Origin of the sequence: Hymenobacter qilianensis (genome assembly GCF_014489555.1) — a bacterium.
GTDB classification, from domain to species: domain Bacteria; phylum Bacteroidota; class Bacteroidia; order Cytophagales; family Hymenobacteraceae; genus Hymenobacter; species Hymenobacter qilianensis.
Genome location: NZ_CP060784.1, coordinates 4,331,428 through 4,389,098 on the forward strand (window position 1 = coordinate 4,331,428; position 57,671 = coordinate 4,389,098).

Genomic DNA, 57,671 nt, shown 5'->3' on the forward strand with positions numbered 1-57,671 from the left:
GCTTTCCACCACGGCTCAGGCGCAGAAGCTGCGCCGCCTGGTGAGCTACCGCGACTCAACCAATACCGTGGTGCGCGAAGTGTACTCCGCTTTGGTGAGCCCCGCCGATACCATCATGGAAGGGCCTTACAAGCGTTTTTACCGCTCTGGCAAAGTAGAAGCCCAGACTAGCTATGCCGGCGGCAAGCGGGATAGTGCCTATGTGGAGTTCTTCGAAAACGGGCAGCGGCGACTGGAAGTGACGTTTAAGCAGGGTTTGCGCCAGGGCCCTTTCAAAACGTACTACGCCACTGGCAAACTAGCTCAGGAAGGCACTTATGCCAACGATCAGCCGGATGGCACGCTCAAAACCTACCACCCAAGCGGGGCCATTAAGCTGGAAACATCGCTGGTAAATGGGCAACCGGTGGGTGCCGTGCGGGAGTTATATCCATCGGGTAAGCCCAAGGTAGAAACCACGTATAAGAACGGCCAGGCCAATGGCCCTACGAAAACGTACCACCCTAACGGTCAGCTGCAAAGCGAGTCAACGTATAACAATGGCCTGTTGGCTGGCCCCTACAAAACCTACTTTGACAACGGGCAGCTGGAAAGCGAAGTCATAATCGACAAAGCTGGCAAGGGCACCCAGAAAAGCTACTACCGTTCGGGTAAGCTGCGTACGGAAGGCAATTACGTCGCGGCTGCCCTCCAGACCCGCCGCGTGACCAATCCTCTCGGCGACGACCTGACCAAAGGTGCCGCCCCGGTGCCGGCACTGCTAACCTCGATGGCCCGGCAAAAGCGTACTATGAAAGTGGAGCCGTAAAGAGTAAGCTGAACTACAAGGCCGGCGTATTAACGGGTCAAAATCAGGATTTCTATGAATCGGGGAAGCTGGAGAAGCAGACGGACTACAGCAACCAGGCCCGCGACCGGAAAATAACCGCTTACTATGAGTCGGGTGGGGTGAAGCTGGAGCAGCAGTATAAAAATAATTTGCCTGCTGGCACGTGGCGCACTTTTTACCCTGATGGCAAGCAGGTGCAAACCCAGGAAACCTATGTAAACGGCCGGCTGGCCGGGGAGAAGCTGACCTACTACCCTACCGGCGCAATGAAAACCAAGCTGTTGTATGAAAACGGCCGCCCAACCGGCTTAGGACAAGAGTTTTATGCTTCGGGCAAGCTGAAATCCGAAACGACTTACGTGAAGGGATTAAAAGTCGGTGCTTACCGCCAGCTCCGCGAAGATGGTACGCCAGAGGTGACAGGCGCCTTCCGCAACAATAAGGAAACCGGCGTCTGGACCTACTTCGGCCCCGATGGCAAGACGATCAAGCAGAAAAAGACCTTTCGCAATGGCGAAGAGGTAACAGACAGTAAGTAGCATCAGCTTAAACTGAAAAAAGCCCCCCAGACTAGTTCTGGGGGCTTTTTGACTTTGCGCCAGGTCGGCGAGCAGGTAACTATCCAAACCTATCATACCTAATCACCAAAATATTTATCATAGTACCTTGCTTCACATAGTACCTTCTGATATATTTGTTCCAGTAATCTGAGCTACTACCTGTCGCTCCACCAAGCCCAACCGGGGCTTTCGGAACGGCAGAAGCCAGGGCGCAACCACGGGTACACACCACGTAAGCGCCCACTGCTGAAGGGCAGCTTGTACTACCTGCGACGTGAAGCAAAGCCTTGCATTGCGGTACACTACCAGCACCCGTCCTAACCTGTTTTTTATCGAGTGAAACCCTGCAAATGGGGTAACCAGCGGAACCGCGGCCGTCTGGAACATCACCCTATTGCCCAAATTTTTCCACTCCTCTCTCCTTCTCTTATGAACTCCTCTTCTACTCTTCGCTGGGCGCTGCGGTGCCTGGGGCTCCTTCTTGTGCTCTTACCAAACGCAGTACGGGGTCAGCAAAAAGCCCCCAGGGCGCTGTTTCGGGCATTTTGCTTGATGCCAGTAATGGGCAGGCGCTACCGTTTGCCAACGTGGTACTGCTGCGGGCCCAGGATTCCAGCTTCGTGGCGGGTGCTCAAACGGGTGAGAATGGCTCGTTTGAAATAGCACCCGTGGCACAGGGCAAATATATGCTTCGCGCTACCGTGATAGGCTACCAGGCGGGCCGGCGCCTGGTTTCTATTACGGAAGCGGCGCCTGAAGTAAAGCTCGGCTCCTTGAAATTGCCCCCACAGCCACTCAACTGGCCGGCGTGACGGTGCAGGGCGAGCGGGCAGCCGTAGTTGACAACCTTGATAAGAAGGTCATTAACGTTGAGAAGGACCTGAGCAGCGTAGGCGGCACGGCCGTAAATGTGCTCCAAAACGTTCCTTCTGTGTCGGTGGACCAGAACGGCACCGTGAGCATGCGCGGCACCAGCAATATCACGGTGCTGATTGATGGCAAGAACTCCGGGGCCGCCTCGGGCGGCACTGGCACCCGCCTGGAGCAGATTCCGGCCAGCAGTATTCAAAGCATTGAAGTCGTAACCAATCCCTCGGCCCGCTACGATGCGGCCGGCGCCGGCGGGGTCATCAACATCATTCTCAAAAAGCAGAAAAAAGATGGCTGGAATGGCTCCGCCGTGGCCAATGTGGGCACCCGCGACAAGTACAATACGTCGTTGAGCTTTAACCGCCGGACCGGCAAACTTAATGTGTTCGGCTCTTATGACGCCCGCGACGACCACTACCGCAGCCGCAACACGATGCGCCAGCTGGCTACCGTGGAAGGCGTATTGCGCACCACCGATCAGCAGGCCACTGGTCTGCGCCACAACCGCAACCACGGCGGGCGCGTGGGCCTCGACTATACGATTTCGCCCGAGCAGACCATTTCCCTGACGGTGCAGCCCAACTTCAATCGGGCCGACCCGAACGTGATGAATCAAACTGCCCTACTTCGCACCGGCGACCAAGACCCGATACTCCAGCAAACGCGCTCGGTGGTGACCGAAGATGTTAAGACGGCCGACGTATCGGCGGATTACAAGCGCACCTGGGCTGAGCAGAAAGGCCGGGAGCTAACGGCCAGCACGGGCTACACCCGCCTGTGGGCCGATGTGGTAGTAGGACAGCAGTTTACCAATGATGAGGTAGCTCAGTTGGGCTGGAAGCAGGATTTTCGGGTTCGTATTCACGCGCTTAACGGCCAGGTTGACTATGCGCATCCGCTGGGCGAGAAAAGCCGGCTGGATGCAGGCCTGAAAACGGAGTGGGAAACGAATGGAGGCACGGATGACTTTTTGGTACAGACGGTCGCCGACCAGCCTACGTATTTCCGCGACGCCGACCGCTCCTTCGCTTATGACGTCAAGGATTTTGTGCAAGCAGGCTACATCACGGGCCAGCACGCGGTCGGCAACTGGAGCTACCAGGGCGGCTTGCGGGCCGAATACACCAATACGCAGGGAGAAGTGCGCGGCGGCCGGGGCAACTTTGAGCTCGATTACCTGAATGTATTCCCTTCCGCTACCGTGGCCCGCACGATAAGTAAGCACGATCAGAGGCTGCAAGCCAGCTACTCCCGTCGCCTCAACCGTCCGGGCTTTATGCAGCAGCTGCCTCTGCCCATCTACATGGACCAGCGCAACTACCGCATCGGCGACCCCAGCCTGCGGCCCGAGTATATCAACTCCTTTGAGCTGGGCCACCAGATAACGATGGGCGACGCCACCGTCACTTCCACCCTTTTTTACCGCCAAACCAACAACGCCATTCAGCGCTTCCGCCGGATAGATACCACGGCCACTCGACTGCTGAATACACCAGGCGTTATCATGGCAGAATACTTCCAGAACTTCGGACAAAGTACCAGCCTGGGAGCTGAAATGTCCATTAATCAGCCCTTAGCGAAGTGGTGGAAGCTGACCGCCAACGGCTCGTTGTTTCGCAATAGCATTACAGCCGCTACCGGCACCGAAGCCAGCCAGCGCAACCTTACGGGCACCCTGCGTTTGCTCAATACCTTCATGCCGACGCCCAAGCTGGATGTGCAACTCACCAGCAACTACCGGGCAGCGGTGCTCACGCCTCAGGGCCGCTTAGCGCCGGTTGGGTCCGTGGATCTGGCCTTGCGTCACCGCCTGTTTCAAGATCGGGCGGCCCTCACGCTCCGCCTCAGCGACGTATTCAACACCCAGCGCCAGCGCATCACGGCCTACTCAGAAAATTTCGAGGCCACTTACAATAACAAGTGGGAAACGCAGGTTGGATATGTAGGCTTCTCCTGGTATTTCGGCTCCAATAAGCCCCCAAGAAAATAGAAGCCGCACCGCAGAACGGCGGTGGTTTCGGCGGCTAGCCTTACGATAGCCTTGCAGCTATTCCGGGTCATCGGGTGTCACTTGGACGTGGTCTTTACTGATTGAATAACTGAGCAAATCCTCAAGATGATTCAATGAGTGTTACTTGGTGGCCCGGAATGGATTCAGTAGTTCGTCAAAAATTTCGTCCCGAAAAAAGCCGTTTCAACCCTATACACGCAACATTCAACACATTTTAAAAAATATTTCAGGTGTCAGGCAGCCCTCCTAATCGCTTCTGCATCTATACCCCTGAAAGCAATTCGAAGATGAATCCGAACTCTTACGCACCCTCCTTCAGCCTCTCCTTTTTCTCCCAGTCCGCTCTTTCTCAACCCTAAAAAAAAAAATTTTAACAAGTACCTTGCTTTACATAGTACTGTTAACTATCTTTATAGTGTTCTCTTCCGGTTCGTGGTAGTGCTTCTTTCAACCAGCACCCCTATCAAGCCACCCACCGGAGCCGCTTCCAGCCTGACGGGTTGGAGCCTCCCGCCCCACTAGGTTCGCGCCCCCGGCGCCCGACCATCTGGGCTCGCTAATCGTCTTTTTCTAGTTACCTGCCTCACTCCCCGAACAGAACCGCGGCTGTTCCCCTGTGCCCAGGTGGCTCCTTTTCCTCTCCTTTCTAAACTTTCAAATCGCCATGAAATCCTCTGTCATCAACCGCTTCCTTGCTGCTCTTATCTTCGTTTTAGGTAGCCTTCAATTAGTTGCTTCCGGCCCGAGAACGGCCGTCTTACCGGTCAGCTTCTCGATGGCGAAACCCAGGAGCCAATTCCTTTTGCCAACGTAGTTCTGCTCCGCGCCGATGATCACTCTTTTGTTCGTAGCGTGGCAACCGATGCGGAGGGCACTTTCAAGTTCAATAATATACCGCTGGGTGACTACACGGTGCGCACTACCGTACTGGGTTACAAGTCGTTGAAGCCCGTTGTATCGCTTAGCATGTTGCAGGGCAGAGTTGCACTCGGCTCGGTTGAAATGCAGCCGCTGATGCGCGGACTGGCTGTGCGGCCCTCTAAAAAAGACGCTCCCATCATCCGTCAGGCTAAGGTAGCTTCGGCCAGCCGTACGCTGACTGCCAGCACCTTAACAGTTCGCTAGTCGACCACTGCCTTTTAGTGCTCTTCTATCCGCCCGACTTGTTGCTCTCCGGCCAGAGCAGTAAGCCGGGCGGCTGCATAAAAGCCCCCCAGCGCCTTTTCAGTATGAAATGCGATCCGGAAGTTGGCGCTATTCAAAAAAGCCACTACTTGGGCCTTTATGTTCTTACGCTGGCTCATGGCTGCATTTGTCGCCTTCATTTTACTGCTGATGACGGGTACGCTGGTGCCCGTGAACAGCGACTTTCGGCAGACACCTGATGGAATTCAGGTTTTTGTAGTGTCCAATGGCGTTCACTCCGACCTGGTATTTCCCGTGCGCGAGCCCCGCACTGCCACCAATTGGCTCCAAAAGCTGAATGATTCGACGGTGGTCAGCAAGTTTGGACGGTATGAGTATATTGGCTTTGGCTGGGGCAATGAGGGCTTTTATCTGGGCTCGTATGGGAGGCAATTTCCGGGACTCGGCGCTACGTTGCGAGCCGCTTTCCCATCACCCACGCTTTTACACGTCGATTTTTATAAAAATGCCCCCCAGCCTAGCGAGCGAGTGGTGCCACTGCTTATTTCCGAAGCGCAGTACCGCCAGCTTACCGCCTTCGTGGTGCAGTCATGGCAAACCGATTCGGCAGGCCGGCCGTTGCTGATGAACGCAGCTGGCTATACTCCCGACGATTTTTTTGTCAGGGCCAAAGACAAGTATCACCTCCTGCGCACCTGCAACGACTGGACAAACCGGGGCTTGCGCACCAGCGGCCTGCGGGCCGCTCTGAAGGCACCTTTTGCTGCCTCCGTACTTTATCAAGCTCGGCAGGCATCCAAAAAGCCCCCCAGACAACTTCCAACAGATTAACTGTCGGGCTGCAACCTATTAGAGCTAAAGCGGTTCTTTGCTCGATTCCCGCTGCTCCGGTTCGGCTGAAGCAGCGGGTTTTACGTTAGGTAGCTGTAGGCTTCTGGCTGATTGATTTTGTTTGGTTGTTATTGATTCTCATGTATTTAATTTTACTAAAAAGGGGCGCTCACGCTCAACTACGTTCTTTTTTCGCCTTATTTCTTATTCTGGCAACAGCCTGGCAGGCGCAAGCCCAAACGGGCACCGTGACCGGCTCGCTGGTGGAGCAAAGCAATGGACAGCCTATTCCCTTTGCCAACGTGGTACTGCTGCGGGCCCAGGATTCCACCTTTATCTCGGGTGCCCAGACCACCGAAACCGGCACTTTTGCTATTGAGAATGTAGCGTTTGGCACCTACACCTTGCGGGCCACTATTCTGGGCTACCGCCCCGTACGGCGGCCCATTTCGCTGGGTGCGGGCAGCCCGACGGTGGCGCTGGGTCCCGTTCGGTTGGCATCTACCACCACCCGCCTCAAGGAAGTGGTAGTGCAGGGGGAGCGCGCCATTCTGACTGATAACCTCGACAAAAAAGTAATTGACGTCTCGAAAGACCTCACGACTACTGGCGGCTCGGCGGTAGATGTGCTCCAAAATGTGCCGTCGGTAACGGTAGATCAGGCGGGCTCCGTGAGCTTACGTGGGTCGGGCAACGTGACCATTTTTGTGGATGGCAAACCTACGGGCGCCGCTGGCGGGGGCCGCTCGGCGGTGCTCGACCAGATTCCGGCCAGCAGTATTCAAAGCATTGAAGTCGTGACCAACCCTTCCTCCCGCTACGACGCGGAGGGCACGGCCGGCGTTATTAATATCATCCTGAAGAAAGAGCGCAAAGACGGCGTGAACGGCATCGCAACCGTGACGGCCGGGACCAAAGACAAATACAACAGCTCGCTGAGTTTGAACGCGCGCAAAGGCAAGCTAAACGTATTCGGCAGCTACGATTTTCGCCGTGATCGGCGCGTTGGCTCCGGTAATTCTTTCCAGACGTCTACTTTTCTGAACGCCGATGCGGTGGAGCAAACCCGCATCCTAGACCAGAACGAGCAAGGCCTCGACTACCGCACTTCCCACGCTGGCCGCTTTGGCTTCGACTATAACCTGACAGAGTATCAAACTATTACCCTGAGCGCGCAGCCACGCTTCAATCGGCAGCAGGAATTTGAAAGTCAGGCCAACCGGCAGTCGGCCCCGAATGGAGGAATTTTGCCCCCCGGTAGCAGCTTTAATCTGGCTAACTCCGAGCGGGAGTTCAACCGCTCAACCGACTACGCCCTCGACTACCGCCGCACCTGGAAGGACCAGCCCCGCCGCGAACTGGTGGCCAATGCCGTATTCACGCCCATTCGCAGTGAAAGCGAAACTATCACGAACCGCATTCCCTACGACGACTCGCCCTTTGTGCAGCAGCGCCAGCGCTTCGACAACGCCATCGACCAGGCCTCAGCCCAACTCGACTACGTGCATCCGTTCGGAGAAAAAGGCCGTCTGGAGGCTGGCTTTAAAAGCGTAGTACGGAAGTTTGATGCCGATTATAAGTTCTTCGATGCCTTAGTGCAGAACGACTTACTCTCCAACCGCTTTCTTTACGAAGAGTATATTCAGGCGGGCTACGCTACCTATGCCAACGCTACCGGCAAATGGAGCTACCAGGGGGGCCTGCGCCTGGAGCAAACCAACACAGAAGGCAACCAATCGGCTGCCATACAGGATACCACGTTCACCCGCAGTTACTTAAACCTCTTTCCAAGCGCCGTACTGGCCTACGACCTGACGAAAGATCAGCGCCTGCAGCTCAGCTACTCCCGCCGCCTCAACCGCCCGGGTGTTAACCAGCTCAATCCCTTCATCGACCGCTCCGAGCCGCTGAATACGCGCAGCGGCAATCCGGCTTTGCTGCCCGAATACATAAACTCTTATGAGCTAGGATTCCAGAAGTTTTTTGGGCAGTCCAACTCCTTCACAACCACCGCTTTTTACCGCCAGACCAACAACTCCGTGCAGCGCTTTCGCCAGCTGGGCTTCAATGAGCAGCTCCAGGCGCCCACTACCAACCAAACCATTCTGAACCTGGCCCGCGGCACGGCTTACGGCCTTGAGCTGGTTGGCTCAACTACCGTTGCCTCCTTCTGGAAGCTTAACGCCAACCTATCGGGCTTCCGCAACATCATCGAAGGCACAGCGCCCGGCACCGATATCGACAACCGTAACTTCACGTACACAGGTCGTTTGAATAACAACTTTACGATCACCAAGAAGCTCGATGTCCAGTTATCGGCCAACTACCGGTCGGCGGCTGTTACGGCCCAGGGCCGACGGGGCGAGTTCTTCTTTACTGAGTTTGCCGGTAAATACACAGTACTGAAGGACAAGGGGAGCATTACGTTGCGCGTGTCGGATATATTCAATACGCTGCGCTTCAACTTCGATTCTTTCGGACCCGGCTTTGAATCGCAAAACAGCTTCAAGCGCGAAACCCGGGTAGGCTTTTTGGGCTTCACATACCGCTTTGGCGGCGCTCAGCAGCCCGAGCGCCGCCGGCGTGGCGACCGTGGCGACCAGCAGCAACAAGGCCCGGAAGACCCTTCGGAAGGTGGTATAGACTAAGTTTAAAGTAGGAGAGGAAGCCGTGCCGGATATTACCGCACGGCTTTTTTGTTTCAGTAAAATCCTGTTTCTCAGCTTGCTAAATAATGCATTATAGCGCAACTCATCGGACGTAGCAGCGGCGGCATTTTATTTCAATTAAAAAAGTACAAAAAGGCAGCTTTTGTACAACTTATACGTATTAGCCGCAGATTACTCTACTATTTAACGAAGTCGGAACTACGCTGGCCTTAACCTGCCAGCCCCCGAATCAATCTTAATATCTACTGGCTAGGCTCTCGGTGATAGCTGCCCTGTCTGACATTTATATGCTTGATGTACATCGCGAAATATTACCGGAAAGCTACCTGCTCATCCTAGCGCCTGATTCGCATACTCCCGATGAGGAGAAGCTGAGCAGGGCGCTATTTCGGGCCAGCCGAAGCAGTAAGCGGGCCGTGTGGGTAGATTGCAGCTTGCTGCAACACATGCCAGCGGAGGCTATTGAGCTGCTCCTTGCTTATGCATATCACCTGCGCTGCCAGGAACGCCGACTCGTGCTTTGCCATGTGCCGGAAGAAGTGCAGCACCACTTTCTGCACCTGGATGCCGCTTCCCAGCCCCTCATGGTTGCCTCCCTGCTCGATGCTGACATAGGCGTAAGCGAATAGCTCTTACCCAGCAAAAAGCCCCCCACAAACGCATTGGGGGCTTTTTCTGTGAATAGCCGGTGGGGTTTCATCCACCGCTGCGCTTACTGCCTCAGCTGTATTTGCAGTTGATGATATACGGTTGATGAGGCGTGCGGCCAATCGTTGTTACCTTCGCGGCCCTATTGATCTGCATTCGATGAGTATCCAAAAACCCAGCATTCCGAAAGGCACCCGCGACTTTGGCCCCGCCGTGGTGGCGCGCCGCAACTACATTTTCGGCGTCATCCGCCGTACGTTTGAGCTGTTTGGCTACGCCCCGCTCGAAACGCCCACGCTCGAAAACCTCTCCGTGCTCACCGGCAAATACGGCGACGAAGGCGACCAGCTGCTGTTTAAAGTCCTGAATTCCGGCGACTTCCTCAAAGATGTTGCGCCGGATGATATTGCGGAGGGCACGCGCAAAGTATTGCCCAAGATTGCCGAAAAAGGCCTGCGCTACGACCTGACCGTGCCGTTTGCCCGCTACGTGGTAATGAACCGCGGCACGCTCACCTTCCCCTTCAAGCGCTACCAGATTCAGCCCGTGTGGCGCGCCGACCGGCCCCAGCGCGGCCGTTACCGCGAGTTTTATCAGTGCGACGCCGACGTGGTAGGCACCGATTCGCTGCTCTGCGAAGCGGAGATTGTGCTTATGATGTGCGAGGTGCTAAATGGTATTGGTCTCACCGACTTCACGATTAAAATCAACCACCGGGGCGTGCTGCGCAATATTTATCAGGCCCTGGGCAGCGAAGGCAAGGAGTCGGATTTGTTTGTCGCCATTGATAAGCTGGACAAAATAGGCCGCGAAGGCGTAGAAAAAGAGCTGGCTGAGCGAGGCTTTTCAACGCAGGCCTCCGCGTACTTATTTGAGCTTTTGGCTACTTCCGGCAGCTATGGGGAAAAGCTGGAGAAGCTGGACGCTGCATTCCAAAAAGCGGACTTGCCATCCGAAACTGAAGGTTCGGACGGCTCTGCGTATAAGGGCTTACGCGATTTACGCGAGGTGCAGAATTATCTTACCAGCTTCGGCTTCACCCAGTTCGACAAGCTGGAGTTTGACCCGACGTTGGCCCGTGGCCTCTCCTACTATACCGGCTGTATCTTCGAAATCAAGATTAACAACGTCAAAATCGGCAGCGTATCCGGTGGCGGGCGCTACGACAACCTTACGGGCGCTTTTGGGCTGGCCGGCGTGTCGGGCGTGGGCTTCAGCTTCGGCGTCGACAGGCTTTATGATTGCCTGGAAGAGCTGAACCTGTTTCCGCCCAACGCAGCTACCACTACGCGCTGCCTGGTGGTAAATTTTGATGAAGAAGCTGGCCGCTCAGTGCTGCCTGTTTTGCGTCAGTTGCGGGCGGCGGGCATTCCCAGTGAGTTGTATCACACCCCAGACAAGCTGGTGAAGCAGTTTAAATACGCCGACCAAAAAGGTGTTCCTTATGTGCTGCTGCAAGGCTCCGAGGAGCGCGCGCAAAACCTTTTCAAGCTCAAGAATATGAGCACTGGCCATGAGCAGTTGCTAGCTCTGGATGACGTATTGAGCAAACTAACTCAATAACACAAACTGTTGATTACTAAATCATAAATTCGGATTAACGGTCCCAATACGCTCACACCACAATCGGTACTCTCCCACCCCGAATGTATTCCCTCGACCCTGCCACCCACCTCAGTCTAGCTACCTTAGAGCACCTGCTTCGCGAGCGGCCCAAAGTGGTCCTGAGCGACCAAGCCCGGCACCGTGTGGCCACTTGCTACGAGTATTTGCGCAACAGGCTGGAGCAGTCGGATGCGCCGATTTATGGCATCAACACTGGCTTCGGGGCGCTCTGCAACACTGGAATTGCCCCCAGCAGCGCCGCCAGCTCCAGCTGAACCTGCTGATGTCGCATGCCTGTGGCACCGGCGACGAAGTGCCCGAAGAAGTAGTCCGGCTGATGCTTTTGCTTAAAGCGCAGAGTCTGAGCTACGGGAACAGCGGCGTGCAGGTGGCCACCGTGCAGCGCCTCCTCGACTTTTATAATCGGGAGATGTATCCGGTGGTGTACCAACAGGGCTCCCTCGGGGCCAGTGGCGATTTGGCGCCGCTGGCGCATCTGTGTCTGCCGTTGCTGGGCTTGGGCGAAGTAAATTATCAGGGCTACCGCCTGGCTTCTGCCGACGCCTTAAGCTTGTTTAGCTGGCCACCCATTGAGTTGGAAGCCAAAGAAGGACTGGCGCTGCTTAATGGCACTCAGTTCATGCTGGCGTACGGCGTGCATTGTACCCTACGCGCTCAGCGCCTGGCCAACGCTGCTGATGCCATTGGCGCGTTGTCGCTGGAAGCCTTTGGGGGGCAAAACCAGCCCTTTGACGCTCGCTTGCACCAATTGCGGCCGCATGCCGGGCAAGTAACCGCGGCCGAGCGCATACGCAGCTTCCTTTCCAACAGCGAGCTTCAGGACCAGCCCAAAGCCGCCGTTCAGGATCCTTACTCCTTCCGCTGTCAGCCGCAGGTGCACGGCGCCTCCCGCGACGCCTTTGCTTACGTGGCGCAGGTGCTGGAAACGGAATGCAACGCCGTGACTGACAACCCCAATGTATTTCCCGCTGACGATGCTATCCTTTCGGGGGGCAATTTTCATGGTCAGCCCCTGGCCCTGGCCCTCGATTTTCTGGCTATAGCCGTAGCCGAGCTGGGGGGCATTTCGGAGCGCCGTACGTACCAGCTGCTCAGTGGGCAGCGGGGTTTGCCGCCTTTCCTGGTGGCAGAGCCCGGCCTCAACTCGGGCCTCATGATTCCGCAGTACACGGCGGCTGGCATCGTGAGTCAGAATAAGCAGCTCTGTACGCCCGCATCGGTCGATAGCATTGTGAGCAGCAATGGGCAGGAAGACCACGTAAGTATGGGAGCCAACGCGGCTACCAAAGCCCGCCGTGTAGTCGAGAATGTGGAGCAATTAATTGGCATTGAGCTTCTTACCGCCGCGCAGGCACTCGCCTTTCGGCGGCCGGCTCGAACCTCAGCCGCACTGGAACAGATAGTCGAGGACTTCCGGCAAAAAGTAGCTTTCGTGAGTCGGGATCGGGTGCTGTACCCCGATTTGCAGGCCGCTGCCGCCTTCGTTCGCACTTATGAGTGGCCGTAATCAAGCCACTCCTTTTCGCCTAAATGGCTTCCCAAAGCCTACATTGGCAAAAATATTCTTTACTTAAGGGTAGCCTATTCAATTCTCAACAATATAGGGACTTGACTTATAGGCGATGGAGTTTGCAAAGGCTTTCATGCTGGCATAACTTCCTACTTTTAGTCATCCGAAAACGCAAACACCCCCTGGGTACGTTATAAGCTTCGTGAAAAACTTCTATCGTCTTTTTATTCTACTTCCAGCGTTGCTTTTGGCTACGTTGGCGCCCGCCCAAACCTGCGAGAACACACCCAACTCGGGGGCCGATTTTAAGGTCGTGGATGCTTCTACGGGTACAGAAATATCGACCTTATGCGCGGGCCGAGAAATCAGGCTTGTGGATAATAGCGGTCGGCAGCTCGACCCGAGCGTTGTGCGCTACGCCACCGGGGCCGCCGTCACCTGCACTGGCTCTGACTTCTCCACCAATGCTTTATACACCCCTAGCGCCGCTGACGCTACTCGCGGCTTCGTGGTTATTACCCAAAATACCCCCCAGGTAGTGGGGGCGTCGGGTATTATTTTCTCCAAGCGTCTGGAGGTGAAAGCGTCGCCGGCGCCCACCTTCACGCTCACCTCCTGCTCCGCCGACGTTGTCCAGGTAACCATTACTGACCAAGCGTACACGGCTAACCTCTACACCGTGAAGATTGGGAACAACGTGTTTCCTAACGTGGATAGAAGCCAGCCACGCACGTTTTCCGTTCCCGCAGGCAGCACGGCTGTGACGGTAACGGGTAACTACACCGGCAATAATCAGTGCAGCAACAGCAACACCCAAAACTTTACGCCCGCACCGGCTCCTTCGTCTCCTCCTGTCCTCACGAAGCTTGAGGTTCGTGACAAGAATATCGTATTCGATTTCGATAACATCCAACCCGGGTTTCAGTATGAGATTCAGGTAGCCGAAGCGAGTGCTCCGGGCGGTTATCGTACTATTGCCAGTCGTATTAGCGGCAGTGGTATCGTGCGGGATTATACCGTGCTCAATGTCCCATTACCTGGTTGCTACCGCATCGTTCCCTCCTCGGCCTGCGGTGCAGGCTTAACCACTGGCTTGCGAGGTTCTCCCTTGGTTTGCACGGTTGATTTGTTTAATACAATCAGTCTGGTTTCTACGTCAGCGAATGGAATAAACAAGCTCGAGTGGAAAACTCTTTCTCCCGATATCAATACTTTTCGGATAGAACGGACTGAGCCAGGCGTGAATCCGGTAATTATAGCCACATTACCCGGTACTGCCCCCTTTGAATACTTCGACAACACCGCGAGTTGTGGTACTACCTACACGTATCAGGTAACCGCTCTAGTCGATCGGGCTGCTTCGTGGTCTAACAAGTCCTCGGTGACAACAGCTGCCGGCACCGCACCACAACCACCGCGACTGATAGCGAGCTTTACCCTCAGTAATAAGGTAGAGCTTTATGCTACGAACGCTGTGGGGCAACCCTTGCCCAATGAGCTTACTTTTCTGCGAACCTCCCCTACTCCTGTTGAATTGGGCGTGGTAAACGCACCCACAATCAGCGACACACCCGATAACCTGAGCGTTGTCAATCCACCGGTGTATCTGGCCCGCCGCCGCGATGCCTGCGGCAGCATATCAGCCGATAGCAACCCTGCCTCTCCCGTTGTACTGTCTGTTAATCCTCAGCCCGAAGGAGCCCGCTTTACCTGGTCGCCGCTGGTAGGCCCTGATGCCTCTATTCCTGTAACCTACCAGTTGGTGCGCCTGGCACTTAATGGCTCTACTATCGACATTATCCCAGTGAGCGGACTGAGTTACACAGATACTCAGCCTCCTACCAATCAGAGCACCGTGCGCTACCGCATTGAGGCCACAGGCGGTGGCTTGGCGGCGGCCAGCTATTCTAACCTGGTCAATGTCACGCGTCAGCCCCGCCTGGCAATGCCGACGGCCTTTTCACCCAACGGCGACGGACTAAACGATGTATTAGAAGTAAAAGGACGCTTCCTGAGCACATTTGTTTTCGTCGTCATCGACCGCAATGGGCAGGAAGTGTTTCGCGGCACCAACCGTACCCAGACCTGGGACGGGCGCATCAATGGGCGGGCACCCGTACCTGGGGCGTACGCGTGGCGCTTCGAGGCCCTTACGGATGAAGGAAAGCCATTCATACAGCACGGCGCCATTACCATCGTACGCTAGCTGAAGCGCCAAATGCTACGCTCCGCAGTGCAGGTCGGAGTTCATTAATTGCTCTGGCAGGCACTGAAGTTGACAAACGAAGTACCTTTGTTTAGCAGTCGCCGTACACGAACAATCTCGGGAGCTGCCTCTGCACCGACACCGTGAAAACCATGTGCGGCTCCTCCTGCACTACTTAAGCAGGCACTAGTCAGCTTTTATAAACCTCATTTAAACGCCCACAGGGCACTATTTTGGCTTATGTTTGATATGATGGGCATGATGGGCAAAGTGAAGGAGCTTCAGGATAAGATGAAGCAGGCCCAGGATGAAGTTCAGTTCCTGACCGCTACGGCCGAGTCCGGCGGCGGCTTGGTGAAAGCTACTGCCAATGGCAAGCGCAATGTGGTGAAGCTGGAAATAGATGAGTCGCTGCTCACTCCCCAAGACCGCGAGATGCTGGCCGACCTTGTAGTGGCGGCAGTAAATAAGGCCCTCGATGAAGTAAGCGAGAAAGCCAAAGAAGAACTTAAGAACAAAACGGCCGGTTTGATGCCCAATCTTCCGGGCCTCGACCTTGGCAATTTTGGCCTCTGATCCTTTCGCGTCACCTACCCTTTCGCTCCCGCACGTAGCCGTCGTTATTCTTAACTGGAACGGCCGCGAGCTGCTGCGCACGTTTCTGCCTTCCGTGCTGGCCCACTCCGATGGTGCCCGCGTGGTGGTGGTCGATAATGCCTCTACCGACGACTCGGTGGAGCTACTGGGGGGCTTTTTTCCGGGTGTTGAAATTATTCAGCACGCTGAAAATCTGGGTTTTTGCGCTGGCTATAACCAAGCTCTGACTCAGCTCGATTCAACCTATTACGTCCTGCTCAACTCTGATGTAGCCGTAACTCCGGGCTGGCTGCAGCCCTTGGTGGCGCTGCTGGATCGGCAGCCGGCAGTGGCCGCGTGTCAGCCCAAGCTGCTGGCTCACGCCGCGCCCACGCAGTTTGAATACGCCGGTGCCGGGGGTGGCTACCTCGACCGCCTGGGCTACCCTTTCTGCCGGGGCCGTTTGTTTGAAACCATAGAAACTGACCACGGCCAGTATAACGACGCTCGCCCCGTAGCTTGGGCCAGTGGCGCCTGCATGGCAGTACGGGCCAGCGCTTGGCATGAGCTGGGTGGACTGGAAACAGCTTTTTTTGCGCACATGGAGGAAATTGACCTGTGCTGGCGTTTCTGGAATGCGGGCTATGAAGTTTGGTATGAGGGCAGCAGCACGGTATACCACGTGGGCGGCGGCACCTTGCACAAGTCTAACCCTCGCAAAACCTACCTCAACTTTCGCAACGGCTTAGCTCTCTTATACAAAAATGCCCCCCAGAGTGAGTTGGGGGGCATTTTTATCCAGCGAATTGGTTTGGATTGGATTGCGGCCTTTCGTATGCTGGCTCAAGGTGCCTTTGCTGATGCCCGCGCCGTACTGCGGGCGCATCGTGATTTTTTTAAGAACCGCCGCTATTGGCGGCAGCAGCGAATAGCGGCCCGACCTCACTTGCGGGTAGCGGAGCGCCCCGGCGTGTACGCTCGAAGTTTGGTGTGGGCGTATTTTGGGTTGGGAAAGCGGACGTTCACCGACCTACAAATCCCAGACGGTGCTCCGCTGCCGCCGCAACGCGCGGCGCACGTTCATCCAGAAAGCCAGCGCGAAGTATAATACTACCGGCGACCCGAAGGTGAAGAAAGAAGCATAGATAAATGATAGCCGCACGCTGCTCGTAGAGAAGCCCAGCCGGTTCCCCAAGGCATTGCAGACTCCGAAGCTCTGCTTTTCGATGAAGTCGGTTAATTTTCTCATTACTCCTCAGTATGAAGCCCTTACACAGGCTATGATTGGTCAAAATAACGATAAAAGCACCGAATATCAAGCTCCGTGCTGTAACTAGCAAGCAATTTTAGCCGGCAAAACCGAGTTTTGCATGTGTTGCTTCAATTCGATAACCCAGCTCTCCGCCTTTAAATAGATCTATGAAAGATGCTTTTCGCTCGCTTCTACCGGCTTTTATTTGCCTAACGATCGTGGCGCTACCTGGTTGTACGCTACCGCGGATGTTAAAGGTTGCGCAGGAAGGCCAGGAAGTGCGCGTACAGCCGGCGGTGCTGGAAAGTAACGGCGAAAATGTGCTGTTTGAAGTAACGGCCCGCGTGCCAGCCAAGCACTTACGCAAAGGCAAAGCCTATAATCTCGATCTTAGCTACCGCTACGATAACGGCTTGCAGCAAGACACGCTGGGTCGCATTACCTTTGTTTCGGGCGAGTATGTGTACGACGAGCAGGATAAGAACAAGCTGGTGATTACCAAGCAGTTTTCTTTTCCGTACACACCCCGCAAAAGCCCTGGCACGCTGATAGCGCGGCCTGATGCGCGCCGCCTCAAGCCGGGGGGCAAAATGGTGAAAGGCAATGAGCTTCCGCTGGCTCGGGGCATCGTGACTACCGCCCGCCTCGTCGTACGCCAGGATTCAACCCTGAATGTGCTACCCGAAACGGTCAGCAATGACCGCAGTGGTACTCGTGTGCTGCCCTTTTTCTTCGATGCCGGCAAGTCGGCCATTCGCAATTATCTGGGTACCAACGTGGCCGCGCTGGAAGACTTTATCGACTCCAACCAGCGCACCGAACGGGTTATGATCGTGGCCGGCCACTCCCCCGACTCGCTCGATGCCCACGACCCGCGCCTGGCCGATCGGCGGGTGCAGGCGCTGGCCAAATACTACAAGCAGCGCGTCGATGGTTTTTCATACCATAATTCGGTACGCAGCATCGTATTTGAAACGCAGGCATACCGGCAGCGCTGGGATTTATTTCTGAGCAAAGTGCAGGAATCAGCCCTCAAGCCCGAGCAGATTGACACCGTGGTGCAGATTGTGAACGATACGCGGGGCTCTTTTGCGCAGAAGGAAAAGCGGCTTCATACCTTATCCTTTTATGACTACCTCGAAGATTACGTGTACCCGGTGCTGCGCTTTGGCACGGTAGCCGTGCAATACACCGCCCCGACCCGCTACGACTCTGAGGTATATCTGCTCTCCAAGAAGATTGTTGAGAAAGCGGCCGAAACGGATGCGCTTACGCCGGAGGAGCTGCGCTATTCGGCTACGCTCACGCCTCTGCTGGCCGAGAAACAGCGCATTTACGAAACGGCCGTAGCCACTACGGGTCGCTGGGAGGCTTATTATAACTTGGCCGCAGTGCTTTTGCAGCGCTCTGAAAAAGAAATAACCGACAAATCGCGCCGGGCCTACCAGCGGCGGGCGGCTACGTATTTCACGTTGGCCGCCCATCGCAACCCCACGGCTGAGTTGTTCTTTCGGGTGGCCACGGCTTACCATCGCGCCGGCGACCAGCTTGAGGCCCTCCAAAGCTACGATTACGCCATTAAGCTCGGCGGCCCGCGCCCCGTGTTGGAGAAGGCTTTTGCCGATAAAGCTGCGCTGGAAATTGAAATTGGTCAGCTCGACGACGCCTTGCGCAGTCTCAGCTTCAGCGGCAAATCCTACCAGAACACCATGAATCTGGCCTTGATCTACCTAATCAAGCAGAACTATGAAGGCGCTACCAAGCTTTATCAGGAAGCTCTGGACCAGAAGCCCAATGATGCCATGGCGTACTACTGCCTGGCCGTGGTGGCGGCCCGTGCCCGCGACGAAAGCCTCGTCGGAGAACGGCTGCGGCAGGCCGTGGCCTTGGATCGGGCTTATGCCCAGCGCGCCGTGGAGGATCTGGAGTTTAGTAGCTATGCCAGGTCGAAGGCATTCTTGGAGGCGCTGCGCTAGAAGAAGGTCAGAACGAGCAGTTCCCCTCCTTACCAAGGAGGGGAGCTATGTTCTTCCATCCTTCATTTGCCCCGGCGCCCTGTGCGTTGTAGCTTTACGCGCCGGTGTAGCGCCGGCTTTTCTGTCTCTGACCTTTCGATTTCGTTAACCAGAATAACTATGCGGACCATCCAATTCCGGGAAGCCCTGCGCGAAGCCATGTCTGAAGAAATGCGCCGCGATCCGCGCATATTTCTGATGGGTGAAGAAGTAGCCGAGTATAATGGCGCTTACAAAGTAAGCCAGGGTATGCTCGACGAATTCGGCCCCGAGCGCGTGATTGATACGCCCATTGCTGAGCTAGGCTTTGCTGGTATCGGGGTAGGTGCAGCCATGAATGGCCTGCTGCCCATCATCGAGTTCATGACCTTCAACTTCTCGCTGGTAGCCATTGATCAGGTTATCAACTCGGCGGCCAAGATGTACTCAATGTCTGGGGGGCAATATTCTATTCCTATCGTGTTCCGTGGGCCGACGGGCAGCGCCGGTATGCTATCCAGCCAACACTCGCAGAATTTCGAGAACTGGTTTGCCAATACGCCCGGCCTGAAAGTAGTAGTGCCCAGCAACCCGTATGATGCGAAAGGCTTGCTGAAAAGCGCTATCCGCGACCCGGATCCAGTGATTTTTATGGAGTCGGAGCAGATGTACGGCGACAAAGGTGAAGTGCCCGAAGAAGAATACCTGCTGGAAATCGGCAAGGCAAACGTCGTTCGTCCCGGCACCAGCGTAACCATCGTAAGCTTCGGCAAAATGATGAAAATCGCTTTGGCCGCCGCCGATGAGCTGGCCAAAGAAGGCGTAGAAGCCGAAGTTATCGACCTGCGCTCTGTGCGCCCCATCGATTACGACACGCTGATAGCCTCGGTTAAGAAAACGAATCGCATCGTTATCGTAGAGGAAGCCTGGCCGCTGGCCAGCATTAGCTCCGAGCTAACCTATACCATTCAGCGTCGTGCCTTCGACTACCTCGATGCGCCCGTCGTTCGCATCACCTGCATGGATGTGCCCCTACCCTACGCGCCAACCCTCATAGAGGCGTCGTTGCCGAATGTAGAGCGCACGGTAAAGGCAGTGAAGGAAGTGATGTATCAGAAAGCCTAAAGCAGGGCTTCCCAAACTTAGTTAACCCAAAAAAGCCCCCAGTCGCGGTTGGGGGGCATTTTTTTGGGTGCTTTTCTTAATACAGTAGCTTTCCGACGCAGCCAGGGCAGATTGTTTGACCTACCGCTTCCGATAGCCACCAACATCCAGCTACCCAAAGCATTAGCCCAAGCGTAGCTAGCACACCCACTGCCGGACGTGAACGAAACCGAAGCCACCACTCGGAAGGCGAAAACAGGAATACTACTGCACTGAGCAAAAGCAGATGGAGCGGCAGTAAAAACCGGTTCTCCATAGCAATAGGAATAGCTGCGGCACAAGGCAACAGGAGCGCCAGCAATACCCAGTAGTGTTGCCAGCGTAACTGCTTGGGGCGGATAGTACTGAGGGCCAGCGCTATCAGCACATAATTCAGCAGCTTCAAAGGCAGTGATTCCGGGCTATTTGCCGTCAGCCGGTAAGGAGTCGGATATCGGATATCCAGCCCGTTGAAGATATGACGGCCGTAGCGCAGGAAAAAATCGACGGGCTGCTGAGTTACCAGCTGCAGATATTGCCCATACGACGTGTATTCCCGCTGCTTCAATCGCTCAAACAGCTTCACTCCCGACTCGTCGGCATAAGGCAAAGCGCCGGGATACGTTAAAGCGCCGTCATAAAGCTGCACGCGGGTTCCCCAGGCCAGCTGGTTTAAGTAAAATGATTCTTTCTGGCCTGCCATTCGAGCCAGCGTCAGGGGCGTATTTTCCTGAAAATGAAGGCGGTTGATAGCCCACTGCGGGCCCAAGGTGAGCGCCATCCCAACTATCAGGGCAACCCAGCGCCGACTATTGGCCTTAGGAGAATGTCGCTGGCTCCACCAAATGGCCAGCCCCAGAAACGGCAGCAAACTGAGCAGGTATACGGGGCGCATATTGAAGGTAGCAGCAATGCTCAGACCGGCCAACAGCCAGGCCAGCAGCCCCGGCCGGCTCAGCAGCCACAGACTCAGCAGCAGCGTACCCAGCGCGGGCATGTCGGTGAGGGTAAAACTGAAGAAGTCGCGCCAAAAAATAAAGCCCGCTAGCACCAGCAGCAGCCAGCGTCCTGCCGTAATCCGCCAGCCGGTAATGCTCGTCCATAAGCCAGGAATCAGGAACCCGAACAGCAGGGCGGCCCATACGGAGCCCAGCATCTTGGCGGCCGTGAGCATGGAGCAATCGGTAAAAAAGCGAAACGCCAGGGCCGGAAACATCATCAGCGGCCCCACATACCCCGAAGCGGGTCGTCGTAATACAGCAGTGAAAACGACTGGTGCTGCCGCTGAAACTTTACCGCCATTACCCAATACTGTACGGCGTCATGCTGAAGATTACCGCCCTGAAAGTCGTTGAAGGGCAGATAGATCAGATACACAAGCCACACAAACGCTATTCGCCACCCAACTGCCAGTGGGCTGCTCAGGAAATCTTGTACTTTATTCCGACTCATGATTTAATCGCGGGCTTTACACGCGGCACTTCCTTCCAGCTCTCTTCGCGCCCCTGACGAACGATGCAGGACTTACTTGGGGGCATATTTTGCGTATCTTTTGCCAAAGCTACGCCGCTGAGCGTAACCTTCCATTCCCGCGCACTGCAACCATGAATCATCGTCTGAATCTACGTTTTGAGCAGCTTGAACGAGCTACTAATCAACTTCTAGCGCAGGTAGAGTTGCTGGGCGAACGAGCCAGCACCTCGCCCGGTCCTGGACAATGGTCGGCGGTACAGGTGGTGCACCACCTGCTGGTTTCCGAAACGGGCATCAATCAATACATCGACAAAAAGCTGGCCCAGACCGAGGATTTGGAGGAAGCAGGTGTGGGGGCTTTTTGCGGTCCACCTTGCTGCGAGTGCTCCTGCGCCTGCCTTTTCTGCGCTTCGCCGCCCCTTCCAAGCTCAAAGGACTGACGCCCGATGAGGTCCCACCCTTGCCTATGCTGCGAGCCGAGTGGGAAAGCGTGCGCCGTAAGCTGGAGCGCACCTTAAATGAGTACCCTTCCAAGCTTTTGAACCGCGCCATTTTTAAGCATCCACGGTCTGGTATGCTTACTATTTACCAAACCCTGGATTTTATGGTTGACCATGTGCTGCACCATCAGCGGCAGGTAAGTCGCATTGCGCAAGCAGTTGCGGCCATGCCACCGCCGGTAGTGGTAGCTCATAAAGAGAATCAGCCGACATAAGCCGGAGCGCTACTCCTTCTTCTCTCGCACGATATCGGCGTAAGTCTCATGGCGCGTCACGTGCTGAAATGCCTCCACCATCTCGGCCGGGGGTATCGTGAGCTTTCGCAGGCTGAGGTCGAGCCACGCGCCATCTACCGATACGGTTGCCGCCATGCGCCCATCGCCTTTGTATATTGAATGAATAATGCGCCAACGGCTGCCGTCGGCGCTTAGCCCGCCCAATTCGGCCGTGACCCGGATGGTTTCGCTGATACCTATTTCTTTCAAAAAACGGGTGTCTTCGCGAAACAGAATGGGGCCAATGCGCAATTCAGCAAAGCGACGTATGGTAAAGCCTTGATCGGCCAGAAAATCGAGGCGAACCTGGGCAGCATAATCGGTGTACGCGGAGTGACGCATGTGCACATTGGGGTCCATATCGGCCCAGCGCACGGTGAAGGTTTTTTCGTAAACAGACATTCGGGGAAATAAGCGGGTTTTCGTTTGACGGAGTTTGGGGGCAAATTAGGCCCTTTCTGGTTGACGGCGGTGATTCCTGAATCAATGCGCCGGTAACCTGCGCAGTAATAGGAGGTTTAAGAAGTCACAAAAAATGCCCCCAGAAGTAAGCTGGGGGCTTTTTTGAGCAGGGACTTTGGCAAATTAGATAGCCGGATCGGCGGGCACGTTAGGGTTGGTCAAACGCTCCTGCTGCGGATAAGGATAAAAATTACGGTTGCGCTCGGCGGAAGCGGGCGGCGTGCCGGTAGCAGGCGGCGCCGGACGGCCAAAACGACGGCTGTCGGGCAGGCGCAAACCCGTCAGATACAGCTCCGCACTGCGCTGACGATAGATTTCTAATAGCAGCGCCTCCGTGGTAACGGGGCCACTGTAGGTAGGCAGATTGGCACCCACTCCGTACAGGTCGGCACCGGGAGCCTGGGTGCGCACGGCGTTGATGTCCTGCACGGCTGCCGCCAGACTACCACCGCTCCGCACCAGCGCCTCGGCCCGACTCAGGCGAATCTCATCGGGCAGGTAAGCCGGAATGCTGGTATTTATGGTAGCAAAAAAGCCTGTTACCACCGGTTGGGGGGCGTTATTGATAGTTTCCTGGCCAATATAAAAAGCCACCCGCGCATCGTTGGGGTAAGCCAGCGCTGCCGGCAGCCCAAAGCCCGTCAGCTCGCGGGGCCGAAAATTGCGCGCCACTACCGCCGACTGATAGATTGGGTTAGGATTCTGGTTGTTGTACTGAAAAACCGAACGCTTGGTCAGATCGATGGAATTAGCTGCGGCCAGCGTGGCAGCGTAGTTACCAGCCTGCAAGGTATAGCGTACTCGGTATGCATTAATGGTGTTAATCAAATCGAAGGCTGAGCCCAATACTTTCGTGTTGAAATCGGCGGAAGGTGGCGTAGCGGTGATAAGCTGCTGGGCCTCGTCGAGCAAGCGGATGGCTTCGCTTAAGAGTTGTTCGCGGGGCACAAACGTGGCCGCTGGCCCGCCCTGCCTACTGGTAGTGAGCGGCGCCTGCTCAAAGCACTGCGACAGCGTACCCAGCGCAATTGCCCGAAACAGATTGGCGTGGGCCAGCACCGCATCGCGGGTAGCAGGATCAGCACTGAGGACTGTGGGTGCGCTGGTCGTCAAATCTTCCGCCATGCCGGCCACACGCAGCAGCCGCGACCATAAGTTGGTTATGTTGGCGTTGTTGTTGGGCAAGTCGGCGCCGCCGGCTTCCACTTCCAGCACGTTGGTAAAGGTTGAAATGCCGCGTAGCTCACGGGCCGTAGCGCCCGGCGTCAGAATAACGGCCTCCAGTGCACTATTGGCGTAAAACTGACGCATCCCGACGCTCAAAGCCAGCAGCCCGTCGCGGGTAGTCAGTACCTCGGCTTCGGTGGGGTTGTTTGGGTTAGGCAAATTCAGGTCGCAACCGGGAGCAATCAGCAAAAGCCCCCACAGAAGGCGAGCGTAGCCAAACGGCTTTTATATGATTTCATGATAGTAAAGGCTAGATGAAAAATGAGGCGCTCCGACCAGGTTAAAAAGTAGCACTCAGGCCCAGGGTGAGCGTGCGCGGAATAGGCACTTCCACGAAGTCGAAGTTGCGTACCACGGTGCTTTGGCCGGCGGCATTTACCTCAGGGTCGTAGCCGCTATAGTTGGTAAAGACAAGCAGGTTGCGGCCCGTCAGGCTGGCCCGTATATTCTGCAAGCCCAGAAACTTGGGAGTAAGCGTGTAAGACACCGACGCTTCGCGCAGCTTCACGTAGGAACCGTCCTCAATGTATTCTTCAAAAATGCCGAACAGCACCGCGCTCGTGCCTTTGGGCACCTCGCCGCGCAACTCGGGCTCGTAGCCCGCGAGGCCGCCGTATAGGTCACGCTCACCTACGCGCCGTGTGAAGTTGAACACGTCAAAGCCCTGTACCGCATCGAATTGCAGCCGGAAGTTCAGATTGCCGGCCACGGTCACTTCATTGATAAGCGAAGCGAGATAATCTGGGTTGGGGTCGCCGATAATCTTGCTCAGCACGGAGCCGCGGGGCTGGCCTTCGGGCGTACGCTGGGGCACGCCATTGACACCTAACTCGCGCTGGGGAAAACCAGCGGGCGTCAGCAGCAAAGAACCATCGGGATTGCGGGCGTAGTAGGTGCTATAAAACACGCCCACGGGTGCGCCATTCACGGCGGCCACCTGCCCAAAGCCCCCCGCGAAAGGCAAAATACCGTTGCCCTCGATTCCGTTTACCTCGTTACGGTTGCGAGTATAGGTAGCGGTTATGTTCCAGACTACTTTCTCCTTTTGCAATGGCACCGCCCGCAGCAGCACTTCCACACCTTGGTTGGTCATGGTGCCCACGTTCTGAAGGCCGGTAAGAAAGCCGGTACTCGGCTCAAACGTGCGGTTGAGCAGCAGGTCGTTAATCTTCTTGTTGTAATACGTGGCTTCCAGGCCTATGCGGCCGCCAAAGAAACCAGCATCGAAGCCCAATTCAACTTCTTCCTGCCGCTCCGGTCCCAACCGTGGGTCGCCGAGCTGCGCCGGCCGGTACACGCCCAACAAACCGCCAACGCTTGTGGGCACATAGTTGGTTTGCTTATCGTAGGCACCAATGGCGGTCAGATTGCCCGACTGACCATACGAAGCGCGCAGCTTGAGCGTGGGCACGTAATTAGTCAGGGGGCCATTTTTCCAGAATCCTTCTTCCGATAACAGATAGGAGGCGCTGGCTTTATAATAGGTTTGCCAATTGGCGTCGTTGTTGAGCCTATCGTAGAAAGGCGATGCCGCATCGACACGCACGGCACCCGTCAGATATAAGCGCTGACCTAGCCCGAAGGTTTGCTGCGCAAAGTAGCCCTCTATCCGGCGCTCCGTGCGGCCTTCAGATGCCACAGAAACCCCATTGTTAATAGTTTGCCCCCAATACCCAGTTGCTGTGCCGTGAGGCTGGTGCTCTGCACTTCATCGTATTGCCAAGTAGCCCCACGCTGGTCGTCGACTCTAACCACTCCGTAAAGTTGCGGCGGTAGCCCAGAGTCACGTCGTTATTATACTGAAACACGGTGCGGTCAGCGCGGCGCGCAAAACCAGTAGCATAGTCTGGGGTGGTGTTGCCGGGCGGAATGAAGGCCGTACCAAGCTGGGTATAGGAATCGACTCCAAAAACATAGTCGGCCGTGAAGCCTTCGAAGGGAGTCAGGTTCAGCTGCACATCACCGATAAAGCGCGAAGTACGCTGGCGAAAATCGAAGCGGTTGATGGCCTCCAGGGGATTGGTGCGGGTAAGGTTGCTGGGGCTGGTGCCGGGATAAACGCCCGTAACGGGATTGGGAGCAGGATTCACGAAGTTATTGCTGAAGATAAACCCCGTGAGTGCGCCGTAGGCTGTTACGAGGCCGCCATTCGGGATTTCGCGGCTGTCACTAAGGGTATAATTGCCCCCACCGACAAGCTGGCCCAGTTAGTTAGAGTTTGCTGGAGGCGCAAACGCCCCGTTTTGCGGTCGAAGTCGGTGGCATCTACAATGCCCTGGTTCTTGAAATAAGAACCCGAAAAGAAGTAGCGTGTAGCTTGGCTGCCGCCGGACACGGAGACGTAGTTATCGGTGCCAACGGCGGTACGGAAAATTTGATCCTGGAAGTCATAGCGCTCTGCCGGCACCTGCGTCAGATCGGAGGCGACGGTATTAGTGAAGCGAAATGGATACGTATTCACATCCAGCGTCTTACGAATTTTGGACACAATAAAATTGCTCGACACCGTTACGGAGGGCTTGCCTTCCTTTCCGCGCTTGGTAAAAATCTGGACTACACCGTTGGAGGCCCGCGAGCCGTAAATGGCTGCCGCTGCAGCGCCTTTAATAATCTCGATACGGTCGATGTCGGCCGGGTTCAGGTCGACGAGGCGGTTCTGAGCATAGCCACCCAAATCGAGCAACTCTGGTGAGTCATTATTAACAATAACGCCATCAATGATATACAACGGATCGGAGCTACCTACCACGGTGCTAGTGCCGCGCAGCCGCACCGAAATGCCCCCCGCCGGATTGCCGGAGTTCTGCGACACCTGAGCGCCAGCTACTTTGCCCTGTAAGGCCTGATCGATCTGGACGGCGGCACCCTGAGTCAGCTCGCGCGCATTCACCGTACTGATGGCATTGCCGAGCTGTTGCTTGCTGGTGGCTACTGAGTTGCCAGTCACTACTACTTCCTTAAGGCCTACCAAATCCTCTCGCAGCGTGGCATCGGCAGTTATCTGTGTTTCGGTACCCAGAGTTAGCGATTGCGTGATGTTGGCGTAGCCTACGGAACTGATAGCCAGTTGGTAAGTGCCGGGTCGAACGGATGCACGCAGCTCATAAGTCCCATCGGCGCCCGTGGCTGTGGCCAGCACCGTATTGGCAATGCGCACCGTGGCACCGGGCACACCCACCCCGCCATTGGCATCTGTCACACGCCCCGAATCGTATAAGCAACATTCTGGGCCCAGGCTGCCGAGCTACTAAGTATCAGCAGCAAGAACCCTAGCCAGGCAACAGTTGTGCTGCCAAACTGCCGGAACCGATTCGCTCCGGGCGAGTATAGGTGTACCATAAAACGGGATTTGGTAGAAAGAAAGAATAAGAAAGCGTGGAAATAGGTATTGGTAAGATAGTGCCTACTACCGACACTTAGCATTTTACACCGAAGATTTTAGGCTTATTCCAGTTGATACAGCCCGTTCAGCCTCACTCCTGCTACTCTCAATTTGGACTCCCTGAATGTTTGCCCCACATTTACCTGCCTATGAATCCCAACCTGCACAACCTCTTCACTATTGCCCAAAAGCCCCAGCGCCGTATCATCGGCCTGATGTCGGGTACTTCGCTTGATGGCCTTGATGTGGCGCTGTGCCGGTTTGAAGGCAGCGGACCGGCCACCCATGTGCAGGTCGAGCGCTTTGCCACCGTACCTTACCCGGAGGCGGTGAAAGCAGAAATCAGGCGGGTTTTTGCCAAAAGCACCATCGACTTTGAGCATCTGTGCCTTCTTAACCCATGGATAGCGCTGCTGCACGCGGATATAGTTCTGGACTGCCTGCGCGCCTGGAAAATTGCCCCCAGGACGTGGATTGCATCGCCAGTCATGGTCAAACGGTGTTTCACGCTCCCAAAAGCCAGCACGGCAAACCCAATTTTCCGAATGCTACGCTTCAGATCGGTGATGGCGACCATGTAGCCGTGCGCACCGGCATTCTCACGATCAGCGACTTTCGGCAAAAGCACGTGGCCGCTGGCGGCGAAGGCGCACCGCTGGCTGTGTATGGCGATTATCTGCTGTTTTCCAAAGCTAGGGAAGACCGCATTCTCCTCAATATGGGCGGCATTGCCAACTTCACGTTTCTGCCTGGCTCCCTTGATGCTGGGGCAATGTTCTCGACTGATGTTGGTCCGGGCAATACGCTTCTGGATGCGTTTACGCAGCTTTATTTCCCCGACAAAAGCTACGATGCCGAGGGCGCCATTGCTGCCCAAGGCCAGGTGCACGAGCCGCTGCTGCGTGCATTACTCGATCATCCGTTTTACGCCGCGGCCTTCCCCAAAACCACTGGACCGGAGCTATTTAGCCGCGACTACGTAGTGCAGGCCCAGCAACGCAGTAACTCGGTTAGTCTCTCCCCTGCCGATCTGCTGGCTACGCTCGTCGAATTTAGCGCGGCGGGCATTGTGGCGTCTATTCGGCGCTGCTTTCCAACCTCCGATGCCCCGCTGACCATATATGCCAGCGGCGGCGGTATGCACAACCCAGTGCTGATGAAGACGTTGCACTTACAATTACCTGACTGCCGCTTTCTTACCACCCACGACCTGGGCATCAATCCCGACGCGAAAGAAGCCGTTCTTTTCGCAGTGTTAGCAAATGAAACTCTGGCAGGAAGCAACGCGCCGCTCGGCAGCAGCCGGCCAGGTATTCCAGCAGTATCGATGGGCAAAATCTCGTTTGCGCAGTAGATGCAGATTTTCTCGCTTACTGATTTGCCTGATGTGCACCGGCACTCAGCGTCATACGGGCCAGATACTGCTGCTGATCGTCCTCAGCAACGATTTCCATCTCGTAGCCAGCTTCTTCGGCGTAGTCCTGCAAAATACTGGCCTCCACAAACAGCCACTGAAAAGGCGCGCCCGTTTCGCCCTCATATGTCATGGCGTACTCTATTTCGCCGTAGTAAGGGCCATTCAAATCAATGAGCAAAGCGCCCTCTTCGTCTTCGTAGAGGTAGGCGACATCTGATGAAGTGGCTAAAATTTGCCCCCCAGGCGCAAGAAAGCTGCGCGCATGCTTCAGAAAACGCGCCAGTCCATCAAGGGTGCCAACGAGGCCCAAGCCATTCATCAGCATCAGAATGGTGTCAAACTGTTCGCCGCTGGCAGGAATATCAAAAAGGTTGTGATGGGCTACTTCGCGCACGCCTCTCTCCTCCATCACCTGCACCGCGCCGGCCGATACGTCGAGGGCGCGCACCGAAAACCCACGGTTTTGTAATTCTAGTGCATGTGCGCCCGCGCCGGCTCCCAAATCCAGTATTCTGCCTTGACATTCTTCCAGGGCGCGACGCTCTAATTCAGGCATTTCCCACAGCGACCGAAAAAAATAACTCGCGGGCAATGGCTCATCTTCACTGACGTTGGTGTGCACCGTAAGCGTAGCGGATTTATCACCACGCAAATAAGCAGTTAATGCGTGACCCAGCGGATCGGAGTTAGTAACAGAAGAAGTCATAAGTTGAAGATACGCGCAGTTGCTTCAAGGGGATATAAATTATTTTAAAACAGGAACGCAAGGCAGCAGACAAAAAATACAATCATATCAACAGCTCCCTGCATTGGCTTTTAATTTATACAAGTCAGAAAGCTAATTCGTCAGATATGATATTTCAGGAATTCGGTCAGTATTAGATCCTAAGCATCAGCCAAATTTCTTGTCAGTAGGCCTTCTCATATCATTATATCCTAAAAAACATCTTCATACAATAATGGGAATTTATGAAAGAAGCCCCAGTCTAACGTAAAGACCGGGGCTTCTTAATTTATACAACAGGGGGCTTAATTACTCAGCCGCAGCCTCTTTTCTGGGGCGACCACGACGACCGCCGGTTCCCGTGCCAGCGGCGCGGGGCTTGCGCTCTTTGCGCTCGGGGGTAAAAGATGGATCCAGCAACGCGTTGGTTTCGCTGATGAGGCTGGTCAGCTTTTCCATGTTCTTACGAACCTGGGCTAGTACCATCTCATTATCTTCCGCATTCTGAAGAAGTTGCTGTAGTTTGTTTAAATCTGCTGCGGCCATTTTGGAGGGATTTGAAAGGGGAATAATTTAATTTCTTTGGCAAAAGAAAACATTAATTATGACACCAACAAAAAATAAAATTCATGTCGGTGTTTTCCTACGAGCAGCAATTGATAAAGGATACATTATTCTTAAGCGTTTAAGATATCATCGCACTATTTAGTTACACAACACGCTTAATACTGAAAATAATTATTCATTCTTAGGAAGGCATAAGTCGTTTTTTAGTCTCTCCTATTCTTTAGTATCCGGGTATTATTGTTTCAAGATTGCATCCTTGCCTTTGCAATTTGCGTTGTAAAGACAACACCACTTTCATTTTATCCCATTATGGCCAGCAACCTTGACTACCTGAATCCGGCCCTTATTCCACTCGAAGAAAAAGTCAAAGCCTATCTAGAAGCTGAGGAAGAATTGGAAAAGGCACAAATAGAAGCCCGCTCGCTGTCAACGTCAGATTTACCCCCACCGCCGACGGCTTTGAGCAACGCCCCCCTACAGGTAGTTTCGATCAGCACGCTGATGAGCTACAGCAGCGCCTCAATAACATGATTACTGACTTAGATCTGCTTCGTCGCGAGATTATTGAGCTACTGCCCGTGCGCGACGAGTTTGTAAAAGTCAACCTGGGATATGGCCCCAGCCGCGTGGGTGCTTTCACAATACCTACCGCTACCGGCACCGAACCTAAGTATCAGCTTCGGGTAATTCACTAGTTCATTATCTCGTTTGACACAGAAAAAGCCCCCAGACATACCTAGGGGGCTTTTTCTATGTCAAATACGCAATAAAGGCTGAAACTAAAGCACAAAAAAAAGACCCCGCTGAGCGAGGTCCCTTTCCACAACCAAAACACCTAAAAAAACTATTCTTTCGAAGAACTAATGAGCAAGCATCGGGCCAGAAATAAAGTATTTTTCATTTATTATGATAATCGATATTAGAATATCATGTACTAAAGTTTTTATTGAATTATTAAAATGTTTATAGAATACAGGACGAATATTATCAATGTGTATTTATTTAGAATATTTTATACTGACCTGCTACATAGCTAGTTATATGAACAAATATCCATCATTTTTCTAACAAAGTGCAATTTTAGGGCACTTTCCGGAGCTTTCTTTGCTCTGGTTTAAAATCAATTCCACTATTATTTATTTTTCATGAAAACAATTCTTACCCCCTTCTCCAGACGGTCGGATACTGTTAGAAAGCTCTTGCGAATAGCAGGTGCATCGTTATTCTTATTAGCATTTGGAGAGCGAGCGCAGGCACAGTTCCCGCGAGTCGAGTCATTTAAGAATGGTACCGCCGCTGGTTTCGACCTGTTTGGAACCGCTCGGCTTACAGGTACTGGCACCACCGGCACTGGTTATCTACGGCTTACCGATGCAATCAATAATCAAGCTGGAACAGCTATTGACCAAAGCGCATTTCCAGCTCCCCAAGGATTCAGCATTTCTTTTGAGTTCTTTTCCTACGGCAAAACCTCTACGAGCGGCGCTGACGGCTTCAGCGTTTACTTGATCGATGGTGCCACTAGCGTCTTCCGAATTGGTGCTGATGGCGGCTCCCTCGGTTACGCACAGCGTATTAGAGACGCTAACACGCCTACCATTATAACCCCCGGCGTATCGAATGGCTACGTGGGCATCGGCATTGATGAGTATGGCAACTTTTCTAATGCCAGCGAAGGTCGCTCGGGTGGCTTAGTTACTAATGGTCTTACTCCAAGTGCTATTACCATCCGTGGTAGAGGTAATGGAACCGCCGCAACCGAGTACCCATATCTTGCCAGCAGCGGCCAGTTACCTTTTAACTTGGACGTAACAACAGCACGTGCACAGGAAACAAGCGGAGACTATCGGCGCGCTTTCATCGATTTTATCCCCTTTATTAATAACAACGGCTCCACAGCCTACCGCATTACGGTTCGCATTCAGAACGGAAATACGGTAACCACAGCTTTAAGCAATATTGAGCTTCCGCCTCCACCGCCTACCCTGCGTATTGGTTTTTCAGGCTCTACTGGTGGCTCAAACAACGTGCACGAGATTCGTAATCTGGCGATTGTGCGCCCAACAGTCGCCAACAATGATCGGTTTGGCACGCGCTACGGAACGGCGGCATCGTTTGACGTAACCGCCAATGATGAGGCTCCTGGCAGCAGCCTGGATCGGGCCACGGTGGATTTAAATCCTTCTACTGCTGCTATCGAGCAGACGTTGACTGTTCCGGGCAAAGGCACTTTCACTGTAAATGCACAAGGAGTTGTCACGTTTAGCGCCCTCAGTACGTTTGCAGGCGTCGTTACTACTCCTTATACTATCCGCGATATTCTTAATACGCTTTCTAACCAAGCTACTATTACAGTAGACGTAAGCGGAGCCGATTTAGCGAGCAGCGTGAGCGGACCAGCTACTGCTAATCCAGGCGCGCGGGTAACCTACACTGTAGCTACAAGCAATTTAGGTTTAGAAACCGCCCTCAACGTAGTGCCAACCTTGCGTCTGCCTACTACAGTCAACAATATCAGTTTGCCCGCAGGTGCTACTATTGCTACTGTCGGTGGCGAGCAGGTTATTACGTTTGCTACTGTAGCCAGCTTACTTGCCAATGATCCAGCTATTATCAATGCCGTAACTTTTACTACCCCAGGCACGGCAGGCTCGTTCACAGGCACAGCAAGCTTCACTTCCGGCGTACCTGACCCTACCTCAAGCAACAACGTAGCTACTATAACTACTACCGTTAGTGGCATTGCAAATGTGGCTACAGCTTGTGCTACTCCTGGTAAGGATGGTGTTGGTGCACTTACTGCTATTTCAGTACCTAATACTTATTTCCCTGTAGCTATCCCGACTATCGTTGCGGCTAATCAAGCCAGCATTACCCTTGGTGCAGCAGCAGGAACAACTCCTATCCGTAGCGGTGACCTAATACTGATTATGCAGATGCAGGGAGCCACCATGACTACCGATAACTCGGCTTCTTATGGTACAATTACCAATGATGCTGCCTACACAGCCGGCAAGTATGAATATGCCATTGCCACGAATGATGTGCCCCTAACTGGCGGTATTCTGACTCTGGCGAAAGGAGTAGCCAACCAATATGAGAGCAATGCAACGGGTACCAGCACTACATCACAGCGTCGCTTTCAGGTTATCCGCGTTCCACAGTATTCTTCTGTTACAATTACAGGCACTTTAAGCGGCCCAGCCTGGAACGGTACAACTGGCGGTGTACTTGTGCTGGACGTAGCAGGCCAAACGCGTTTCACAACCAATGCCTCTATTAATATGACAGCCAAAGGATTCCGTGGCGGCGGTGGCGTGAGCTATACTGGGCAAGCTGCAAATAGAGATGCTTATGTGACTGCTGCTGCTTTGGCGCACGGCTCAAAAGGGGAAGGCACTGCCGGGTCACCCCTTAATATCTTCAATGGCACAACCGTTATTACCAATACTATAAATGGTAGCGGTATTGATGGTTACTTCGGTGGCAGTAACGGAGCCGGCGCACCTGGAAATGCCGGTGGTGGAGCCACTGACTATGGTGTTACAACTGGTAAAGAAAAGGGCGAGGATATCGTCAATGCTAATAACTCTGGCAATGCTGGTGGCGCTGGTGGGGGCAACGGAGCAAATGGTGGTCTTGGTGGCTACGGTTTTGGATCAAGTAACGGTAGCAGGGGGTTAAGAGCAGAGAATGGCGCATCCACGTTAGATGCCTCTATTTCTCGCCTTGTATTAGGCGGCGGTGGTGGCGCAGGTTCTACCAATGATGCAAATGCTACTGCTAGCAGCGGCGGTGTTGGCGGTGGTATTATTATGCTGCAAACTGGTTCTATCAGCGGAACAGGCTCATTGGTATCGAACGGTGGTAATGCACCAACAGCTAATGGTAACACTTCTGGTGGCGGCGGTGGCGGCGCTGGTGGTACCATACTTCTCCGCTCAACACCTCCTGCTACGGTAGCCAATGGATTGAACGGAATTACTGTACAGGTAAATGGTGGTAATGGCGGTGATGCCAATAATGGAGGAGCAGAGTACGGTCCTGGCGGCGGCGGCGGCGGCGGCTTAGCCTATTCAAACGGCACTCTAGCTACGGGCGGCTTTTCTGGAACGGCCGGAGCATCTGGCACTACCAATGGCGGCAATTTTGGTGCAACTGCTGGCACAGGCGTTTCTACAGCTGACATCATTACTACCGCTCCTACTAACAACATTGCCGGGGCTGGCTCTTGCTTACCGACGCTTACTGCTGCATTGTCTACTACTACTCCCAACGTTACACGTAGTGGCGACGCAGTAAATCCTGCTACTTATGCACTTGTTATATCAAATACGGGTGGAGCGGCAACAAGCGTAAGTGTAGAAACAGCATTAACAGTTGACCTCTTCAAGTATGATAACACGGTGGCTCCCACTGTGACACTGACGCCTGCTAATGGCAGCCCTTCACCATATACTAGCTATACTGCTCCAGCCAGCAGCACAAGCACGCCAACGTTCGGTGATATAACTATCCCGGCTGGTGCTACGCTCAGAATATCCTTCCGGGCTACTATTGCCAGCACTGCTGTCAATAACACTGTTTATCAGGCTTCTGCAACTGTTCGCTTCCTCGATCCTACCCGCCTCACGGCTACGAGTACTGTGTCACCGAATGCCACCTTCGCCGGAGGAGGGATAGTACCAGGCAGCAACTATGCTGCTGCTTCCAGCACGGCCGAAGACGTGACGATTGTGCGTCCGTTGCCAGTAGAGCTGAAGGAGTTCAAGGCTATCGCCGCACGTCAGGATGCTCAACTGAGTTGGGCCACGGCTACGGAGCTGAACAATGACCGCTTCGTAGTAGAGCGCTCACTCGATGGTTTGACGTTCAGCGCCATTGGCACCGTTCGCGGCAAAGGAACCAGCACACAGCCGTCTAAATACAGCTTCACGGATGCTGGAGCGGCTCGTTTGGGTACGTTGATTTACTACCGCCTGAAGCAGCTGGATTTTGATGGCACAGCAACGTTCAGCCCGGTGCGGACGGTGAAGTTCGTTGGCGCTATGAAAGTTGACGTGTCGGTGTACCCCAACCCAACTCAGGGCAATGCCACGCTTGACTTAACTGGCTTACCGGCTGGCAGCTACCAGGTGCAACTGCTGGATCTGACGGGCCGCAGCCTGCAAATCCTGACGCTGACTGGTCAGCAGGAACACCCATTGCAGGTGCAGGCGCTGCCTCATGGCTCCTACATTGTGCGAGTACGCGGAGCAGCCGTGAATGTGGCTCTGCCTTTAGTTCGCAACTAAATCGGGGCTATAGCCCGTGTTTCCTAAAAAAGCCCCTGAATAATCAGGGGGCTTTTTTATTGCCTTTACTTTATATAGTTTCTTTACTAGCAGTCAACAGGTTATATGGAAGTAAATGACTGATGATTCTGACTTTATTCTTCCATAAGCCCAGACACTGTAACTTCATTGCTGGGGGCTTTTTCTCCCCGCCAAAGTCAGTTTTCTCCTTTCCCTCTTATACTATGGAAGCTCCCGCGAAGAATTTATGCGCGAAGCCATTCGCTTATCGGTTGAAAAAATGCAGGCTGGTTACGGCGGCCCGTTTGGGGCTGTAGTCGTGAAAGACGGCCAGATTATCGCGCGCGGCTTCAACCAGGTCACCAGCACCAACGACCCCACCTGCCACGCCGAGGTGGACGCCATTCGCAAGGCTTGTATAGCTCTGGGCAGCTTCCAGCTTCAGGATTGTGACCTGTACACGAGCTGCGAGCCCTGCCCCATGTGCCTGGGAGCCATTTATTGGGCCCGCCCGCGCCGCGTATTCTATGGCAACACCAAGCAGGATGCCGCCGCTATTGGCTTCGACGACCAGTTTATTTACGACGAGATAGAGAAGCCGCTGAATGAGCGACAAATCCCGATGCAAGCATTCCTGGGGGCTGAAGCCAAAGAAGGCTTTACAGCTTGGAAAGAGCACGAAGCACGAACGGAATACTAAAGCATGAAAAAGCCCCCAGAAAGTTTCTGGGGGGCTTTTTTGTGAAGTTCAGGCAGCTTATTTCATGCCGCCGCGCATGCCCATCATTTTGGCCATTTGCTGCATACCACCTTTCGTGCTACTCATCTTGTTCATTGTGCGCATGACTTTGCGCATGTCCTCGAATTGCTTCATCAGGTTATTAACCTGCTGAATATCAGTGCCACTGCCTTTGGCCAAGCGACGGCGACGCGAGCCGTTCAATAGCTCGGGTTGGGCGCGCTCTTTAGGAGTCATGCTTTTGATAATGGACTCAATAGGCTTAAAAGCATCATCGTCAATATCAACGTCTTTGATAGCCTTGCTCATGCCCGGAATCATCCCCACCAAGTCCTTCAGGTTGCCCATCTTCTTGATCTGCTCCAGCTGGGAGAGGAAGTCGTCGAAGTTGAACTGATTCTTGCGGATTTTCTGGTTGATGCGCTTGGCTTCGTCCTCATCGAACTGCTGCTGGGCGCGCTCTACCAGCGAAATTACGTCGCCCATACCCAGGATGCGCTGGGCCATGCGGTCGGGATAAAACATGTCGAGCGCCTCCATCTTCTCCCCTGTCGAGATGAATTTGATGGGCTTCTCCACCACGGCCCGAATGGAAAGTGCGGCGCCACCGCGCGAGTCGCCGTCGAGCTTGGTAAGCACCACGCCATCGAAGTTGAGGCGGTCGTTGAAGGTTTTGGCTGTGTTCACCGCGTCCTGACCCGTCATGGAGTCGACCACGAACAGCGTTTCGGACGGGTTGATGGCCTTCTTAACTTGCTCAATTTCGCGCATCATCTGCTCGTCCACGGCCAGGCGGCCGGCGGTGTCGATGATGACTACCTTCTTGTTGTTTTTCTTAGCGTAAGCAATGCCGTTCAGTGAAATCTCAACTGGATTCTTGTTCTCCGGCTCCGAGTACACTTCCACGCCCACTTGCTCGCCCAGCACTTTCAGCTGGTCGATAGCCGCTGGGCGGTACACGTCGCAGGCTACGAGCAGGACGGTGCGGTTTTGCTTTTTTATGAACGTGGCCAGCTTGCCGGCGAAGGTGGTTTTGCCCGAACCCTGCAAGCCCGACAGCAAGATCACGGCCGGGTCGCCCTTGAGCACCACATCTTCTTTTTCGCCGCCCATGAGCAGCGTTAGCTCATCGTAGACGATTTTGGTCATGAGTTGGCCCGGCGAAACCGACGTCAGCACGTCGCGGCCCATGGCCTCGTCCTTTATTTTGTCGGTGACTTCCTTGGCCACCTTGTAGTTCACGTCGGCATCAACCAGTGCCCGGCGAATTTCCTTGATGGTCGCGGCGACGTTGATTTCGGTGATGCTACCCTGACCTTTCAGGGTTTTGAAGGCCCGATCGAGCTTGGTAGAGAGATTATCGAACATCTTGTGATGTAGTGAGTAGGATGGTGCTAGTGTAGCGAACTTGCTGACAAAGAAACGTCAGGCAGCTCAGTGGCAGGCAGCGGCAAGTTCGCTTCCCCAAAATTAACCCAAAAAACCCTGAAAGCCCACGGCTACGTACCTTCGCGTTCTCAAACCTGCTTTAAAATGCCCCTCAAGCCCCTGCGTCTGCTGGTTATTACCTATTACTGGCCCCCATCCGGCGGGGCGGGCGTGCAGCGCAGCTTGAAATTTGTGAAGCACCTGCCAAGCTTTTGTGTGGAACCCACGGTTATTACCGTCGATGCGTCGCAGGGAGCTTACCCGGTAATTGATGAGTCGTTGGCGGCGGAAGTGCCGGCCAGTGTGCGCGTGTTTCGTACGAATACCAGCGAGCCGTTCGATTCCTATAAAAAGCTCACCGGCCGCAAACAGATTCCGCACGGCGGCTTCGCCAACGAAAGCAAAAGCAGCTTCCAGCAGCAGGTTTTCAAGTTTTTGCGCGGCAACCTGTTCATTCCTGATCCGCGGCGGGGCTGGAACAAACACGTATTGCAGCAGTGCGCCGAGCTACTGGCCCAAGGCCACACTTTCGATGCCGTGCTGACCAGCAGCCCGCCCCATTCCACCCAGCTCATTGGCTTGGAGCTGAAAAAACGCTACGGTCTGCGCTGGATAGCCGACATGCGCGACCCCTGGACGGACATTTATTACTACAAAGAGCTAAACCACACCCCGCCCGCCCGCTGGCTCGACGCCTGGTACGAGCGCCAGGTGCTGGAGCAAGCCGACGAGGTGCTGGTAACCAGCCCCGACACCAAGCGTCTGTTTTTGGGTAAGTCGCCGCGCCTGGCGGCCAGCAAATTTCACGTGCTGCCCAACGGCTACGATGAAAGTGACTTCCGGGAGCCCAGCGCCCCCCCACTGATTGTCTGCTGATTACCCACACCGGCACCATCTCCGAGACGTATCATATCGAGCTGTTTCTGGCGGCTTGCGCCACCTGCACCACGCGCCACCCGGATGTGCCACTCAAGCTGCGCTTCGTGGGCACCGTGTCGGCTGGCGTGCAGGAGCAGATTCGGGAAGTTGGATTAGGCAAGCACACCGAGTTTGTGCCTTTTGTGCCCCACGATGAGTCGGTGGGCTACTTGCTGCGGTCTACAGCGCTGCTCATGGCCATCCCGGACGTAGCGCACAACTTCGGCATTCTGCCAGGCAAAGTATTTGAGTATCTGGCCTCTAACAAGCCTATCATCTGCATTGGCCCCGTCGGTTCCGATGCTGATAATCTGCTGGAAGAGTGCGGGGCCGGCCGCGCCCTCCCCTACGATACCTACAGCGGCATGCTCGACCATCTGGACAGCTTGTTTGCCGCCTGGCGCATCAATTCCAACCTCGATCTGCCGGCCATCAATCATGCACAATACTCCCGGCGGGCCCTGACGCAGAAGTTGGCTAAGCTGATAAAATAGGCTTTCTACTTCTGGATCTTTTCCCAGGCATTGCGCAGCTTACTTGGCAGTCGGCTAGCTACTTGCGCCCGCAAATCAGTCCAGGCAGAGCGGGGCAGCTGGCGACCCTGCCAAGCGCCAAGCGCTTCGGCCAGGCGCTGGGCAAGCGTGCGATAATGAGCGCGCTGGTAGTGGCGCAGATTATTGGTAACGTCGGCGGGCGTACGCACAAAGTCGCGCACATCAATAAGGAAGCAGTTATCGGCAGTAGCGACAAACTCCGCCAGGGCCTGATTCATTTGGGCGTGGCGCTGGGCGGCGCCGGTTTCGGCGCTGCCGGGCACTTCTATTTCGGCGCCATTGAGGAAGAAAATGGGAATTGTGGCCGGCAGTTGACTCCGCAGCCAACGCAGGTTTTCCTGGAAATCTGCGGACGAAATTTGCCCCCCAAACGCAAACTCCGCCCCGAATCGACGCAGAAACGCTTCGTCCATTCCGCGGAAACGGCGCTGGGCGTACTTGCCAGCCTGCACCGCAGGATCTGCGGCTATAATATTGTGGTAGCCCCCAAAGGGGATAGCGATGCCCGTGGTTTTCTCGCGATACAACTCCTGGGTGTAGTCCATGAGCGGGCTGTAAACCAGGGCATGAAACTCCGCCGACCACAGGCTGGTGGCAAAGGCTTCTTCGCCCAGGAATGGCAGCGCGCGCGCTAGCCGCTGCTGCTCGCCGGGGGGCAATTCGCGGCCCAAGCGTAGCAACGCCGTGTGCTCCACGTGCACCGGAATCTGGTGCTCGTTTACGTAGTTAAACTCCTCGTTTACTTCGATAGCGAAGGCCTGCAAGAAGGGAGTCAATTGGCCCAAATCGCAGCCACCTTTCAGCAATACGCGCAGCTGGGGGCATTTTTATCCTGAGTTTGCCCCCCACTATTTTTCGCGAGCTGGGGCGTCGCCGCTTCAGAATCAATGGTTATCCATTCGGGCTTCTCACGAGCGTTCAACTCGGTAGCTACTTCGCCTTGCACCTCCAAAGCCGGGAAGCCCAGCCAGGCATACGTGAACTGCTCAACTCCCAGATGCAGGATGCGGCAGGAAAATACGAGCTGCTCTAGCCTGTTTTCCGGCTTGTTCAGGCAGTACACGCCTACCAAACCATAGTCGCCAAACCGGTCGCGCACCCGCACAGTGCCCCAGCGCAACGCTGCATCCGTGAAGCTGGCCTCCAACGCCTCTTTCGCCACGCGTTTCTTGGTGAAATTGAGCTGGTTGGAGCGATTAATCAACTCCTCGATACGGCCCAGATCAGCTTGCACGGCCGCTCCTTCCCGAAACTCAATACGCACCTGCGAATCGCGCAGAAACGCCAGGTTGTCCTGGTAAGCAGACCGGGCCTGCTGCTGGCGTTCGAGCAGCTTGTATTGCTCCAGGCGCGTCAGGCCGGGGTCGGGTTTGCCGCTGAGCAGCAGCTGGGGAGCAATTTGGGGCAGATCGGTGGGGTCGGCTACCTGCAATTCGGGGTTATAAAACTGTGCTTCGGCCCGATTGATCGGATTATCGTCCAGAAACAGAGCGTTAGGTGCCCGCAGCTGCATTTGAGCCAGCAAATCCTTGATAATCGGACCTTTGGGCTGCCAGCTTATTCGCGGAAAAACAAACAAGTCACGAATGCCCAGCTCTACCAGCTTGGCTTCGGCGGCGGCAAAATCGTTTTTGGAAACGATGGTATGCACAATGCCGCGGAGTGCCGTAGCGCGCACCAATTCCAGGTGGTCGGCAATAGCCTCCACGGCTCCTTCCGAGAGCGTACCGCGCCAGAAAGTATCATCCAGATCCCAGATAATGAGCTTGATAGGTTCGGGGAGGTGGGCTGGCATAGCAGGAGTAGCGCGAACTTTCAATCCGCGTATCGTTGAACAATCATCCTTGTAGTAGCGCGTCAGTCAGCAATGATACCCGAGCTGAAAGTCGGCTCGGGCCGTCCTTTGGGTCGCGCTACAGCAAAAGTACGCAACCCCGGCGCGGATTGCCTACTTTTGCCCCCCAGCGTCTTTTTCCGGATGGCTGGCCTCTCTTTGTCTTTCTATGGCACTCGATTTAAACAACAAATCTATCCTGGTTACCGGTGGTACGGGCTCTTTCGGCAAGCAGTTCGTGCGCACGGTGTTTGAAAAATTTCCGCAGGTGAAACGCCTGGTGATCTACTCGCGCGACGAGCTGAAGCAGTACGAAATGTCGCAGATATTTCCGCACGCCAAGTACCCGGCTATTCGCTATTTTATTGGCGATGTACGTGATGCAGAGCGCCTTAAGCGGGCCTGCGAGGGTATTGATATGCTGGTGCATGCCGCCGCCCTCAAGCAAGTGCCGGCTGCCGAGTACAACCCGATGGAGTGTATCAAAACCAACATCTTCGGGGCCGAAAACGTCATTAATGCCGCTCTCGACTGCGGCGTAAAGGAAGTGGTGGCCCTCAGCACCGATAAAGCCGCCGCGCCCATTAACCTTTACGGCGCCACCAAGCTCTGCTCTGATAAGCTGTTTGTGGCCGCCAACAACATGAAAGGCGCGCGCGATTTGCGCTTTTCCGTTGTGCGCTACGGCAACGTAATCGGCTCCAGGGGCTCGGTAGTGCCGTTTTTCCTGCAACAACGCGAGACCGGTGTGCTGCCCATCACGCACCCCGACATGACGCGCTTCAACATTTCGCTGGAAGAAGGCGTCGATCTGGTGCTGTATGCGCTGGAACACGCCTGGGGTGGCGAAATTTTTGTCCCCAAAATTCCCAGCTACAAAATCACGGAGGTTGCCGAAGCCATCGGCCCCAATTGCAAGCACGAGGTAGTCGGCATCCGCCCTGGCGAGAAGCTGCACGAAGCGATGATAACCGAAACCGACGCGCTGAGCACAGTTGAGCTAGATCGGTACTACGTCATTCTGCCTTATACGCCGCAGTGGGATGTGGAAGAATTTATTCGTCATTTCAAAGGTAGCCGCGTGCCCGACGGCTTCTATTATGATTCGGCTAATAATGACCATTGGCTGAACGCGGAGCAGATTCGGGAGGAAATTCGCCTGCACGTAGATCCAACATTTAAGGCATAGCCAGCTCAACCATTTGTTATATAAAAATGTCGCTCTGCAATTAAGAGCGGCATTTTTTGTTTCAGGCTACCAGCTTTGCCAACCACACAACCTGCACAGATCCGGGTGCCACATCAAGCGCCGGGGCTGTGTATATTTACCAGACTATGACTAACGCCTCCGTTACCTTTCAGCCCTCACGTGCTATTCCCTATGGCCGCCAGCATATTACGGAAGACGATATACAAGCCGTAACCGATACGCTTCGGTCCGATTTTCTGACACAGGGACCGAAGGTGGCAGAGTTTGAAGAGAAATTTGCGGCCTATATCGGGGCCAAATATGCGGTGGCGGTAAGCAATGGCACGGCGGCTTTGCACCTGTGTACGCTGGCTTTGGGCGTGCAGCCCGGTCAGCGCGTCATTACCACGCCTATCACGTTTGCCGCCTCCGCCAACTGCGTGCTTTATGGCGGCGGCGAGGTTCACTTTGCCGATATCGACCCCGCCACCGCGCTCATCGACTTACAGCAAGTGCGGCGGTTGCTGGAAAGTCACCCTAGGGGGCATTTTCACGGCCTTATTCCCGTCGATTTTGCGGGCCTGCCCGTGAATATGGAGGCAGCGCGAGCGTTGGCTGATGAGTTTGGGCTGTGGCTGATTGAGGACGCCTGCCACGCGCCGGGGGGCTTTTTTCTGGATTCGGCAGGCAACGAGCAGCGCTGCGGCAACGGGAACTTTGCCGATTTAGCCATTTTCAGCTTTCATCCCGTCAAGCACATTGCCACTGGCGAGGGCGGCATGATTACGACTAACCGCCCGGATCTTTACGAGAAGCTGCTCATGCTGCGGACCCACGGCATCACCAAAAATCCGGCGCAGCTTCAGCAAAACCCCGGCGGCTGGTATTACGAGATGCAAACCCTGGGCTATAATTACCGGATGCCGGACATGCTCACGGCGCTGGGAATCAGCCAGCTCCAACGAGCTGATGCAGGTATTGCTCGTCGTCGCGCACTAGCCGCCCGCTACGATGCCGCCTTTGCCGGAATGCCTCCTATACGCTCATTGGCCACGGAATCGGGTCATGCTTATCATCTCTACGTAATTCAGATTGAGGATCGTAAAGGCTTGTATGACTTCCTGCGCGAGCGGCAGATTTTTGCGCAGGTACACTACATTCCGGTCCACACGATGCCTTATTATCAGCAGTTGGGTTGGAAAAACGGGGATTTCCCACATGCTGAGGCGTACTACGCCCACTGTCTGAGTTTGCCAATGTTCCCGGATCTGACAGATGAGGAGCAGCAGTATGTAATTGACTGTGTGCGGGAGTTTATTGTTAAGTAACAAAAGCAATAGCAAAGCCGGGCATTTGAGTGCCTGACAATTCGTAGTAAGCTGATAATTAATGCTTTCGGACTCTCCTAAAATCGGCATTATATCTCAGGCTCGTATGACGAGTACGCGCCTGCCGGGTAAGGTGCTATTGCCAGTTGCTGGCCAGCCGCTGTTGCATTATCATGTAGCACGATTACGTGAGAGTGGGCTGCCGATCTACCTGGCAATCACCAATAACTCTACCGACGATGCGCTGGCTGAATTTGCTGTGCATGCCCAGTTGCCTTGTACCCGCGGCGATGAGCAGGATGTGTTGGGACGTTATTACCAATGTGCAGAGGAAAATCAACTGGACATTATCGTGCGCGTTACCTCTGATTGCCCCCTACTGGATGGGCAACTCATAGCACAAGGCGTACAGGAATATCTGCGTCACCAAGACTCGCGTCTTTACCTTTCCAATGTATTGGAGCGCACCTTTCCACGAGGATTCGATTTTGAGATTTTTTCCCGCGAGCTATTAAGCGAGGCCTACCATCAGGCGGTATTACCCAGCGACCGGGAGCATGTGACGCCTTCTATCCACCAGAACCGCTTGGGCAACGTTCATTTTCAGCATGTTACTCGCTCCCCCAACCGTAGCCAGTACCGTCTGACTGTTGATACTGCCGACGACTTCAGGCTTTTAAAACTCCTCATTGAGAATCACAATGCTGCTGCGTTGACTTCCGATGAAATTATTGCTCTGCTGGATCAGCACCCGGAGTTAGTGGCGCTGAACGCTCATATTGAACAAAAGACAGCTTAACCCATGACCACCGACCCCAGCCTGCCCCGCCTCGTGCTCCGCGCCGATGGAAATCCGCGCATTGGGCTGGGCCATGTGATGCGTCTATTGGCTTTGGCTGATATCCTGCGCGATGAGTTTGGGTGCGTATTCGTTATTCAGGAGCCTGATGCTGTGCTTCTTATTCAGCTCCAGAAATCGTGTTTGGAGGTTGTAGAAATGCCCCCCAGCCTGCGGGTGGTGAGCCAGCCTGGTTGGCCCAGCACGTGTTGCGCCCTAGTGACATTCTGGTGCTTGATGGCTACGGCTTTGAGTTCAGTTATCAGCAAGCCGTGCGCGCTCATGTAGCCAAGTTGGTTTGCCTGGATGATTTGCACGCCTTTCCCTTCGCCGCCGACTTGGTGCTGAACCCTGCGGGGGGCATTTCTGAGGCTGATTATGACTTACGTCAGCCCGGTGCCCGGCTGCTGAGCGGCCCGGCCTACGCGCCGCTGCGGGCCGCTTTCCGCTCCCCTGCTCCCGCTCCCCATACAGCTGCTTCGCCCTCGTCCGTACTGGTTTGCCTGGGCGGGGCCGACCCTACGCATCAGACCCAACGCGTGGCTGCCTCCCTGCTCACGCTGCCCGTCGTTGAGCAAGTGCAGATAGTAGTAGGCAGTGCGTATACCGGGTGGGAATCGTTGAGCCAATGGGCCGAACACGAAGCGAAAGTTACGCTGCATCGAAATTTGCCCCCCAGCCACTTAGCGGAGCTTATGGAAAGCTGTGGGGCGGCGGTGTGCTCGCCCAGCACCATCAGCTACGAGTATTGCGCGGCGGGGGCGGCTTGCTTTTCCTGTTGCCTACTGCTGCAAATCAGCATGATCTGCACGAATTTTTGCGGGCGGCAGGCATGGCTTTGCTGTATCCCAGCGCTGCTAATGTGCTGACTTCGCCGGAGGTGCTGCGCATCGCAGAGCAGCTACGAACGGTTCAGAACCATTATTTCGACGGCCACGCTCCTGCACGTTTACAGCAGGCTTTCCGTGTCTTACGCCTGCCAGATGCACCTTTCCGCTTGCGATTGGTCACTGCTGCCGATTCTGCTCAGCTCCTGGCCTGGACGAATGAGCCAACCGTACGGCAGGCTTCCTTCAATCCTCAGCCCGTACCCGCCGAGTTTCATGAGCGGTGGTTAAACGCCCGTCTTGCTGACCCTTATGCCTTGATGCTTTTGGCCGAAGAGGAGACCACCGGCGCGCCTGTTGGGCTCATTCGCTTCAGCATTTCGCACGACGAGGCTACGTTGAGCTACCTGCTTGACCCAGCGTATCGGGGGCGCGGCTGGGCGGCGTTGCTATTGGCCTTGGGTACCACGCATTTGGTGCAAACATTTCCTCATCTGCGCCGGATAGTTGGGCATGTCCAACTTCGTAATCAGGCTTCACTACGAGCGTTTGAGCGGGCGGGCTACGCTTTGCTGCCCGTTCCTTTATCAGGCGAGCCCGATTCGGTTACTTTTGCGTGGTGGCTGTAGCTTTATCGTCTGGCGTGGTGCCACGACTCTTTTCGTTATAGTGCCACCGCGCCTGATTGCAAAACAGCTTGTCTTAGCTACCGACTCCTCGCTTCTAACTCCTTAAAGATGCATATCGGCTCCCGCCCTATCGGCCCCGACCAACCGCCTTTCATTATTGCTGAACTTAGCGGCAACCATAATCAGTCGCTGGAGCGGGCTTTGGCCATTATTGATGCGGTAGCGGCCGCAGGCGCTCACGCCATCAAGCTCCAAACCTATACCGCAGACACTATGACGCTCCCCGGCGCTTACCGTATCGACGATCCTGACTCGTTGTGGTACGGTCGGGAGTTGCACGAGCTGTATCAGGAAGCCTACACGCCCTGGGAGTGGCATGAGCCATTGTTTGAGCGCGCCAAATCGCATGGGATGCTGGCCTTCAGCTCGCCCTTCGATGAAACGGCGGTCGATTTTCTGGAAACGCTCGATGTGCCTGCTTATAAAATTGCCTCCTTCGAAAACACCGACTGGCCCCTGCTGCGGCGGGTAGCCGCCACCGGCAAACCCGTGATTATGAGCACCGGAGCCAGCACCCTAGCCGAGGTTGCCGAGGCCGTGGAAGTACTGCGCGAGGCTGGCTGCCAGCAGCTAATTCTCTTAAAATGCACTAGCACTTATCCCGCCACACCCCAAAACACCAACCTACGCACTATCCCGCATCTGGCCCAGCTTTTTCCTGATTGTCCGGTGGGTCTCTCCGATCATACCATGGGTGTGGGCGCGGCCGTGGCCGCCGTCGCGCTAGGCGCCTGCGTCATCGAAAAGCATGTAACCCTTCGTCGCTCCGATGGCGGCGTCGATTCGGCTTTTTCTCTTGAGCCTGAGGAGGTAGCCGCTTTGGTCACCGAAACAGAACGGGCCTGGCAGGCACTGGGGCATATTCAATACGGTGTGCAGCGGGCTGAGGAAAAAAGCCGCCTGTACAAACGCTCCTTATATGTTGCCCAGGATATTCGGGCAGGCGATGTATTTACCAAAGAAAACCTGCGCGTAGTGCGCCCCGGCGACGGCCTGCCGCCCCGCTACTTTGCGCCCTTGCTCGGTAAGCCTGCCCGTCAGGATTTGCGCGCGGGCACGCCACTCACCTGGGAAGCCCTGTAGTTTCGTCATGCCCTATTTGGCTCAGCTCGTTGCCCGCACCCGCGACATTCTGCAACTGCGCTTCAGCGATTTATTTGTGCAGCTTCCACCCCAGATGCTGGGGGCATTTCGCCGCACAATCCACTGAAGCGACTTGCTAAAGTACTGGGGTACATGGCCCTGCGGCTGGTGGGCAACTGCTTTCGGCCCATCCATAACCCGGAGCCACTGCGGGGGGCAATTTGGCTGTATGTTGTAAGCCAGAATAACTACGAAGCGCTCGACTTTATCCGATCTGGGCTCCCCAACAGTGTATTTGTAGCTGGCCAAAGCAAACAGATCGGACGTTACAACGGGAGCGTAAACCGCCTTTCGCTCCGCCGCAAGCTTCTGTACTACTGGCAGTTTCCGCTGGTGCTGGCTGGGCTATGGCGTACCGAAGGAAGCCGGGCAGTGCGCTTTTTCGACCTGATTTTCAACGCCATTGGCTACTACGAAGTGTACGGGCGGGCACTGCGCCATTACAAGCCCAGAGCCATCATTTTTGCTAACGACCACAATGACGACGCTCGCGCCCTCCTGCTCGCCGCCCGCGCCTGCGGAGTCCCGACTGCCTACGTGCAGCACGCCAGCGTAAGCACTTACTTCCCGCCCCTGGGCTTCGACTTGAGCCTGCTGGAGGGTCAGGATGCGCTGGATAAATACCAGCAGTGCGGGCCCATCCGGGGCCGCGTGGAGTTGGTGGGGATGCCCAAGGCCGACGCCTACCTCAGCCAGCGTAATGCCGCGCCGGCCGTACGGCGCGTAGGTATTGCCGTCAATTTGCTAGACGATACAGAAGCCATCCGGGCCGCTGTAGCGTATTTGGTCAGGGAGTTTCCTACCCTCACTTTCACTTTTCGCGCCCATCCTGGCGATACCCGCGATTTTGGTTTTTTGCGCGAGCATACCCAACTCTTGTTTTCCAATGCGCGCCAGCAGAACATATTTGAGTTTCTACACCAGCAAGACGCTCTAGTAGCCGCCGATACCTCTACGCACCTGGAGGCTATACTACTCAATCTGGCGAGTCTGTACTACCGCTTTGGTACTCATACTATTGCCGATGATTACTATGGCTACGTGGCTCATGGCTTGGTAGAAAGAGCCTCTTCCCTACCCGAATTGGCTACGTTGCTACGGGGCTATAAGGAGTACAAACCTGCTAACCTATACCAGCGGGCAGCTTACTATAATTCAACTTTAGGAACAAGCAAAGAAGGACAGAGTAAAAAACTGGTTTTAAACAAATTGGCTTCTTGGATAAATTAAGGTTATTTCGTGGTTGATACATCTAACATCAATTTCGAATGAATAAATTTTTACTTCTTTTAAAATCTAGAAATAATATTAGATTATTCACTCTGCTCCTATTTCTTCTTATGTGTTGCTATTCAGCAGCGGCTCAGAGCCTTCCGGGTGCGGGCAATGCACTCCGTTTCAACGGTAGCTCCACATACATTAATGCAGGCGTAGATAATCGGGGAGTTACAAGCCGGATTACAGTTGAAGCCTGGATAAAAACCCGCTCGGAAGCCATTCAATTTGCGGCGACTAAATATTCAAACTCCAACTTTGAAGACCGTGGTTTTCAGCTAGGAACCTCCGCCGGGTTTGCCATATTTAATGGCCGAGCCGGTAAGGGTCAGTATTACGGGTCGGGCTCTTCGCGGACGTATGTCGCCGATGGGCGGTGGCATCATATTGCCGGAGTATGCGATGATAATGTGTGGAAAATTTATGTGGATGGCACATTGGAAAGCACTACTACCTTTCCTTATACCAACGGCAACCTGGCAAGCACCTACGCGCTTTCGCTGGGCAGTTATTTTGTATTAAATAACTGGTATTTCGATGGTGACATTGATGAAATCCGGGTGTGGCGCGCGGCTCTGACGCAGGACCAGATACGGACTAACATGTGCCGTAAGATTTCGCCGGTGCCAGCTGAGCTAGTGGCCTACTATTCATTCGATCAGACTTCTGGATTAACAGCCATCGACAAAGGCAGTGTACCCACTAATGGCACGCTTAGCAATTTCAGCACTAGCAGCCCTTGGCAACCATCCGGGGCCGCCATTGGTGATGTTAGTGTCTTTGCTTATGGTAGCGACCTTCGTGCTACGCGCCTGAACCTTGCTGCAGCCAACGGAGACTCTGGTATAGTACGCAATATCAGCACTCAAACGGATGGAGTACAGCTGTATGCTGTCAACCAGGCATCATCTATGGTAATACCTTTTAGTGGCACTACTTCACCAGTATACTTTGGAGTGTTTAGTCGGGGCAGTACGGGCACTTACGATTTTAGGCTTCGCCCCGCAGGTGGCCTGCTATGCACCAGCCTTTATGAACGGCCGGCTAGCGATGGCGCGTGGACCAATACGGTTGCTACCTCGACTTCATCATCCCTGCTTCTAACCCAACAGCGCTACCGTGCTGAATACACCCAAGTGGGGGCTGATCTTAGAGCACTGCCGGTTACTGTTTTAGGTGACACTATTTTGTGTGCTGGAGGTAGTGTTCAGTTAACTGCGAGCATATCAGGTGGCGCAAACTCATTTCGGTGGAACACGGGGGCCGTAGCGCAAACTATTACGGTAACTCAGCCCGGCATCTACTCTATGACGGCCACTTTCCCTTCAGGCTGCACAATCACACGTAGTCGTCAGGTTGTACAGGCAGATTTGCGCATCACGGGTGAAACAATTTTGTGTGAAGGTGCTAGTAGCACGCTTCGAGCCGTTTCCACACCGGCGGGGGCTACATTCCGCTGGAACAACGGCGCTACAACTTCGGACCTTTCTGTAACGCAACCGGGTACTTACTCTGTCACGACGACATTCAGCAACGGCTGCACCAGTACCCGCCAAGTTGTAGTTAGTCTGTCTAAAGCGGTGCCCGCATTTGCTTTGGGTCCTGATACTACCGTGTGCGAGGGCACCCCTTTGCTGTTGCGGGCCCCAGTGGGCAATGCTTATACCTACTTATGGTCCGATGGCTCGACGGGTAGCTCGCTCCTTGCCCGGCAAGGCGGCACCTACACCGTAACTGTGCGGAGCGGCTGTAACACCCAGACAGCCAGCCGCACGCTAACAGCCCAACTATGTGTACCCAATATCATCACCCCTAATAAAGACGGTCGCAACGACGCTTTTGTAGTAGCATCTTACAACGTGGGTGAATGGTCGTTGGCGATTTACAACCGTTGGGGAAAAGAGGTCTATCAAACGGAGCGCTACCTTAATGACTGGGGCGCCAGCGCCGCACCGGGCGTTTATTACTACATGCTGCGCCGGGGCACCACCAATAGTGCTATAAAAGGCTGGCTGGAAGTGGTTCGCTAGGAAAACAGCGATTAGCAGGCATGGGCCCGAACAACGTATTTTCGTGCTGATGCCTGCCTCTCCTACTGCCATTTTGCCCCCCATAGTCAGCCAGCCGGTGCCGGAAGCAGCACGCCTGGCCTATGTGCTACGTCATTTCAGGCAAGCATATGCGGCGGTGCCAGAGCTGACTATTGGCTATGCGAATCAACCGCAGCTTGTAATTGCCGACCACACGGATGGCTTTTTCCAGCGGCACCACCCGTTTCCACCCGCCCCAAACTGGCGGGAGTGGCAGGGTGAGCGTATTCCTTTCTTTTTTGATAACAATCCGGAGAGGGACCTGCTGGAGTTTTTGCCCGGCAATCGGGCTATCATTCATGCCGATATAATCTCGGCGGCCTTTTATCTGCTCAGTGGCTGGCAGGAGTACTTTTCGGAAGAACGCGACCAGCACGGGCGATTTCCTTACGCGGCCAGCGTACAGCATCAATACGGCTTTGTGGCGATACCTGTAGTGAACTACTACTTCGATGTATTGCGGGCGGCGGTGGAGCACATTGCTGGCCAAAAGCTGCTTCCGCGCGGCTGGGGGGCAAATCAGGCAGCATTCGCCACGTTTATTACTCATGATATCGACAATTGCCAGAGTGCTTGGAAAGGCGAAGGCAAAGCGGCGCTCCGCAAAGGCCAAATGGGTTTATTTGGGCGCTTGGTGGGGCGCCGGCTGCAAGGCCACGACGCCTGGAATAATTTGGAACAAGTGCAGGCCGAAACGGAGCGCTGGGGGGCAAAATCCACGTTCTTTTTTCTTGGTAATCCAGAACGCGCCGCCAACGGCACCCCAAACGCCGACTACGACCTGGCCAAGCCACGCTTCCAGAAACGTATTCAATGCTTAGCCCAAAACGGTGCGGAAATAGCTGTGCATGGTAGTCTCGGAACGGCTCAAAATGCCCCCCAGCTCCAACAGGAGAAGCTAAAGTTGCCGATTCTTGCTATGGGCAACCGTTTTCACTACTTGAGCTGGGAGCCGCGCCAAACGCCAGCGGTGGTGAATGAAGTCGGTTTTGCGTATGATTCCACGCTGGGCTTCGCGGAGCATTTTGGCTTTCGCAATTCGTACTGTTTGCCATTTTATCCCTTTGATTTTGAGCATGGCAAAGCGTTTGAGTTTCTGGAGATTCCGCTCCATGTGATGGACGCCACCTTGCATCACCCCAACTATCTGCAACTTGCTCCGCACGAAATTCTGCCGGCTCTCACGCCTATGTTTCAGGAAGTTGAACGGTTTGGGGGCGTGTGCACCGTGCTTTGGCACAACGAGAATTTTGCCCCCAGAACCAAATAAACGGCCTACGGCAGTTCCGGGAGCTATTGCAGTACCTTCGCAGCCGCAATACAGCTTTTGTCAACGGCGCGGATATTCTAGCTCACCTGACATCTTCTGCAGTGCCAGCAGCATGCTGCAAATAATTACAAATCAACTAATTAGCAACTAGTACACTTGGGCATCGTTCAGCGGCAGGGGCTGCGCAACACCATTATTGCCTACATCGGGTTAGGCCTCGGCTTCGTGAATACCGTGCTGGTGCTGCCCAACCTGCTGGCCGCCGATCAGATTGGCCTGACGCGTGTACTAGTGTCGGTGGCAACCATTTATGCCCAGTTGGCGGCCTTCGGATTTGCCAGTACCGGCATCCGGTTTTTCCCTTATTTCCGCGATAAAGCCACTGGCCATCAAGGGTTTCTGCCGATGCTTCTGGGGGTTCCTCTCCTAGGGTTTGCCGTCGTGACTATTGTGTATGTGCTCGGTCGGCCGTTTCTGTTGGCCCAGTACGAGCGTGATGCAGCGCTGCTCAATCCGTATTACTTCTGGGGGGCAATTCTGGCGCTGTTTACCCTGTTCTACTCCTTGCAGGATGCTTATCTGAAGGCGCTGTATCAAACGGCTTTTTCATCCTTTGTACAGGATATCCTGCTGCGCGTGCTCACGGTGGTAGCGGCCCTTTTGTTCTCGCTAGGGTATCTGACTTTCCATCAATTTGTGCTGGCGTTTATTGGTAGCTATGGCTTTGCTACGCTGCTGTTGGCGCTGTATGTAATGTATTTGGGCGAGTGGCACTTGCGCCCGTCGCGTGCGGCGCTGGGCGTAGTGCCGGTGAAGGAAGTGCTCAGCTTCAGCGGGTTCGTTATTCTGTCCAGTTTGTCGGGCACTATTATCGGCTCCATCGATTCGCTTATGGTAGGCTCCAGTATCAGTCTGGCTGCCACGGGCGTGTACACCACCGCTTTTTTTATCAGTACAGCGCTTACTATTCCGGCTCGTTCGCTCAACAAGATTGCTTTTCCGCTGCTAGCAGAGTACTGGAAAGCGCAGGATATGCTGCGCATGGCCGATTTTTACCGCCGCACCACGCGCCTCAACACAGTGGTTGGGTGTTGGCTGGCGCTGGGAATTGGCTTGAATCTGGACTTTATTTACTCGCTGATGCGGCCTGAATTCGCAGCCGGCACCACCTCCGTTTTGCTGCTGCTGGCGGGTCGGCTTTTCGATAGCATAACGGGCGTAAACGGCCTGATTCTCGTCACCTCGCCCCGCTACCGCTTCGATCTGGTGTTCAACGTGTCGCTGGCCGTGGCCACGGTGCTGCTCAATCTGCTTCTTATTCCGCTGTACGGCCTCACCGGCGCGGCTCTTGCCACCCTGCTGGCCATGACCAGCATTAACGTGGCGCGTACCTGGTTTGTATGGCACGCCTATGGTTTGCAGCCCTTCGATTTCCGGATTCCGCTGATATTAGGCATTGCGGCGGCGGCTGGTGTGGCGGCGTGGCTGATGCCGCCCGTTCACTCGGTGTTCGTCACCATGCTGCTTCGCTCCGCGGTGCTTACGGGCGTGTATGGGGGGCTTTTATTGCTGACTCGGGCCGTACCGGAGGTCAGCAAGTTGTGGCAACAAGTGCGCCGACGGCTACCTATTTAAGGCTAGGCGTTGACTAATGGCTCTGACTCAGTAGCGGCGCTCATGTGAGTAGCGCGCCAGATAAGCCAGGTTCCAGCAGCGAAAATAATGGCGGCGATGACCGTCATCAGAAGTAATGCCGGCCCATCAGGCAACAGGGCGATAGGATCATCTACATGTTGCCACTTCGGATTTTGCGTCGCTACCCATGCTACTGCATTGTTCAGGCAATGCACCACAATGCACGCCGCCAACGACTGCGTGCGGTAGTATAGCCAGCCCAAAAAGAGCCCTAGCAAGAATGCGGACACAGCTTGGGCCGGATTCAGGTGAATAATCCCGAATAATAAACCAGACTGTATTATGGCTTTGCGGGGACTGTAGTTTTTCAGCAGCCCTGGCAGCAGCAAGCCCCGAAAAAGCAACTCTTCCAGAATGGGCGCCGAAACGCAGATAACAAAAAAAGAGAGGCCTGGAAACTCGCTTAGCTTCCGCATCGAATCGCTCATCCAGTTGGGCAGATGCAGAAACGCAACCAACATGCGCAATGCCATCTGAGCGAGCACCAGTAGCGGCAGCAGCAGATATACTATCGGTATTTCCCGGGCCGCCAGCAGCCGCAACGGAAGGCGACGGACCGCCGGAATTTTCCAGATCAGCAAGACGACAATAAGTGCCTTGGCCAAATCACTGGCCACCACGGTCACAATAATGGATTGGGCGTGGGTTGTAAAGCGAAAAAAGGGAATAGACAAGACGCCCAAAACCAGCGCCAGCAGCATAAACCAGCCGAGCGCGCCCCAGCTTTCACTGATGGTTGGGTAAGCAGGAGGTTGGTTAGCAGCAGTTTGGATTTCTGATTCAGGTAATGATTCAATCATCGGATAGCCATAAAAGGATAGATGGCTCAAGCTACCTAAAACAACTGCATGGCTATGCTTCTCTTGTCTGAATGATGACAGAAAATCGGTATTGCTGTCAGAACAAGCCGGTTATTCATGCACAAAAAAGCCCCCCGGATATCTTCTGGGGGCTTTTTCGAGGATTTTATTTGCTACGCTTTCACCTTGGCTTGCTCCTGCGCCAGCCGTAGCTTGCTGTGCTTCTTGCCATACAGATAGTAAATCACCAGTCCGGCGGCCAACCATACGAAGAGGCGCAGCCACGTATCCCAGGGCAGCGAAAACATCATCAGCAGGCAAGTCAGAATGCCCATGATGGGCACCAGCGGCACCCACGGCGTGCGGAAAGCGCGGGGCGCGTCGGGCTGCTGCTTGCGCATGATAAGCACACCCAGACACACCATCACGAAAGCCAGCAGCGTACCAATACTGGTCATTTCGCCTACTACCTGAATGGGCACCAGGCCCGCAAAAGCGCTAATCAAGGCCGCCAGCAGGACATTTGATTTGTAAGGCGTTTGGAAGCGAGGGTGAATCTCGGAGAAGATTTTGGGCAATAACCCATCGCGCGACATAGAGAAAAACACCCGCGACTGGCCCAGCAAATCTACCAGAATTACGGAGGTGTAGCCAATCAGAATAGCGACGATAATGGCTTGACTCAGCCAAGCATACGGCGTTTTCTCGATGGCAATAGCTACCGGCGCGGCGCTGTTTTTAAACTCCGTATAGTTGGCCAAACCCGTCATAACGTGTCCGAAGAGCACAAATAATACAGTACACACCAGCAGGGAGCCAATGATACCAATGGGCATATCACGCTGGGGCTTTTTTGCTTCCTGCGCCATCGTCGCCACAATATCAAAGCCGATAAAGACGAAGAATATCACGCCGGCTCCGCGCAGAATTCCGCTCAACCCGAACTCGCCAAAGGTGCCCGTATTGGCCGGAATATAAGGCTGATAGTTAGCCGGATCGATATACTGCCAGCCCAGGGCAATGAACACTAGCACCACCGATACCTTCAGGGCCACAATGGTCGCGTTGACCCAAGCCGACCCCTGCGTACCCCGAATCACGATGGCTGTGATGGCCAGCACGATCAGAATGGCGGGCAGATTGACAAACCCGTGCACCACCGAGCCATCGGCCAAAGTAGAGGTCTCGAAGGGCGACATAACGAGCTGAGCGGGAATATGCAGGTCGTATTTGGCCAAAAACCGCGTCAGGTACTGCGACCAGCTAATGGCCACAGCAGCGGCACCTACTGAGTATTCAAGCACTAAATCCCAACCGATAATCCAGGCAAACAGCTCGCCCAGCGTCGCGTAGGAATAGGTATAAGCCGAGCCAGCCACGGGCACCATGGACGCGAACTCCGCATAACACAAGGCCGAGAAAGCGCAGCCAACAGCGGCCACCAAAAACGAGAGCGTAACAGCTGGCCCAGTATGATTGGCAGCCGCAATGCCAGTAAGGGAGAAGAGCCCCGCCCCTATTATAACCCCTACCCCGATGGCGACCAGGTTGAAGGCACTCAGACTGCGCTTAAGGGTGTGTGTGCCGGTTTCGGCCGCCTCTTGCCGCAGCAATTCCAGTGATTTTTTGAGCATAAAAGGTAGCCCGAAGCCGCGCCTCGTGGTAAATAAAAAGAAAGGAGGTAAGAGAAAATAAGCTCGGCCGTAGCAGTCAGACCGAAAGCAAAAGCGGTTTTCACCGATTCAGCAATCAAACTACCAGCTGATCTTCAGTCAAAGCGGTGGCTGAAATCAGAGCAGAAATGCCCCAGCAGCTACTACTTGCCGCCGCGGGTAGGCAAAGCCAAGAAAAAGAGGAAATTGACGAACGCTCAACAACAGCAACAACCCATATTCGAACAGGCAGCCCAACTTAGCGGTTGGGGCGGCGTGGTGGCGAAGTAAACGGGAGCGGATTGGAAGTGAATGTTCACGGCAAGCTGTTTTTATATAGTCAGTCGATACTTGCGCTGACCTCGGTTGGCACCGTTCCAATTGTGTTGGGGGTTGCCGGCGTTTCGTCGAGCCTTTCTCTCCACGCCTCGGTATAAAAACAATCCTTTGATCAGAAAGAATTGGACTGCAAAGGTAGGCTCCGGCCGGGCGTACTTGCAAATGCACCTACTCTTTCTCTCCTGCAACGCAACTTAGCCAGCGCTGGGGGCAAAATAGTGCCCGCCGCTGCCAGCTGGCGCATTCGGTAGCAGTTCATGGCCGTTTCGCCGAGCTGCTCGATAAGTCGGTAGTTGGCCACCGCCCCTACTGCCGCCCCAATCACCGGCACTAGCTGGGCCAGCTTCGCCAAATCGATGTAGTCACGGTACTCCTGCTGAAAGGTGCGCCAGTCAAACTCGTTCACGTCGGTGGGTAGGGTGTGGCGGTAGGTGTCCCAATCGGCCATGCGGCGGTACACCTCATTGCGGGTGTGCTGACTGGAAAAGGCCAGCTGGAAAATGTGCAGCAGATAAAGCCGCTCGGTGTAGTCGCGCACGTCGTGGCCGTAGAGGGCGGCTACGTCGAAGAGCAGCTTGAGCTTGAGGCTCAGCAGCAGCGGAAAGTCGGCCAACCCCAGCAAAAAGCCCCCCGCCCCCGTCACGGCACCTTCGGCCGAAGCCGTGTTGCGGTAGTAGCGGATGCGGGTGCGGACCGTCGTTTCGCGCGCCACCCACGGCGCTTCCAGCAGCGGCTGGCGCGTAGTGTGCATAGACCCAAACAACACCCCGCGCACCATCTGCCGAATGGCCGTGGTAATGGCCTCATGCACGCGCTCAGGCAGCAGCGCATTCAGCCGAATCTGCACCCGCCGCGTGAAGCGGTTCAGCAGGGTGGGGCGCTGCTGCATCCGCTGTTGCCAGGCGCGGAGTTCGGTGAGGGCTTGTTGGTCGGGGGAAGAAGTCATTGGCTACTTACTATCAAGACGTAAACACCTCTTAGCTAGGAATATGGTATACGAGCCTTATTTATCCCGCTGCCTTTTTCAACTTATAAATTTGCTCGATAATCTCCACCACCTTCACTCCTTCCTGCGCATTCGTTTCAGCTGAGCTGCCGTTTCTAACCGCCTCCACCACTTCTTCGATCACCTGCACATGATTGGCGGCACTGCCTTGATAGAAGCCGTAGTGATTGGCGGGATTGGTGGGCAGCAGCGGCGGACACTCATAGTCGCGGATGTGGCAGTGCTCCACTTTGTCCATGTACTGCCCGCCAATGCGCAGGCTGCCGTGCTCACCGATGACGGTGAGGCTGCTTTCCAGGTTGCGGTCCCAGATGGCGGTGCTGTAGTGCAGGGTGCCGGTGCCGCCGCGCACTAAGTCGAAGGTAACGAGGCCGCTGTCCTCGAACTCGGTGAGGTGCTGATGATTGAAGTTGTGGAAGCGGGCTTGCAGGTTGGTTACATCGCCAAAAACCCAGTAGAGCAAATCAATGAAGTGGCTGAACTGGGTGAAGAGCGTACCGCCGTCTTGGGCGCGGGTGCCATGCCAGCTGCCGGGGCGGTAGTAGCGGGCATCACGATTCCAAAAGCAGTTGATCTGAACCATAAAAATGCCCCCCAGACGGTTCTCCTCTATCACCTGCTTCAGCCAGACGGCCGGCGGGGAGTAGCGGTTCTGCATTACGCCAAACACGAGTCGGCGAGCCTGGGCGGCGGTAGTCAGAATCTGCTCGGCATCGGCGGTGCGCAGGGCCAGCGGCTTCTCCACTAGCACATGCAGTCCGTGGCGCAGCCCGGCAATGGCCTGCGGCGCGTGCAGGTAGTTGGGCGTAGCCACGGTGAGCACGTCGGCAGACGGGCCGTGGGCGAGGTATTCTTCGAGAGAAGC

At 54.9% G+C, this 57,671-nt stretch carries 51 protein-coding genes, 2 pseudogenes and 1 riboswitch (1 of these 54 running past the window's edge); of the genes and pseudogenes, 36 read left to right on the forward strand and 17 right to left on the reverse strand.

What is annotated here, in order from left to right; translation table 11 throughout:
- Nucleotides 1-115 precede the first annotated feature (115 nt).
- The 14 genes and pseudogenes from H9L05_RS19660 to H9L05_RS19720 all read left to right on the forward strand — a co-directional run.
- Nucleotides 116-679 (forward strand): annotated as a pseudogene (locus H9L05_RS19660) (toxin-antitoxin system YwqK family antitoxin); the annotation flags it as partial.
- A 299-nt stretch (nt 680-978) separates the two neighbouring features.
- Entirely contained in the window at nt 979-1,368 is a 390-nt protein-coding gene (locus H9L05_RS19665; protein ID WP_187732345.1) for a toxin-antitoxin system YwqK family antitoxin, read from the forward strand.
- 566 nt (nt 1,369-1,934) lie between these two features.
- On the forward strand, nt 1,935-2,201 hold the full coding sequence (locus tag H9L05_RS19670) for a carboxypeptidase regulatory-like domain-containing protein (protein WP_187732346.1): 267 nt from the start codon (nt 1,935-1,937) through the stop codon (nt 2,199-2,201).
- Nucleotides 2,198-4,249, forward strand: coding sequence for a TonB-dependent receptor domain-containing protein (locus H9L05_RS19675; RefSeq protein WP_187732347.1), 2,052 nt, complete (start codon nt 2,198-2,200; stop codon nt 4,247-4,249). The genes H9L05_RS19670 and H9L05_RS19675 overlap by 4 nt, the downstream gene beginning before the upstream one ends.
- Nucleotides 4,250-4,996: 747 nt before the next feature.
- A complete protein-coding gene (locus H9L05_RS19680) occupies nt 4,997-5,395 on the forward strand; it encodes a carboxypeptidase regulatory-like domain-containing protein (RefSeq protein ID WP_187734349.1) in 399 nt (132 codons plus the stop codon).
- A gap of 177 nt (nt 5,396-5,572) precedes the next feature.
- The gene (locus tag H9L05_RS19685; RefSeq protein WP_187732348.1) at nt 5,573-6,247 is read left to right on the forward strand and encodes a DUF2459 domain-containing protein; all 675 of its coding nucleotides are present in this window, start codon (nt 5,573-5,575) and stop codon (nt 6,245-6,247) included.
- A gap of 140 nt (nt 6,248-6,387) precedes the next feature.
- Nucleotides 6,388-8,895, forward strand: coding sequence for a TonB-dependent receptor domain-containing protein (locus H9L05_RS19690; RefSeq protein WP_187732349.1), 2,508 nt, complete (start codon nt 6,388-6,390; stop codon nt 8,893-8,895).
- A gap of 308 nt (nt 8,896-9,203) precedes the next feature.
- On the forward strand, nt 9,204-9,545 hold the full coding sequence (locus H9L05_RS19695; protein WP_187732350.1) for an STAS domain-containing protein: 342 nt from the start codon (nt 9,204-9,206) through the stop codon (nt 9,543-9,545).
- A gap of 178 nt (nt 9,546-9,723) precedes the next feature.
- Nucleotides 9,724-11,127, forward strand: coding sequence for a histidine--tRNA ligase (gene hisS / locus H9L05_RS19700; protein ID WP_187732351.1), 1,404 nt, complete (start codon nt 9,724-9,726; stop codon nt 11,125-11,127).
- Between the two features lie 83 nt (nt 11,128-11,210).
- Nucleotides 11,211-11,444 carry an aromatic amino acid lyase gene (locus H9L05_RS26495; RefSeq protein ID WP_317175024.1) on the forward strand — a complete coding sequence of 78 codons (234 nt, stop codon included), beginning with the start codon at nt 11,211-11,213 and terminating at the stop codon, nt 11,442-11,444.
- A gap of 8 nt (nt 11,445-11,452) precedes the next feature.
- A complete protein-coding gene (hutH, locus tag H9L05_RS19705; RefSeq protein WP_317175025.1) occupies nt 11,453-12,697 on the forward strand; it encodes a histidine ammonia-lyase in 1,245 nt (414 codons plus the stop codon).
- 205 nt (nt 12,698-12,902) lie between these two features.
- Nucleotides 12,903-14,906 carry a T9SS type B sorting domain-containing protein gene (locus H9L05_RS19710; RefSeq protein ID WP_187732352.1) on the forward strand — a complete coding sequence of 668 codons (2,004 nt, stop codon included), beginning with the start codon at nt 12,903-12,905 and terminating at the stop codon, nt 14,904-14,906.
- Nucleotides 14,907-15,146: 240 nt separating this feature from the next.
- Nucleotides 15,147-15,482: a YbaB/EbfC family nucleoid-associated protein gene (locus tag H9L05_RS19715; RefSeq protein WP_133273242.1), complete on the forward strand. Its 336-nt coding sequence runs from the start codon at nt 15,147-15,149 to the stop codon at nt 15,480-15,482.
- Entirely contained in the window at nt 15,472-16,590 is a 1,119-nt protein-coding gene (locus tag H9L05_RS19720) for a glycosyltransferase family 2 protein (RefSeq protein WP_187732353.1), read from the forward strand. The genes H9L05_RS19715 and H9L05_RS19720 overlap by 11 nt, the downstream gene beginning before the upstream one ends.
- On the opposite strand, the gene H9L05_RS27040 is transcribed toward H9L05_RS19720, so the two are convergent.
- Nucleotides 16,513-16,731, reverse strand: coding sequence for a PspC domain-containing protein (locus tag H9L05_RS27040; RefSeq protein ID WP_133273243.1), 219 nt, complete (start codon nt 16,729-16,731; stop codon nt 16,513-16,515). The two genes, H9L05_RS19720 and H9L05_RS27040, sit on opposite strands and share 78 nt — an antisense overlap.
- Nucleotides 16,732-16,982: 251 nt before the next feature.
- On the opposite strand from H9L05_RS27040, the gene H9L05_RS19730 reads away from it, so the two are divergent.
- Nucleotides 16,983-18,710, forward strand: coding sequence for a tetratricopeptide repeat protein (locus H9L05_RS19730; protein ID WP_187732354.1), 1,728 nt, complete (start codon nt 16,983-16,985; stop codon nt 18,708-18,710).
- A 159-nt stretch (nt 18,711-18,869) separates the two neighbouring features.
- A complete protein-coding gene (locus H9L05_RS19735; protein ID WP_187732355.1) occupies nt 18,870-19,853 on the forward strand; it encodes a pyruvate dehydrogenase complex E1 component subunit beta in 984 nt (327 codons plus the stop codon).
- 76 nt (nt 19,854-19,929) lie between these two features.
- Here H9L05_RS19735 and H9L05_RS19740 read toward each other — a convergent pair whose 3' ends face one another.
- The gene (locus H9L05_RS19740; RefSeq protein ID WP_187732356.1) at nt 19,930-21,102 is read right to left on the reverse strand and encodes a hypothetical protein; all 1,173 of its coding nucleotides are present in this window, start codon (nt 21,100-21,102) and stop codon (nt 19,930-19,932) included.
- The gene (locus H9L05_RS19745; protein ID WP_187732357.1) at nt 21,090-21,323 is read right to left on the reverse strand and encodes a hypothetical protein; all 234 of its coding nucleotides are present in this window, start codon (nt 21,321-21,323) and stop codon (nt 21,090-21,092) included. Before H9L05_RS19745 ends, H9L05_RS19740 begins: the two co-directional genes overlap by 13 nt.
- A 152-nt stretch (nt 21,324-21,475) precedes the next feature.
- Between H9L05_RS19745 and H9L05_RS19750 the strand changes: the two genes are divergently transcribed.
- Nucleotides 21,476-21,784, forward strand: a complete 309-nt coding sequence (locus H9L05_RS19750; RefSeq protein WP_187732358.1) for a DinB family protein — start codon at nt 21,476-21,478, stop codon at nt 21,782-21,784.
- On the forward strand, nt 21,727-22,059 hold the full coding sequence (locus H9L05_RS19755) for a DinB family protein (RefSeq protein ID WP_223284986.1): 333 nt from the start codon (nt 21,727-21,729) through the stop codon (nt 22,057-22,059). The genes H9L05_RS19750 and H9L05_RS19755 overlap by 58 nt, the downstream gene beginning before the upstream one ends.
- Before the next feature lie 9 nt (nt 22,060-22,068).
- Here the strand turns inward: H9L05_RS19755 and H9L05_RS19760 are convergent, their stop codons facing one another.
- From H9L05_RS19760 to H9L05_RS19780, 5 genes are all read right to left on the reverse strand, one after another.
- Nucleotides 22,069-22,521, reverse strand: coding sequence for an acyl-CoA thioesterase (locus tag H9L05_RS19760; protein ID WP_187732360.1), 453 nt, complete (start codon nt 22,519-22,521; stop codon nt 22,069-22,071).
- A gap of 183 nt (nt 22,522-22,704) precedes the next feature.
- Nucleotides 22,705-23,997 carry a RagB/SusD family nutrient uptake outer membrane protein gene (locus H9L05_RS19765; protein ID WP_223284587.1) on the reverse strand — a complete coding sequence of 431 codons (1,293 nt, stop codon included), beginning with the start codon at nt 23,995-23,997 and terminating at the stop codon, nt 22,705-22,707.
- 91 nt (nt 23,998-24,088) lie between these two features.
- Complete coding sequence (locus H9L05_RS19770; protein WP_187732361.1) at nt 24,089-25,447, reverse strand: TonB-dependent receptor domain-containing protein; 1,359 nt, start codon at nt 25,445-25,447, stop codon at nt 24,089-24,091.
- Between the two features lie 13 nt (nt 25,448-25,460).
- On the reverse strand, nt 25,461-25,898 hold the full coding sequence (locus H9L05_RS19775; RefSeq protein ID WP_187732362.1) for a hypothetical protein: 438 nt from the start codon (nt 25,896-25,898) through the stop codon (nt 25,461-25,463).
- A gap of 44 nt (nt 25,899-25,942) precedes the next feature.
- Nucleotides 25,943-27,007, reverse strand: coding sequence for a TonB-dependent receptor plug domain-containing protein (locus tag H9L05_RS19780; protein WP_187732363.1), 1,065 nt, complete (start codon nt 27,005-27,007; stop codon nt 25,943-25,945).
- Between the two features lie 398 nt (nt 27,008-27,405).
- Here H9L05_RS19780 and H9L05_RS19785 point away from each other — a divergent pair.
- Nucleotides 27,406-28,544, forward strand: a pseudogene (locus H9L05_RS19785) (anhydro-N-acetylmuramic acid kinase).
- A 16-nt stretch (nt 28,545-28,560) separates the two neighbouring features.
- On the opposite strand, the gene H9L05_RS19790 reads toward H9L05_RS19785, so the two are convergent.
- The gene (locus H9L05_RS19790; RefSeq protein ID WP_187732364.1) at nt 28,561-29,313 is read right to left on the reverse strand and encodes a class I SAM-dependent methyltransferase; all 753 of its coding nucleotides are present in this window, start codon (nt 29,311-29,313) and stop codon (nt 28,561-28,563) included.
- Between the two features lie 327 nt (nt 29,314-29,640).
- A complete protein-coding gene (locus H9L05_RS19795; protein WP_187732365.1) occupies nt 29,641-29,877 on the reverse strand; it encodes a hypothetical protein in 237 nt (78 codons plus the stop codon).
- Nucleotides 29,878-30,207: 330 nt separating this feature from the next.
- Between H9L05_RS19795 and H9L05_RS19800 the strand changes: the two genes are divergently transcribed.
- The 4 genes from H9L05_RS19800 (at nt 30,208) to H9L05_RS19815 (ending at nt 35,892) form a co-directional block, all read left to right on the forward strand.
- The gene (locus tag H9L05_RS19800) at nt 30,208-30,429 is read left to right on the forward strand and encodes a hypothetical protein (RefSeq protein WP_187732366.1); all 222 of its coding nucleotides are present in this window, start codon (nt 30,208-30,210) and stop codon (nt 30,427-30,429) included.
- Complete coding sequence (locus tag H9L05_RS19805; protein WP_187732367.1) at nt 30,426-30,593, forward strand: hypothetical protein; 168 nt, start codon at nt 30,426-30,428, stop codon at nt 30,591-30,593. Before H9L05_RS19800 ends, H9L05_RS19805 begins: the two co-directional genes overlap by 4 nt.
- Before the next feature lie 450 nt (nt 30,594-31,043).
- Nucleotides 31,044-35,192 carry a T9SS type A sorting domain-containing protein gene (locus H9L05_RS19810; protein ID WP_187732368.1) on the forward strand — a complete coding sequence of 1,383 codons (4,149 nt, stop codon included), beginning with the start codon at nt 31,044-31,046 and terminating at the stop codon, nt 35,190-35,192.
- Nucleotides 35,193-35,439: 247 nt separating this feature from the next.
- Nucleotides 35,440-35,892 carry a nucleoside deaminase gene (locus H9L05_RS19815; protein WP_187732369.1) on the forward strand — a complete coding sequence of 151 codons (453 nt, stop codon included), beginning with the start codon at nt 35,440-35,442 and terminating at the stop codon, nt 35,890-35,892.
- A 57-nt stretch (nt 35,893-35,949) separates the two neighbouring features.
- On the opposite strand, the gene ffh is transcribed toward H9L05_RS19815, so the two are convergent.
- The gene (ffh, locus tag H9L05_RS19820) at nt 35,950-37,299 is read right to left on the reverse strand and encodes a signal recognition particle protein (protein ID WP_187732370.1); all 1,350 of its coding nucleotides are present in this window, start codon (nt 37,297-37,299) and stop codon (nt 35,950-35,952) included.
- Nucleotides 37,300-37,464: 165 nt separating this feature from the next.
- Here ffh and H9L05_RS24250 point away from each other — a divergent pair, with 165 nt between their 5' ends.
- Together H9L05_RS24250 and H9L05_RS24255 are read left to right on the forward strand one after the other, a co-directional pair.
- On the forward strand, nt 37,465-38,235 hold the full coding sequence (locus tag H9L05_RS24250; RefSeq protein ID WP_223284588.1) for a glycosyltransferase: 771 nt from the start codon (nt 37,465-37,467) through the stop codon (nt 38,233-38,235).
- A gap of 47 nt (nt 38,236-38,282) precedes the next feature.
- Nucleotides 38,283-38,771 carry a glycosyltransferase family protein gene (locus H9L05_RS24255; RefSeq protein WP_262892715.1) on the forward strand — a complete coding sequence of 163 codons (489 nt, stop codon included), beginning with the start codon at nt 38,283-38,285 and terminating at the stop codon, nt 38,769-38,771.
- Nucleotides 38,772-38,776: 5 nt separating this feature from the next.
- Here H9L05_RS24255 and H9L05_RS19830 read toward each other — a convergent pair whose 3' ends face one another.
- Nucleotides 38,777-39,595 carry a hypothetical protein gene (locus H9L05_RS19830; RefSeq protein WP_187732371.1) on the reverse strand — a complete coding sequence of 273 codons (819 nt, stop codon included), beginning with the start codon at nt 39,593-39,595 and terminating at the stop codon, nt 38,777-38,779.
- A gap of 35 nt (nt 39,596-39,630) precedes the next feature.
- Nucleotides 39,631-40,626 carry a hypothetical protein gene (locus tag H9L05_RS19835; RefSeq protein ID WP_187732372.1) on the reverse strand — a complete coding sequence of 332 codons (996 nt, stop codon included), beginning with the start codon at nt 40,624-40,626 and terminating at the stop codon, nt 39,631-39,633.
- A 208-nt stretch (nt 40,627-40,834) separates the two neighbouring features.
- Here H9L05_RS19835 and pseB point away from each other — a divergent pair, with 208 nt between their 5' ends.
- The 11 genes from pseB (at nt 40,835) to H9L05_RS19890 (ending at nt 52,949) form a co-directional block, all read left to right on the forward strand.
- A complete protein-coding gene (pseB, locus tag H9L05_RS19840) occupies nt 40,835-41,854 on the forward strand; it encodes a UDP-N-acetylglucosamine 4,6-dehydratase (inverting) (RefSeq protein WP_187732373.1) in 1,020 nt (339 codons plus the stop codon).
- 146 nt (nt 41,855-42,000) lie between these two features.
- Entirely contained in the window at nt 42,001-43,182 is a 1,182-nt protein-coding gene (gene pseC / locus H9L05_RS19845; protein WP_187732374.1) for a UDP-4-amino-4,6-dideoxy-N-acetyl-beta-L-altrosamine transaminase, read from the forward strand.
- Nucleotides 43,183-43,243: 61 nt separating this feature from the next.
- On the forward strand, nt 43,244-43,981 hold the full coding sequence (locus tag H9L05_RS19850; RefSeq protein ID WP_187732375.1) for a cytidylyltransferase domain-containing protein: 738 nt from the start codon (nt 43,244-43,246) through the stop codon (nt 43,979-43,981).
- A 3-nt stretch (nt 43,982-43,984) separates the two neighbouring features.
- On the forward strand, nt 43,985-44,308 hold the full coding sequence (locus tag H9L05_RS19855) for a hypothetical protein (RefSeq protein ID WP_187732376.1): 324 nt from the start codon (nt 43,985-43,987) through the stop codon (nt 44,306-44,308).
- A complete protein-coding gene (locus H9L05_RS19860; RefSeq protein ID WP_187732377.1) occupies nt 44,230-44,889 on the forward strand; it encodes a hypothetical protein in 660 nt (219 codons plus the stop codon). The genes H9L05_RS19855 and H9L05_RS19860 overlap by 79 nt, the downstream gene beginning before the upstream one ends.
- Entirely contained in the window at nt 44,799-45,476 is a 678-nt protein-coding gene (locus H9L05_RS19865; protein WP_187732378.1) for a GNAT family N-acetyltransferase, read from the forward strand. Before H9L05_RS19860 ends, H9L05_RS19865 begins: the two co-directional genes overlap by 91 nt.
- 108 nt (nt 45,477-45,584) lie before the next feature.
- Entirely contained in the window at nt 45,585-46,619 is a 1,035-nt protein-coding gene (pseI, locus tag H9L05_RS19870) for a pseudaminic acid synthase (protein WP_187732379.1), read from the forward strand.
- Between the two features lie 153 nt (nt 46,620-46,772).
- Nucleotides 46,773-47,909 (forward strand): hypothetical protein, encoded by a 1,137-nt coding sequence (locus H9L05_RS19875; protein WP_223284590.1) that lies wholly within the window; start codon nt 46,773-46,775, stop codon nt 47,907-47,909.
- A gap of 110 nt (nt 47,910-48,019) precedes the next feature.
- Nucleotides 48,020-49,984: a LamG-like jellyroll fold domain-containing protein gene (locus tag H9L05_RS19880; RefSeq protein WP_187732380.1), complete on the forward strand. Its 1,965-nt coding sequence runs from the start codon at nt 48,020-48,022 to the stop codon at nt 49,982-49,984.
- A 49-nt stretch (nt 49,985-50,033) separates the two neighbouring features.
- Entirely contained in the window at nt 50,034-51,314 is a 1,281-nt protein-coding gene (locus tag H9L05_RS19885; protein ID WP_187732381.1) for a DUF7033 domain-containing protein, read from the forward strand.
- A gap of 156 nt (nt 51,315-51,470) precedes the next feature.
- Complete coding sequence (locus H9L05_RS19890; protein ID WP_187732382.1) at nt 51,471-52,949, forward strand: lipopolysaccharide biosynthesis protein; 1,479 nt, start codon at nt 51,471-51,473, stop codon at nt 52,947-52,949.
- 2 nt (nt 52,950-52,951) lie between these two features.
- Here the strand turns inward: H9L05_RS19890 and H9L05_RS19895 are convergent, their stop codons facing one another.
- The 4 genes from H9L05_RS19895 to H9L05_RS19910 all read right to left on the reverse strand — a co-directional run.
- On the reverse strand, nt 52,952-53,809 hold the full coding sequence (locus H9L05_RS19895; RefSeq protein WP_187732383.1) for a CPBP family intramembrane glutamic endopeptidase: 858 nt from the start codon (nt 53,807-53,809) through the stop codon (nt 52,952-52,954).
- A gap of 173 nt (nt 53,810-53,982) precedes the next feature.
- A complete protein-coding gene (locus H9L05_RS19900) occupies nt 53,983-55,443 on the reverse strand; it encodes an amino acid permease (RefSeq protein WP_187732384.1) in 1,461 nt (486 codons plus the stop codon).
- Nucleotides 55,444-55,790: 347 nt separating this feature from the next.
- Nucleotides 55,791-55,901: riboswitch (SAM riboswitch) on the reverse strand.
- A gap of 11 nt (nt 55,902-55,912) precedes the next feature.
- A complete protein-coding gene (locus tag H9L05_RS19905; RefSeq protein WP_187732385.1) occupies nt 55,913-56,746 on the reverse strand; it encodes an EcsC family protein in 834 nt (277 codons plus the stop codon).
- Between the two features lie 61 nt (nt 56,747-56,807).
- On the reverse strand, nt 56,808-57,671 hold the 3' portion of the coding sequence (locus H9L05_RS19910; protein WP_187732386.1) for a Gfo/Idh/MocA family protein. 192 nt of this gene lie beyond the right edge of the window; only the last 864 of its 1,056 coding nucleotides appear in the window; its start codon lies off the right edge, out of view; its stop codon occupies nt 56,808-56,810.

Coding starts and splice junctions, on each gene's coding strand:
- H9L05_RS19685 (WP_187732348.1), top strand. CDS start 5,573: ATGGCTGCATTTGTCGCCTTCATTTTACTGCTGATGACGGGTACGCTG.
- H9L05_RS19690 (WP_187732349.1), top strand. CDS start 6,388: ATGTATTTAATTTTACTAAAAAGGGGCGCTCACGCTCAACTACGTTCT.
- H9L05_RS19695 (WP_187732350.1), top strand. CDS start 9,204: ATGCTTGATGTACATCGCGAAATATTACCGGAAAGCTACCTGCTCATC.
- hisS (WP_187732351.1), top strand. CDS start 9,724: ATGAGTATCCAAAAACCCAGCATTCCGAAAGGCACCCGCGACTTTGGC.
- H9L05_RS26495 (WP_317175024.1), top strand. CDS start 11,211: ATGTATTCCCTCGACCCTGCCACCCACCTCAGTCTAGCTACCTTAGAG.
- hutH (WP_317175025.1), top strand. CDS start 11,453: ATGTCGCATGCCTGTGGCACCGGCGACGAAGTGCCCGAAGAAGTAGTC.
- H9L05_RS19715 (WP_133273242.1), top strand. CDS start 15,147: ATGTTTGATATGATGGGCATGATGGGCAAAGTGAAGGAGCTTCAGGAT.
- H9L05_RS27040 (WP_133273243.1), bottom strand. CDS start 16,731: ATGAGAAAATTAACCGACTTCATCGAAAAGCAGAGCTTCGGAGTCTGC.
- H9L05_RS19730 (WP_187732354.1), top strand. CDS start 16,983: ATGTTAAAGGTTGCGCAGGAAGGCCAGGAAGTGCGCGTACAGCCGGCG.
- H9L05_RS19735 (WP_187732355.1), top strand. CDS start 18,870: ATGCGGACCATCCAATTCCGGGAAGCCCTGCGCGAAGCCATGTCTGAA.
- H9L05_RS19745 (WP_187732357.1), bottom strand. CDS start 21,323: ATGAGTCGGAATAAAGTACAAGATTTCCTGAGCAGCCCACTGGCAGTT.
- H9L05_RS19750 (WP_187732358.1), top strand. CDS start 21,476: ATGAATCATCGTCTGAATCTACGTTTTGAGCAGCTTGAACGAGCTACT.
- H9L05_RS19760 (WP_187732360.1), bottom strand. CDS start 22,521: ATGTCTGTTTACGAAAAAACCTTCACCGTGCGCTGGGCCGATATGGAC.
- H9L05_RS19790 (WP_187732364.1), bottom strand. CDS start 29,313: ATGACTTCTTCTGTTACTAACTCCGATCCGCTGGGTCACGCATTAACT.
- H9L05_RS19795 (WP_187732365.1), bottom strand. CDS start 29,877: ATGGCCGCAGCAGATTTAAACAAACTACAGCAACTTCTTCAGAATGCG.
- H9L05_RS19800 (WP_187732366.1), top strand. CDS start 30,208: ATGGCCAGCAACCTTGACTACCTGAATCCGGCCCTTATTCCACTCGAA.
- H9L05_RS19805 (WP_187732367.1), top strand. CDS start 30,426: ATGATTACTGACTTAGATCTGCTTCGTCGCGAGATTATTGAGCTACTG.
- H9L05_RS19810 (WP_187732368.1), top strand. CDS start 31,044: ATGAAAACAATTCTTACCCCCTTCTCCAGACGGTCGGATACTGTTAGA.
- H9L05_RS19815 (WP_187732369.1), top strand. CDS start 35,440: ATGCGCGAAGCCATTCGCTTATCGGTTGAAAAAATGCAGGCTGGTTAC.
- ffh (WP_187732370.1), bottom strand. CDS start 37,299: ATGTTCGATAATCTCTCTACCAAGCTCGATCGGGCCTTCAAAACCCTG.
- H9L05_RS24250 (WP_223284588.1), top strand. CDS start 37,465: ATGCCCCTCAAGCCCCTGCGTCTGCTGGTTATTACCTATTACTGGCCC.
- H9L05_RS19835 (WP_187732372.1), bottom strand. CDS start 40,626: ATGCCAGCCCACCTCCCCGAACCTATCAAGCTCATTATCTGGGATCTG.
- pseB (WP_187732373.1), top strand. CDS start 40,835: ATGGCACTCGATTTAAACAACAAATCTATCCTGGTTACCGGTGGTACG.
- pseC (WP_187732374.1), top strand. CDS start 42,001: ATGACTAACGCCTCCGTTACCTTTCAGCCCTCACGTGCTATTCCCTAT.
- H9L05_RS19850 (WP_187732375.1), top strand. CDS start 43,244: ATGCTTTCGGACTCTCCTAAAATCGGCATTATATCTCAGGCTCGTATG.
- H9L05_RS19855 (WP_187732376.1), top strand. CDS start 43,985: ATGACCACCGACCCCAGCCTGCCCCGCCTCGTGCTCCGCGCCGATGGA.
- pseI (WP_187732379.1), top strand. CDS start 45,585: ATGCATATCGGCTCCCGCCCTATCGGCCCCGACCAACCGCCTTTCATT.
- H9L05_RS19875 (WP_223284590.1), top strand. CDS start 46,773: ATGGCCCTGCGGCTGGTGGGCAACTGCTTTCGGCCCATCCATAACCCG.
- H9L05_RS19880 (WP_187732380.1), top strand. CDS start 48,020: ATGTGTTGCTATTCAGCAGCGGCTCAGAGCCTTCCGGGTGCGGGCAAT.
- H9L05_RS19885 (WP_187732381.1), top strand. CDS start 50,034: ATGCCTGCCTCTCCTACTGCCATTTTGCCCCCCATAGTCAGCCAGCCG.
- H9L05_RS19895 (WP_187732383.1), bottom strand. CDS start 53,809: ATGATTGAATCATTACCTGAATCAGAAATCCAAACTGCTGCTAACCAA.
- H9L05_RS19900 (WP_187732384.1), bottom strand. CDS start 55,443: ATGCTCAAAAAATCACTGGAATTGCTGCGGCAAGAGGCGGCCGAAACC.
- H9L05_RS19905 (WP_187732385.1), bottom strand. CDS start 56,746: ATGACTTCTTCCCCCGACCAACAAGCCCTCACCGAACTCCGCGCCTGG.